Origin of the sequence: Rhodococcus sp. KBW08 (assembly GCF_003852455.1) — a bacterium.
Taxonomy (GTDB): Bacteria; Actinomycetota; Actinomycetes; order Mycobacteriales; family Mycobacteriaceae; genus Rhodococcus_F; species Rhodococcus_F baikonurensis.
Window position 1 is genome coordinate 1 of record NZ_QAJJ01000015.1, and the last position, 57671, is coordinate 57671.

Below are 57671 nucleotides of genomic sequence, written 5' to 3' on the forward strand. Positions count from 1 at the left end.
TTCCCGCAACATGCATTCCGTGATACGCCTTCTGACGACCGACGATGATCGCCTTCTCCGGCTGCCCCACCTCATGCCAATACCGACGAGCGAGCTTCGCCGCAGTGTCCACCGAATCCGAACCACCCGAAGTGAAGAAGATCTTGCTCCCGGCAACCGGCGCAATCGTCGCCAACCGCTCCGCCAACACCTGCGTCGTCTCGGGAACAAAATCACCGAAGTTGGAGAAATGCGCAATCTTCGACAACTGAGCCGCCACCGCATCCGCGATCTCGGCACGCCCGTGCCCGACATTGGTGAACCACAAGCCCGCCGTCGCATCCAGATACCGAGTGCCCTCGCGGTCCCAGATGTACGCCCCCTCACCTCGAGAGACGACAAACGCGCCGTTCTTCTCCACAGCGCCCATGTCCGCGAACCCGTGCCACAATGCCGAAGCCATCGTCGTTCTCTCCCAACTGGATACGTTCGAAATAGATGAGTCAGTTCACGCGGAGTGCGGGCGGAAGAACCCGCTCGACCCACTGGGTTGCCTGCTCGAATGCGTAGGCGAGTTGGAGTACGTCCACGTCGGCGCCGTGCCGACCGATGATCTGGATACCCATGGGAAGCGAACGATCGTCGAAGCCGACCGGCATCCCCGCAACCGGAACCCCGGCCATCGTCCAGGGAACAACCGTCTCCATCCACCGGTGATACGTGTCCATCGACCGCCCGTCGACGGTCTCGGGCCAGTGAGTGTTCTTGTCGAAAGGAAACACCTGAGCACTCGGCGCGAGAATGTAGTCGTACGTTTCGAACATCTTGGTAACGGCCGACAGCCAGCCGTTGCGGGCCTCCGCAGCCTTGGTCACGTCGAGCGCCGAGAGTGTGACGGCATGCTCGAGTTCCCACAACAGTTCGGGCTTCATCAACTCACGCATACTCGGGTCGTTGTACTGATCGATCAAGCCGAGCTGCGCCCACCAACGCCATCGCAAGAACAGTTGCCAGATGTCCTCGGGTTTGAAGTCGGGAAGCGCCGCCTCGACGCGGCATCCCAACTGTTCGAAGACCTCGAACGAGGATTCACACAACTCGAGAACTCCAGGTTCGGTTGCCAGGTAACCGTTCCAGTCACCGACCCATGCGATCCGAGAGCCTTTCAGATCACGTGCGAGGCTTTCGGTGAACACAGCGGGATCCTCACAAATCCCCAGCGGTGCATAAGCATCCGGCCCTGCCATCGTGGAGAGCAGGTGAGCTACATCGGTGACGGTTCGGCCCATCGGGCCTACAACCGCGCCCTGCGCGATGAATCCCGTCTCCGGTATCCGACCCCACGATGGTCGAAACCCCACGACGTTGTTGAACGCCGACGGGTTTCGGAGCGAACCCATGTAATCGCTTCCGTCAGCGACCGGCAGCATGCGAAGCGCCAGCGACGCTGCGGCGCCTCCGCTGCTACCGCCGGCAGTGCGCGAATTGTCGTACGGAGACACCGTAGTACCCCACACCGGGTTGTACGTCTGGGATCCGAGCCCGAACTCCGGGGTGTTCGTCTTGCCGATCACAATGGCACCGGCAGACTTGATCCGCTTGACGAACAGGTCGTCCTCTTCGGCGATTCGGTCCGCGAACATCGGCGACCCGGAGGTGAACGGCAGACCCTTGGCTGCCGAAAGATCCTTCACTGCATGCGGAAACCCGTGCATCCAACCGAGATACTGCCCACTCGCCAACTGCGAATCACGCTCGCGCGCCTCCGCCGTCAACGCTTCCCGATCCCGCAAGGCAACTATCGCGTTCACCGCCGGGTTATGTGCTTCGATCTGGTCGAGGAAGCTGTCCATCACCTCGACACATGACACTTCACGCCTGCGTATCAGACCACTGAGCGTGACCGCATCGGCCATGACGAGCTCGCGATTTTCGGGCGCACCGGAAACGCTCTCGTCGACAGGGTCAGCAGCATGAACCATCGTGAATCCTTTCAAGCAGTGAAGTGGGGTGCGCCGGAGCGGACTCGCCGCCACCGGCAACTGATTCGAGGACGAATTACCGGTGGCGGCGCGACTGTCGAGGTTTCCAGCGAGGTTCTTGCCTGTTACTGACCGAGGTCGACGATCGCGGCGACAGGGCCGCCACCCTCGGGGCCCTGATGCGCTGCCGAGACCGACACGAACACAGCCGGATCACCGGTGACAGCGGCAGTGACTCCACCGACACACGACTTGATCTGGCGGTGCCAGTGCACGTCGGAATCGTCGAGCATCGCATTACGACGGCCACGGACCGTTCCGTCCTGACTGGCCTCGCACTTCAAGAACACGTTGACGAGTTGACCGTCCAGGTCGCTCGAGTGCGGCCGCTCCGGAAGTTCGAGCCCGGCGTCACGGATCGCCGCCCAGATTCCATCCTGGTCGAGCGGATCCTTCATCACGCTGTGGCCGATCCGGTAGCGTCCGCCGACGCCACGTGCATTACCGACGACGACGATCTGAGCCCGGTCCAACTCGACGCCGGACGAGCAGGATGCGACAGAAGAGAAGAGTTCGCGGCTGTGCATGACATCCTCGTCGGACGGCATGTCGATTTCGCCGAGCGCAACCGCGATCCCGAGGGCCGTACCGCCGTTGGACAGGTCCATCGACTCGTGAGTTTGTTCGGTCCACACCGTCTTGCCGCGACTCTTGGCGTCACGGATGGTGTGGATTGTCAGCAACGGAGTCTTGGTCTGTACGTAGTGCACGTCGGCGGGATCGGTGATGCCGGCATTGGCCATCGCATCTTTCACTGCCGCAGCTACTTTGGTGATCATCGCCGTACGACCGATGTCCTCGGGCAGCAACTGCTCACTCATCGCGACACCCACGGTCAGGCGCGGCTCGTCGGTCTTGGTGACCTTGTCTGCCGGTACCGTCGCGAAGATCGTCGCGTGCGGACTGATCACGCCGTCCGTGCCGCCGGACCAGACGATCGGCACCTCTGCCACCTCTTCGGGGCTGCGATTACCCTTGGCGGAGAGAACCTCTCGAAACGCGCGGTCCGCGATGATGCGCGTGTAGTCGTTGACGCCGCCGTTACCCTCGGTTTTGCCGATGACTGCAATGACGCGGTCGGCCTCGAGGACACCGTCGTCGATCAGCTTGGCGAGCTCACTGGCGTCGGAGACGCTGTGTAGCGGAACCTTACGGACCTCGATTGCTTCGGGCATTGGCATCTCCTTGTATAGGGAATCGTGGAGGCAAAATTGGGCCTTGACAGCTCCCGGCGCCCAGTCCAGCCGAGCGGTTCGGAACTGCCATGCCGACCACGCTATGACGACTCGAACCCTTCGGCATCGTCAATACTTGCCCAAACGAAAACCGTGATTGGTTATTTCGACTCCGATTCACCGGTTGTGCGCCGCCCCATCGGTTCTCACTTACGATTCGTCCATGGACACCACTGTTGTCGACCATCCGCTGGCGGCGTCGCTGCTCACGACCATGCGCGACGCTCGCAGCGACAACGCAACGTTCCGGTCCGCCCTGCGCAGACTGACCCATATGTTGGTCTACGAGGCCATGCGCGGCGCAGAAGTGGAACAGTTCGACATCGAGACGCCAGTTGCTCCCACGCTGGGAGTGCGGCTGGCAAATCCACCGCTCCTGGTACCGGTCTTGCGAGCGGGCCTCGGCATGGTTGAACAGGCGAGTGCCCTCATTCCGCAGGCAGGCGTAGGTTTCGTGGGAATGGCACGAGACGAGAAGACACACCAACCGGTTCCGTATCTCGAGTCCCTGCCTGCTGATCTGTCGGACACCCCCGTCTACGTCCTCGATCCGATGTTGGCGACCGGTGGATCCATCATCCGCACAATCGATCTGCTCATCGCACGCGGAGCCACCGACGTGACTGCAATATGTGTCGTCGTGGCTCCGGAAGGGATCGAAGCGCTGAGGAAGTCCGGACATCCAGTCAGGCTCCTCACTGCGAGCATCGACGACGGCCTGAACGAAAATGCTTTCCTGGTACCTGGACTCGGAGACGCGGGCGATCGCCAATTCGGACCTCGATAGTTGGCAGACGTCCGGAGATCTACTCATTTCGAGAGGACATTTTCGTCAACTGTTGACAATGTCCGCAGCGTGATCGCGCGTAGTCTCGCGACATGGATAGATCTGCCAAATATTCGAGCGAAGAGCTTCAACATTTGCCAGAAGGTGGCGACTACAGGTTGACGGTTCGGGATGTCCTCGAGCTGCCCAGTCTGCATGGAGCCGAAGTCCTTGCCGGGCACGGGGGGTTGCGCCACCTCGTCCAATCGGTGAACGTGATGGAAGTACCGGACATCCTCGCTTGGGTGAAGCCGAACGAACTGTTGGTGACTACCGGGTTCCCGCTGCGCTACGGGCGAACCGGAGAGCTTCTCGACGATACCGATCTCAGCGACCTCGTCGACGGTCTTGCACGCCGAGGGGTCGCGGCACTTGCCGTGAAAACCGGCCGCTATCTCGACGAACTGCCGGAAGCCATGCTGCACATGGCAGAGCAGCGAGGGCTGCCGTTGTTGGTTCTTCCCGTCACCGCAGGGTTCGACGAGGTGATCTCGGAGGTCTTCACCAAGTTGGTGGCGAAGCAGTCTGCGGCACTCGACATTGCCGACCGTCTTCACCGCTCGTTGACTTCGATCGTCTTGGAAGGTGGCGATCTACCCCAGATTGCAGCAGAATTCGCCGCGCTTTTCGACGTCAGCGTTCTGATCTGCTCGCCGGACGGAAGGGTGTTGACCGAGGCCGGGGATTCAGCTGCACTGAACGCGCTTCCGTTGTTCGAGAGCACCGGTCGGTTCCTGACCGAACGGGTCGCTGTCGGTTTACAGAACGCGCCCAAGGGATTTCCTGGTCAGTTGGCGCTCACCCGGGTGGTGGCCGGCGGCACCGACCACGGCCGAATGGTCGCGTACGCCGGTACCCACGAACTCGGAGCAGTCGTCGTTCAGGCGTTGGAGCGAGCAGCCACCGTTGCTGCTCTGGCCGTCACCAAGCAGCTGGCAGTTGCGGCAGTGGAATCCAAGTTCCGCGGCGACTTTCTCCGCGACGCACTGATAGGCGAAGCCGGCTCGCCGGCGGAAGTGAGCGCGCACTTCACTCAGTTGGGGTGGGATGTCACTCGTCCACTTGCCGTTGTGGTTGCAGAACTCGACGTCGATCACCCGGAATCCCAGCACGCGAACTCCACTCGCACGGACCAGGATCGACTCAGTGACGGCTGGCAACAAGTGGTACGCGCACACGAGCGAACGGCGCCGTCCGTCGGGTTTCGACACGAGGTGGTCACGCTTTTGCCGACCAGCACCGACCGTGCGGTTCGGGACATCGAAGGATTGGTGCGCAAGGTTGCCGGAGATCGCACCAGCGGCCGCCGCTCCTTCAGCACGGGAGTGAGCCGGGTGATCTACTCCCTGGCCGATCTACCTGCGGCGTACGACCAGGCCTGTACGGCCGTGGTCGTCGGCCGCCGTATCAACGGGCCCGGACGGATTGCACACTTCGACGAACTCGGCGTACACCGACTCCTCTCGCTCCAGACGGACAAGAGCGAACTACGTTCGTTCACCGATGACGTTCTGAAGTCCCTGTCGGCGGACAACGCCGAAGCCGCAGACTTACGTCTGACACTCCAAACGCTGCTCGACTGCAATTGCAACGTCGCCGAGGCGTCGCGGGCTCTTCATATGCACTACAACACTTTGCGATACAGAATCGGAAAGCTGGAGAGTGTCGTCGGATCGTTCACCGACGACCCCGTCCTTCGATTGAACGTCTCACTCGCCCTGCAGGTCATGAAGATGCACGAGATGAGCTGACAGAACGCCCCAATTACGGTTCGATACAACCGCAATCCAGCCGTGCGGTGAGCGTTCGTCACTTCTTACCCACCACTGATACCCGTCATCGGCAAGGTTACCCATGTGCCGTTGACCGGTGCGCGCTTACGGTTCGAAAGACGGGCCGCACATACCTCCTTCAGTGGCCCTGGCCGATTTCTCGGTCCAGCGGACCGGAGTCGACCGAACTACGGAGGCCTCAACCACCAACTGGCTCAGCCAATTACACCAGAACACGGCGGTGCGACATGAACTCGACTTCGAAGCCTCACAACACAAGTGCTCGTAGTGGTCCGTTACACGACGTGATTGTCGTCGACCTCACGCGCGCACTCGCGGGTCCTCACGCGGCAATGATGCTCGGCGATCTGGGTGCCGACGTGATCAAGGTCGAATCACCTCACGGCGGCGACGACACCCGTGGATGGGGGCCGCCATTTGTGAAGCCACCGCTGGAACCACCGAACACGCAACGGGAATCGACGTACTTTCTTTCCACGAACCGAAACAAGAAGTCGATCACGCTCGACCTCAAATCCGACAGCGGGCGCGCAACCCTCGAAGATCTCGTCTGCCGCGCCGACGTTCTCATGGAGAACTTCCGCACCGGAGTTCTCGATCGACTCGGATTCTCCACCGAGCGGCTGGCCGAACTCAATCCTCGACTGATCGTCCTGTCCATCAGCGGTTTCGGCCACGACGGCCCCGAAGGTGGCCGCGCCGGCTACGACCAGATCGCCCAGGGGGAGGCCGGACTCATGTCGCTGACCGGCTCGAGTCCGGACGACGTTCAACGAGTCGGAGTTCCGATCGCCGATCTTCTCGCCGGGATGTACGGGGCGTTCGGCGTCGTCGCGGCTTTGAAGGAACGTGAACAGACGGGGAGAGGCCGTGTCGTTCGAACATCGCTCTTGGCCAGCGTAGTCGGTGTTCACGCGTTTCAGGGAACGAAGTGGACCGTCGCCGGCGAGGTAGGCACAGCGCAGGGCAACCACCATCCCTCCATCGCACCGTACGGACTCTTTCGTACCGGCGATGGCGCAGTACAGATCTCGGTCGGCAGCGAAAGCCTGTGGAGAAGATTCTGCGAAGGATTCGAACTCGATCCAGACGCACCGGGTATGGCAACAAACGCCGAACGCGTCGAGAATCATTTCCAGGTAGTCGAATTGATCGAACGTACCTTCAAACCGTACTCGCGCGACGAGCTTCTGACCGAACTCGACCGCATCGGAATACCGGCAGGACGGGTCCGGACGATCTCCGAAGTGTACGAATGGGAACAGACCCGATCACAGGGGTTGCTCGTCGACGTCGACCACAGCACGCTCGGGAACATCACCCTGCCCGGTCCGCCGCTACGATTTTTCGATCCGGACGGAACCGAGGTGACGGAAACCCGCCACACTGCACCTCCGGTTCTCGGTGAAGACACTGACGAAGTCATGTCGTGGCTACAAGGATTCACCCGATGAACCGCCTGTCGGCTCGCGACTTGCTCGACCTGGTGATCGATGCCGGCACCTGGGAGTCGTGGGATACCCCTCCGATACCAGTGGCGACCGACTCCGACTACACCGAAGCGCTTCTTCGTGCCCAGGAGAAGACCGGACTCGACGAGTCCGTCCTGACCGGAAGCGCCTCCGTCAGAGGCCGCCGTGTGGCAATCATCGTCTGCGAGTTCGGTTTTCTCGGCGGATCGATCGGCGTGGCGGCGGGAGAACGCCTCGTCGTCGCCATCCGTCGAGCGACGCACGAACAGCTGCCCCTTCTTGCGCTTCCCACCTCCGGAGGAACGCGTATGCAGGAGGGGACAACGGCATTCCTGCAGATGGTCAAGATCACCGCGGCGCTCATCAAGCACAAAGAAGCGCATCTGCCCTACATCGTCTACCTCCGAAACCCCACCACCGGAGGCGTATTCGCGTCCTGGGGGTCGCTCGGTCACGTGACGATCGCGGAGCCGGGAGCCCTGGTCGGATTCCTCGGCCCCCGGGTGTTCGAGGCTTTGTACAACTCACCTTTCCCCGTCGGTGTCCAGACAGCGGAGAACCTTCACGAGCACGGACTCATCGATGCGGTGAGGCCGCCAGACCAGCTCGCCGAAATCGTCGACCGCGCGTTGCGCATCATCACCTCGAGACGCCGTGGGTACTCGTTGCCGAGTGACCCGTGCTCGTACGACTGCCCACCCGATACGTCAGCCTGGGAATCCGTCGTCGCATCCCGGCGTGAAGATCGACCGGGGATCCGCGAGGTGCTGCTCAATTCCGCCTCGGACATGCTCCCGCTCAACGGAACCGGCCAAGGCGAGAACGATCCCGGCATCATGCTCGCGCTCGTTCGCTTCGGCGACATGCCCTGCGTCCTTCTCGGACAGGACCGACGCGGACAGACTGCGCACTCCCCACTCGGCCCCGGCGCTCTGCGGGAAGCTCGGCGAGGGATGCGGCTTGCCGCAGAACTCGACCTGCCGTTGGTGACGATCATCGACACGGCAGGCGCGGCATTGTCGAAGGAAGCCGAAGAAGGTGGATTGGCCGGCGAGATCGCTCGGTGCATAGCCGACATGATTTCACTCGAGGTCCCCACCATTTCCCTCCTGCTAGGGCAGGGCACCGGCGGCGGCGCCCTGGCACTGATTCCGGCCGATCGAGTGCTGGCGGCCCGCCATGGTTGGCTGTCGCCCTTACCTCCCGAGGGTGCGAGCGCGATCATGTTCCACGACATCACGCACGCTCCGGAGATGGCGGCCAGTCAAGGGATACGGTCCTTCGATCTGCTCGCAGGCGGCATCGTCGATCGGGTCATCCCCGAATGTCCCGATGCTGCGGACGAATCCGCCGCATTCTGCACTCGTGTCGGAGCGGTACTGCACTACGAGCTGAGCGTGCTCACTGCTACCGATGCGACCGAACGGCTCATCACCCGCACCGAACGCATCGACCGTATCGGCCTGGTCGAAGCCAGCACCGCCGTCTGATCGATCAGTACACAGAACACACACCGCGAAAGGCCGGACATCCTCCGAGGAGGATGTCCGGCCTTCGACAATCGAGCACACTCAGCCAAGCGTCACGTGAGCTGCGGGGCGGGTTCTTCCCGTTCTCCGCCGGGAGCCTTCGAATCCGGCTTGTTCGGTTCCGGGTTCTTCGCATTCAGCTCCGGGTTCTTCGAACCTATGTACTGGCACAGGTGGTACATCCCGATCACGACGATGGTGCCGAGCGCGATACCGCTGAGCGAGAACGTGTCACTGAACTTCAGGGCCGTGTCGCCGATACCGATGATCAGGCCGGCCGCGATCGGCATCAGATTGAGCGGATTGCCGAAGTCGACGCCGTTCTCCTTCCAGATCTTGGCGCCGAGAAGGCCGATCATGCCGTAGAGCACCACGGTGATTCCGCCGAGAACGCCACCGGGCGTCGCCGAGATGACGGCACCGAACTTGGGGGAGAAGCCGAGCATCATCGCGACGATGCCCGCGACCGCGTAGGCGGCGGTGGAGTACACACGGGTCGCTGCCATGACACCGATGTTCTCGGCGTACGTCGTGGTGGGCGAACCGCCGACACTGCTGGCGATAGCGGTGGCGAAACCGTCACCGGCAAGCGCGCGTCCCATGTACGGGTCGAGATCGTCGCCGGTCATCTCTGCGACTGCCTTGACGTGGCCGGCATTCTCCGCGATCAACGCGATGACACCGGGAAGAACCAGGATGATGAACGTCAGGCTGAACGACGGGGCGTGGATGCCGACGATTCCGTTGGCCTCGTCCGAGAACGGGGGCAGGCCGAACCACGACGCCGACTGCACCGAATCCCAGTTGACGCGGAAGTGCTCGGTGATCTGACCGGTGCCTGCGTCGTACGAGGTGATCGTGCCCGAGACCCGGTCGAGGATCCAGGAGAGGACGTAGCCGAAGATCAGCGCGAGGAAGATTGCGATGCGCGCCATGAAGCCGCGTAGCGCGATACTCATGACGATCAGGGCCACCATGACGATCAGAGCCACCCACTGGTCCTGCGGCCAGTACAGCCCCGCGACAACGGGTGCCAGGTTGAATCCGATCAGCATCACCACTGCGCCGGTCACCACCGGGGGAAGAACCTTGAATACGACCCGGCCACCGAGGAAGTGGATCGCGATACCGATGGCTGCCAGGACCAGTCCGGACACCAGGATCGCGCCGGTCACCTCCGCAGAGGTTCCGCCTTGGGCACGAATAGCGGCGATACCACCGACGAAAGCCGCCGACGTACCGAGGTAGCTGGGAATGCGTCCCTTGACCACCAACAGGAAGAAGAGCGTACAAAAGCCCGACATCATCACGGCAAGTTGAGGATTGAGGCCCATGATGATCGGGAACACGAACGTCGCGCCGAACATCGACACCACGTGCTGGCTGCCCAGCCCGATGGTTCTTCCCCAGCTGAGCCGCTCGCCGGGAGCAACCACTTCACCCGGTTTGATGTTCTTTCCATCTCCGTGCAACGTCCAAATCGGCATGATGGGACCTTTCGTGCAGAGGAAGGTGTCCGAACGCTGAGTGTGCTCCAGCTCACAAAACACCGTGACTGGAGTGAAACGCTATTACAGCGCGGAGGTATCGACGTGATGACAATCTGCCAGAACCCGCCGACCCGGATTGGCAATATTAGTGATTGATGCCGCGCATCGCGGTTATCTTCAGTGCTAGAGACAGATCCAACCGGAGTTCGGGTTGCGCCGTGAAGGGTCCCAGCATTTTCTCCAGCTTAACGACCCTGTAACGCAGTGTGTTGTAATGGAAGTGGAGCTTGCGCGCGGTCTCGGCGATGTTGATGTTGGTCGCGAGCAGGACTTCCAAGGTCTTGCGCATGTCCTGCGCTTCGGCAGTTTCCTCCGTCAGTTCCCGCAATGTCTCCCGCGCGAACGTCTCCAACTCGTTTTCGTCCTCGACCAGACTGAGCAGTCTGTACACACCGAGATCGTCGAACTGAGTCACCGTCCACGGACCGGAGATCCGGCGTCCGACAGTCAATGCGGTGCGCGCCTGGCTGTAGAGCGCGGGGACGGCGTCGATCGCCGCTGCCGGCCGGGACACCCCGACACTGAACGGCCTTCTCCCGCCGCCACCTTCACCGCGAACGACTGTGACGAGATCCCGCACCAAGGCCATCGTGTCGGTGCCGACGCCCATCACGATCACCGTCTCACCCGTCAGCGCGGTCACCGCCGCACCGGGATCACGGTGGGCGATCGCGCCGGAGAACGCCATCGCCTGACGGTCGACGACGGGCAGCCGAGCGGGCGCCGCCGAGGCCGGTTCGTCGACCGGGTCCGGTTCGATCGAGACGATCACCAGCGGGCGATCGAAGTCCCACCCGAACGTCTTGGCGTGGGAGACAACGTGATCGTGATCCCCGGCACGGCCGAGGAGCAGGTCGTGAACGAAGTTCGCACGATGGCGCTCTTCCACCGATGCCACGGCTTGTTCACGGGTGATCACCAACGCGCACACCGACGCGGCCCGCTCGACCAGGTACTGGTCGTAACTCGTCATCACGCGCTCACCGGTGAACAACGCGAGACGCCCGTGGTCGATGTGATTGGCGGAAATCGCGGACACCGCGATGAATTGACCGTCGAACTCGTGCAGACCCAACCCGCCCTCGACGGTGTCGGTCCGCAGACGACCGGTGGAATCGACAGCCGGACAGGCCGACAGATTCTTGCGCTCCGCGGCGTCCCCGGCCCGGCAGATCTCGCGTCCGTCCGAAGTGGTGATCAGGGCGGCGCCCTTCATCTCCCGTGCAATGACTTCGGTCAATTGCGGGAGACCGCCGCCGCCCATCACGACGTCGACCAGCAACCGTCGCAACCGCTCGGCCCCGAACATGGCGTCGATCTGGGCCGACTCCGTCTGCTCCCGGCCTCTGGCCGCAGGGTGATCGCATGCACCGTGAAAAACCAGGAGCGGGAAGCCGGCGCTTTCGGCCGCGTCGACCAGTTCCGGCGCGAGAGTGTCACCGTCTGCGCCGAATTGGACGGCAAGTGCCGCAACTCCACGCGTCGACAACCGTCCGACAAACGCTTTGAAGGTTTCGGTCACCCTGGCGAGGGTTTCCGGCGTGGTGATCAGCAACTGTCCGTGTCGCAGCCACGGTCCGATGTCCGGAACCGCCATGAATCCCACCCGGGCCACCGTCGGGTCGTCGGAGCCGCCGGCAACCTTTCGAACACCAGGAAGGAGCGAGGTTCGAAGAAGTTCGGAGAGAACAGCATTCACCTCGGATGCCGGTACGGCCGGGTTCGCCACTTGGCAGGCACCTCGATTTCATTCGGATCACGGAAGATGGTTCACGAAAGAAACGATCCTATCCCCACCGAACACAAGATGTCCGAATTCAGCGCAGTCGACTCAGGCCGTTCGATGCAGGGCGGTCGGATTCTCCTGAGGTGGCGGGTGGATCGGCCCCTGCAGATCCCGCAGTTCCAAACCGGAGGCATTGCGCAGGGTCTTGGTCATCTCGGCGAGGATCGAGACTGCAGTTTCTTCTGGTGTCCTGGCGCCGAGATCCAACCCGATCGGTGAGTGCAGGCGCCCCAACTCCGCGTCGGTGACGCCTCGCTCCTTCAACAGCGCCACCCGACGCTCATGCGTCGCACGACTTCCCATCGCACCCACGTACGCAGCCGGCGAACGCAGCGCGATCTCGAGCAACGGGATGTCGAACTTCTCGTCGTGGGTGAGCACGGCCAGGACGGTTTTGTTGTCGATCGGTGCGGTTTCGAGGAACTTGTGTGGCCACATGACGACCAGATCATGGGCGTCGGGGAAACGCGCTCGAGTTGCGAAGACCGGCCGTGCGTCCACGACGGTCACGCGGTAACCCGCAAAGGCGCCCAACGTACACATCGAGGCGGCGAAGTCGATGGCTCCGAAGACGTACATCCGCGGTAGCGGAGCGAATATCTCGACCAGCAGGTCGTGCTGCGAATCGATGAGAGTTCCCGCGGGCGCGACAAAAGCTACGGACTCACCGGTCTCCATCGTGCGCAGCAGGATGGCGACCTCGTCCTCCGTGGCATCCAGATCCCCGCTGCGTCGGCCGTGCTCGACGACGAGGTGCCGTGCCGGTGCTCCCGGACGCACTTCGGTGACCACGACGACGGGCGTATCGGCCTCGATCCGTTCACAAACCTGACCGAACTCGGTGAAATCGGCTCCGACGGCCTGGACAAACACTTCGATGGTTCCGCCGCAGGTCAGACCTACTCCGATGGCGTCGTCGTCGGAGACACTGAAGACCTCGACGCGGCTGGTGCCGTCGGCGAGAACCTCCTGCGCGATCTCGTACAGCGCACTCTCGATGCACCCGCCCGAGACGCTGCCGACTACCTCGCCGGAGCGTGAGACGGCCATGGAAGCACCGGGCATGCGTGGTGAGGATCGCCAGGTACGGACAACCGTCGCCAGTGCAAAATCCTCGCCACGGGCGTGCCACTGCGCCAGCTGAGTGGAAATGTCGCGCATCGCCTCGCCTCCCGCTTGCATCGCCGTACGTAGAGAGTTCACGGTATCGGCCCACCGCAATCCTGCCTGTCACACAATGCGCCTAAATCCGGGCCCTGCAGTTGTGCAATGTCGCCGTCGCATCACCTTGCGCTCTCGACCAGTGTTGTCACCGAGCCCAGCCGAAAGCAGGCCTGACCTTCATTCTTCCCCTCTCCGACGATCACTGCAGCGGTAATTCACGCAGATGGTGCGACGGATCGAGTGGGCGACGTTGCACACCACAGAACCGAGGTTTCTACGATGGACCAATTGCTCAGCGGTATCAAAGTTCTCGACCTCACCCGCGCTCTCGCGGGGCCTTTGTGCACGTCGCTGCTGTCGGACTTCGGCGCCGACGTGGTCAAGGTCGAAACCCGTGGCTCCGGCGACAGTTCGCGTCAGTGGCCGCCGTTCGACGGCGATCGAAGCCTCTACTTCGCGTCCGTGAACCGCGGCAAGAGGTCGATCGCCATCGACATGCGCAGTGACCGCGGACGGAAACTGCTTCGCAGCCTGGCCCTCGACGCGGATGTGCTGGTCGAGAATTTCCGTCCGGGAGTACTGGCCGACATGGGCCTCGATCCCGATTCGCTCGAGCAGGAGAATCCAGGGCTCGTCGTGATGAGCATCAGTGGTTTCGGCCCGGTCGGCCCCGACCAGTTCGCGCCCGGACTCGATCAGGTGGCCCAGGGCATGTCCGGGTTGATGTCGGTCACCGGTGCCGGTGAACAGACCCCGATGCGGGTCGGAATCCCCATCATCGACACGGTCTCGGGCATCTACGCGGCGCTGGGAATCACGGCGGCACTTGCCTCTCGCGGTCGCGACGGTCGTGGGCACCGCGTGCAGACCTCGTTGCTGGAATCCGCGATCTCGATCATGACCTTCCAGGCGCAGGACTACCTGAGCACCGGGCGGGTTTCGACGCCGAACGGCAATACGCACCCGACCATCACGCCGTACGGCGCTTTCGACACCGCGGACTTCCCGATCAACATCGCCACCGGGTCGGACAAGCACTGGATCGCGCTGTGCTCGGTTATCGGCGACCCCGACCTCGCCTTCCGTGCCGAATATGCCACGGGTAAAGAGCGTTTGGCACACCGAGACCAACTGACCAAAGAACTCGAGGAGCTACTGACCGCAAAAGGGGCGGCGCAGTGGATCGCCGAGATCCGCGGTGCCGGAATTCCCTGCGGCCCGATCCATTCGATCGATCAGGTGTTCTCCGACCCGCAAGTCGAGGCTCTGCAGATGGTCGAGCAGACGCACAGCGCGGACGGGACGTCGATTCCCGTTGTCCGCGGACCGTTCTGGGTGGACGGCAAGACTCTTCCCGTCAGAAATGCGCCACCCATGACTCTCGGCGGCGACGCCGACGGGGTACTCGCCGACTTCGGCCTTCGCCCGGAGGAGATCGAAGACCTTCGCGCGAATTCGGTGATCTGACCGAACACTAGTAACAGAGCAGACGCTCTGTTACTGTGCGTTCATGCCTCGGCCCCGCGTCCACGACCTCGACACACTGCTCGACGCTGCCGAAAAGCTTGCCGCCACTGCCGGGCCGAGCGCGGTCACGGTACGGGCGGTCTCCGACGCCACCGGTGTGTCCAACGGGGCGATCTATCACGCATTCGGCTCTCGCAGTGGATTGGTCGGCAGCGCATGGCTGCGTGCTGCGCAACGATTTCTCGCGCTTCAGCAATCGAGAGTGGACGACGCTCTCGCGGACCCCTCGCCGACCTCCGCGGTTTCCGCCGTCGTCGCAGCTGCCGAAGTTCCGGCTGTCTTCGCGCTCGACTACCCACAATCCGCGTTGCTGCTGCTGACGATCCAGCGCGACGAACTGCTCGGCACCGACGTCCCCGCCGACATCGCCGAGAAACTCACACAACTCGACCGGTCTCTGGTCGACTTGTTCATCCGATTGTCGACCGCGCTCTGGGGTCGCACAGACGGCAGAGCCGTCGAGGCAATCGAGGCCTGTGTTGTCGGCCTGCCTACCGGGCTACTCATTCATCCCGCCGCACGCGCCGACGGTTGGCGAGTCCCCGACGCCGCAGCACGCGCGCGGTTGAATGCGGCGGTTCGCGCCGTTCTGAGTTTGGATCCACCACTCCCACAGTCCCGCAACAGGAAAGGCCCGTCATGACCGCAACTCTGCGCTTCGAAGACAAGATCGCCGTTCTCGATCTCGGCGAGGACGAGAATCGTTTCTCGCCGGATTGGCTCGATTCTGTCGACAAGCTGCTCGATCAGGCTCTGAGCGAAGGCGCACACGCCCTGGTCACCACGGCGGCGGGCAAGTTCTACTCCAACGGACTCGACCTCGACTGGCTTGGCGCGAACGGCGACAAGGCGAAGTGGTATGTGCAGCAAGTCCAGTCGCTGTTCTCTCGAATGCTGACGTTCCCGATGCCTACCGTCGCTGCGATCAACGGCCACGCCTTCGGGGCCGGCGCAATGCTCGGCATCGCGCACGATTACCGCGTCATGCGCGATGATCGCGGCTACTACTGCTTCCCGGAGGTGGACATCAACATCCCGTTCACCGAAGGAATGGCGGCTCTCATCCAAGCCAAACTCAGCCCGGCGTCGGCAATCGTCGCCATGACCACGGGGCGGCGATACGGCGGAAGTGACGCATTCGCAGCCGGTTTGGTGGACTTCACCGCATCCGTCGATGCTTTGACCGCCAAGGCCATCGAAATGGTTGCACCGATCGGGCCGAAGAATCCGGGCACGCTGGGCGCGATCAAGTCGACGATGTTCGCGTCAGTGGTCACCGCTCTCAATACCGACGGCTAGAAGCGATGGACTGCGTTCTCGCAGAGCCGCTTCCAGATCATCGGCAACACTTTCGGCATCGCGGCCTTCGGTGCTCAGAACCACGTCGACTCCACTGAGCGTCGGCATCGAACCGGCCAGCAGTTGTGACGCTTCCACCAGATCGTCCAACCCGGCCCAGCCGGCCGGTTCACGTTCGATGATTCTGGTGCGCAACGTATCCGGATCGGCCTCGAGGCGCGCCAGCAGGTGACCCTCGGCGCCGGTCGCGGCCAGCAGGGCACGCCCGTAGTCGTCGTCTTCGACAGTCGCCGTGAGGAAGAGGAGTTCATACCCCGCTTCCCGGTACGACGCGCACAGCATCCCGACGTGTGCGATTGCCCGTTCGGTCCCCAGCGGCGGGTAGCACCGCTCGAGTTCGTCCACCTCGATCATCGCGTTGCTCACCCCGACCTCGCCGAGTCGATCGTGAAGCGCGGTCAGCACGGAACTCTTCCCCGCGCCCGGCGGGCCTGTCAGCAGCAGTACGAACACGCCTCCACTATTCCAGAGCCGTGAGCATGTCCAGAGCCTTGTGCAGGCGCGGGGCGGCGAGAAGGCTGGAGAAGACAGCTTGACGTGTACAGCAGCCCTGATCGGAGCACAGCGATGACCACCACGATCACCGAAATCGCGCCGGACATCTACCGACTGTCGACCTTCGTGGACGAAGCCAACCTCACGATGAATCAGTTTCTCGTCGACGGCGAGGAACCCCTGCTCTTCCACACCGGGCAGCGCGCGTTGTTCACCTCGGCTTCCGACGCACTCTCCACGTTGATCGACATCGGCCGACTGAAATGGATCACGTTCGGTCACGTCGAGGCCGACGAGTGCGGATCAATGAACTCCTGGCTTGCGGCAGCCCCCGAAGCGCAAGTGGCACACGGCGCGATGGGGTGCTTCGTTCAGGTCAACGATCTGGCCGATCGTGCACCACTTCCCTTGCAGGACGGCGACGTACTCGAAACCGGCAGCCGCCGAGTTCGCCACATCGACACCCCGCACGTCCCACACGGGTGGGACGCGGGCCTGATGTTCGAGGAGACGACGTCCACTTTGTTCTGCGGAGATCTCTTCACCGCGTTCGGGCACCACCCCGCGACCACCGAGCACGAAATCGTCGGTCCCGCTTTGGAAGCCGAGGACTTGGGCCACGCCACCTGCCTCACCCCGGATCTCGAACCCACGATCCGTGCCCTGGCCGATCTCGAGCCGCGGATTCTGGCGACCATGCATGCACCGACGTACTACGGCGATTGCGTCACCACGCTTCACGACCTGGCCGACTCGTACGCAACACGTTTCGCAGCCGAAACCGAAAGATGGAAGTCAGACTAGAGCTTGCGCGTTCGACGTGATTCGCGCCGCCACGGACAGCGCAACATGCTCGTGGATCGGCCGCGCCACCACCTGCACTCCGATCGGTAAACCGTTGCGGGAGAGTCCTACCGGAACCACGACCGACGGAAGGCCGAGCACACTGATCGCCCGGCAACTCGCGAGCGCGTCCATCCACGTGAGTTCGCGACCGCCCACCTCGAAGCTCTCCACACCGAGCGGCGGAGCGAGCACCGACGCAACCGGCAGAATCAGAACGTCGCCCATCTCGTCGAGGAAGCCGGCGATCAACACCGCGCGATCCGCCCACAGCGCTTCCACCTCGGCTGAACTCCGATCACGGCCTGCCGCAAGCATGGCGGTGATGTCCGCGTCGAAAGAGTGCGCTGAACCTGCTGCGAGAGAGTGGATGTCCGCGTGGGTCTCGACCGATCGCAACGCACCGAAAAGCGCGTTGGCCCGCGACAGGGCCAGACCGTCGTACTCGCTCGCGTCCAGACTGCTCGCCACCGAGCGAACCGCCGACAGGATTTCGGCGTCGACGGGCATGGTTCCCTCGCCGGGTGCCCAGCGGATGTCGAGGTGTTCGACGTCGACCGAGTCCGGCTCGGTCCACGCGAGATGCGGCTTCGACAGGACGCGCAGCGCAAGCGTCGCATCACCGAGGTTGCGGGCCAGTGGGCCGATGGTCTGGATCGTGCCGTGCATCGTCGCGGGATTGGCGAGTACCCGTCCATCCGAAAGCACGCCGGGGTATTGCCCTTCTGGGTCGACACGGCCGAGCGTCGGGCGAACCGAAGTGAGGCTGGTGCAGTGTGCGGGCCAACGCACCGAGCCGCCAAAATCCGTACCGAGTCCGAGCACACTCATTCCGACAGCAACCGACGCGGACTCACCGCCACTCGATCCGCCGGGGGACCGGACGACGCCGTCCGGTCGCACCGGGCTGGCCGTGGTGCCGAACAGTTCGTTTCGAGTCAGCCCGCACGCGCCGAATTCCGGGGTGTTGGTCTTGCCGATCAGAATTGCGCCGGCAGCCTTGAACGCCGCAACGGCCGGTGCATCGACGGCCGGGACGTTGTCCGCCAGAGTGCGAGAACCGGCGGTGGTACGCACGCCGGCAGTAGCGATCAGGTCCTTGACCGTGAACGGAACCCCGGCAAGGGGACCGAGTGTCTCGCCGAGAAGGCGACGTTCGTCCAGGCTGTCGGCGGCCGCCAGAGCCTCTTCGGCGCACACGGTGACCAGCGCGTTGAGTTCGCCATTGCATTCGTCGACCCGTGCGAGATGGCCTTCGACGACCGTCCGCGCCGACGCCTGACCCGACCGCACGGCTTCGGCGATGGATCGGGCATCACGGCCCACCCAGCTCTCACGACTCATCGCACGCCTCTCCTCGCCGGACTCCTCTGCCGAGCGTAAAGACAGCAAGCAACGCGAGAAACGACCACATTGCACATACCGACGGCTCCGGCGATGTGAGGTTTTGCCACAACGTTTGCGGGATCATCGTTGCATTGGTCGTTCTACGCGATCCGGATCGCGTGCTCCATCTACTCGAATAGTAATAATCGTTATTGACCTCGCCGCTTTCTGAACGGACCGGCGAAGTGTGTGCATCATCGATGCACTATTCAAGTTGCCGCGACGGCACCACAGTGATGTGTACGGACGTCGGCACCGACTATTGAACCTTCGGAGTGGTGAGCACTGCTTTGCAACCTTCAAAGAAGATCGTCGGAGGGGTGACATAACATTGGCAATTGCGTTCTCAATCAACTGGCGACCGGAGTGAATCATCGACACTGTGATCGATTTGGACGGCGACGCTCTCGATGAGCAGTTCAGTCGTCTGCATTTGGAGATGATTCGCTACGCAAGGTCTTGGTGGATCGATGACGAGAATGCTCGGTCCCGGTGGGAGTCGGACGCAGAGTTATACGATCGACTCTATGGTCTGGTCGAAAGTGGCGGAGTGATCCAGACAGCGGATGTGCACCGGACTGCTGAGAAGGTTTGGTTGTACCCGAGACCCGCGATGCACGCCGAGATCGTCGGCAATCTCCTGCAGGGATGTAGGCCTGTCGACAAAAACGATCGGCCACCTGCCTTTTTACTGTTCGGTGGCCCGGGTTCAGGTAAGAGCACTTCGCTGAGACCGTTGGTTTCACGCGCTGGCATGGTCGCACCGATGCCGCTTGATGCCGACGATGTACGAGTTGCTCTGCCGGAGTACGCCGGTGGGCAGGGGAGCGAGATTGTTCAGGAGGAATGTTCATTCGTGACATACGGAGAACTCCGCGAGACATTCCTGTCTGGGACCCCCAATCACGCTGGCGTGTGTATCGACGTAATTGGAGATCCGCAGTACTCATTGGACGACTGGAGGGCGCTAGATCAGGCCGGATACCGCGTCTATGCGCTCGTGGCAGAGTGTCCGATCGAACAAGCGGTAGAACGGATCAAACGTCGCGCAGTTGAATCTGGAAGAATCGTCGATATCGAATTTGCTCGGAACGTCGGCGATCGACCACGGAAGGCACTGGATGCCCTGGTCCTCGCTCATGAAGCGGGGGAGATCGACCTAGCAGGCTGGGGAGTATTCGATTCCTCCAATGCCCAGCTTCGAGGGGCACCGACCGTCATCGATGGAGATGGAACGTTCGGTTCTGTCGGCTCGGCTGCGGTGAAACTGGCAGCATAGCTGTATTGTCGGAAACAAACGAAGAGGAAACGGAGGGAGTCGTCATGCCGAGCAGGCACAGTCTGCCCACCAAGTCCCCCTCCGTTGCACTCGGCGAAGCGCACGAGGCACTCCAACGTGCTTTGTTGTTCGGCACGGCGACCGACGTGGAAAACGCCGAGGCAAGGATCGAAAAGGCTCGCGCCCTACAGGCTGACATCGATCGGATCGAACACGGATCGCTCATCGACGAAATACTGGGTAGACTACCTGCCCCTCGCCGCGGCGACGTCGAGAATCCAACGGTCACGATGCTCGAAAAGGCAGCTGCGGGCGAAATCCTGTATTCAGAGCTGGTGAGGGCATGGCAGTCTGATCCCGACAGTTTCGGATTCCCCGACCGCGTACGCGCGTTTGTTGAAGTAGATCCGCGAAGGTTACGCGCGTTGATCTCGGCCCATCGGGAAGAAATTCCATTCGAAGAGGTCGAAACCGCCGTGGCGCGTGTTGAGGATTCGCATCAGAATCAGTATGCGCTCGCGGCCAGATCTGATGGTGTATTTGATCCCGCGAGTTTGTCCGAATGGCTGACGAGCTACGCCGCTGAACTCTCCCCGACCGACAAGCAGCGGCGTTGATCGCATCTAAGGCCTCACAAGGGCCAAATATGCGGGGTGTTGAGCTCGCAGCTGAGAAGATGGTCATAAACCATGGTTTGGATGTCGGATTCGACATCCATGCCCTGTGCAACACGTATGCTGACGTGGCATACGTGCACATTCCCGACGACCTTGACGCAATCTTGTTCGGTCTGGTTGGTGAACCACGACTCGATCGACCGCATATCGCCCTCAATGTTTCGCGGATTGGCAACCCCACCAATCTCGCAGACCATCAACGCCGTCGACTTCGCTACACGATTGCCCACGAACTCGGACACTTGGAGTTGAGTTGGCATTCGGGATTGACTTTTTGCAAGGAAGGCGGCGAATCGAACTCCGAACAGGACGGGTTTGAGCTTCCCCGAACTGAGTCTGAGGCGCATCTCTTTGCTCGACGCATCTTGGTTCCACCAAGTCAACTTAGGCAGCGTTTGGAGTTGCAGACCAAGGAAGAGGTCTTGACCGCGTTAGACGTAGCCGATGTTCACTTTTCGGTTGCGCTGCGTTCTCTCGTCGAGGTCTTGCCTCCAGGGCATATTATCGCTGCGACCAAGGACACGAGTGTCGAACGCTCGTATCGAAGTTTTGGCACCTCAGTTCCCGCGCCGATACGAAATAGCCGAATCCAAACAAACACGTTGAACAAGCTGAGTGAGCGGCGAATCGTCGGTCATGTCGGGGGGCGGAAGGTCTATTGGTGGATTCTGCCGGCATCTGTCCCACTGGAACACGTCGAGGGCGGCGCGTCGGCAAAGGTCCTCATTCGGGGCATCCTGGACTCACTCAACCTGAGCGAGAGGGAATTTCAGTCGCGACGATCCTCGGTAGCGGGCAAAGAAGGCGTAATCGTCAACCAAATTAAGTCAGGTCACTTCTGGCCGAGTCCGGAAGCGATTGCCGCGTTGATTACACAAAAGGTGGGTACCGACGGAAAACTTGCCGCGATCTTCGGGCACCCGGACTTCCCCAGGTACGTCACAGCGCGTGCAGTGGAGATTGCCAGCCAGGGTTACGACAGTGATTGACAACCGCGACGTTGCGAAGCCACTAGTTTTGCATTACCACACTCATTTCAAGCTGCTGGGAGGCCCGCCTCATCGTGTTCAATAGCGCCCCGCAACTTCCGGAGACTTTGATTGGCTCCGTTTCTCGTCATCCTTGTTCCTCCCACCGCTCGGACTGTTGAAAGCCATGAGAGTAGTTTGCTGTCAGCATGCGGGGCGGCAGTAGATCCGGGCAGGCCGGTTGCGTCGAGTACGAACCCGCGACTCCTCCCAAATCTCGTATCCGCAATCGGCTTTTGCCTTCTGAGAGCCGACGACTCCCTGACCACCGCGCCGAATACGAAGCAAAATGGCTGAGCCCGCTTCGGCGGCCGCCCTTCGTTCGGACCTTCTTGGATAAGTAATCCTTCGGTCGCCGGCCGGTGGTCACGAGTCACTCGATCACCAACGCGAGAGGTTGGATCATCAGGACGGCTGCCTGCAGCGGACACGACAACCGCAATGTAAGCGAAAACCGCCGAGACCAGACGGCTATACGAGGCAACGCTGGCAAACCTGCGCAGCAGCCGCTTCCACACGTCTGTGCGAATTCGCTTTACCAACTGCGGAATCGTGTCGTCCGCGGCGTACTGGGGTGACCGCAACACATCTTCAGAAGACGGTCACTTCGGATCCGACGAACATCCTCACTGTCGGACCCCAGGACTACCGTCGTAGGCGGGGTTTGAAAAGCAGGGGTTTCGGCGAGTCGTCGGCAGGGCCCCATGCGCCCCCGGACCAGAGGAGCGGCGATGTCGGACAATACTTTCGATCTGGAAATCCTGAGTGCCTGGACTACTTTCGAGACTCATCTCGCTCGTTACATCTCCGTGATGGAGGACGACGACACCCTCGTGGTGGAGTCGCATTACGACAGCATGGACGAACTGGCGGACGCACCCGCGTGCATCCAGTTCTTCGCGTGGAATCAGACCTCCGTGCGCTGTGAAGTCCCTTCCAACAGGTTTCTGCATCCACTGCGGATGCTCGAACCGGAAGATCACTCCGCACTGCTCGACATGGGGTTCAACGCTCCCGATCTGTGCGAGCACGAGCCCGAGGGCAACGGGTCCATGTCCTTCTACATCGACGTCGACCGCGCTCGTCCCGAGGAACTGGTGACAAAGGTGCTCCGCGTCTTCCGCGAGATGTGGAGCATTGCGCACCCGTCGTTCCTGCGTGCCAGCACCAGTGGACGCGAGTCGACGCCGGCGTTCGCCACGACGCCGTCGCACGCTCCCTCGGGTTCGGGAGACATGCTGCGGATCCTGGTCGACGGAGCCGTCGAACGCCTTCTCGGTCATCCGCCCAAGCGTGACGACGACGGCGACATCCCGCTGGTCCGCGGTGAGCAGGTCACCTATGTTCGTGTCCTCGAGGACGACGAGTACGTGGAGGTGTTCTCGCGGGTCGTGCATTCGGTCGAGAACCTCGAGAACGCTGCTGTTGTTCTCGCCCAGCTCAATCGGCAGTGGCCGACCATCAAACTCATTCTCGTCGAGCAGAGTGTGCTGGGCGTGGTCCGCGTGGACGGTGCACCCTTCGTCGCCGAGCATCTGCTGCGGGCTCTGCGCTCGTTCGCGGAATTGGCCGAAGCATCGGACGAACTCGCCGAAGAACTGGGCGGGCAACCCATTCGCGCTACCGGAGACACCGCCTTCAACGACGGGATGGCCTCCGAGCACGACGATCCCGGTGCCGAATACGAGTCACACGAGTGCCACGAATTTCCTCCGGCGCTCATGGCGCTCCTCGAACTCGACGCCGACGGAACGGGTGAGCTCAGCGCCGAAGAGGTTGCCGTGATCTGTGAGCACGACCGCGACACCATTCTCGACTACCTGCGGATCAGCCAGGAGCAGGAGACGGCCTGGCACGAGGCGTTGACCGAGTCCATCCGTCGCAAGGACGACGACACCGACCTGTGTGCGGGCGAGAAGCGCGCGTGGACGCACGCGATCCGCAACCTCAGGCGCGGGCTGCGCGTCGTTGTACTGCCCGCCAAAGATGCAGCGCCGACCCAGCTCGGCCTCTTCGACGATCAGACCTGAGGGCCGGAAATCGGGCGCTGCCTGTCAGCCCGGTAGTGGGATGACGATGCCAGGCAGGATCTCGATCTGACGCGGCAACTGGGGGAGCGGCGGCACTTCGATCGGCGGCAAGCCAGGCACCTCGATGGGCGCTGGGGGAGCGGCCGCGCCCGTTGTGGGCGTACCCGTCCCGTCGCCCGAGGTCACGCCGGAGTTCGCGGGAACGCCGGCCTGCCCGCCGATGGGATCCGGCCACGGGAAGCTCTCCCAGTCGGATCCCTTCAGCGCGCCGTCCATCGTGCTCTTCCAGATGTCGGCAGGCACTCCGGAGCCGTAGATCAAGCCGCCGTAGGAGTTGGTGATGGCCTGCGCGTCGGAAGTTCCGATCCAGACCGCGGTGGACAGCGACGGCGTGTAACCGACCATCCACGCATCCTTGTTCTGCCCGGTGTCACCCAGCTGCGCGGTGCCGGTCTTGGCAGCGGACGGGCGTCCACCGGCAAGCGCGTGACCGTTCGAGTACGACGCGATCGGCAGCATCGCCTGCGTGACGTTGTCCGCGACGGCCGCATCAAGACGACGCTCACCAGGCGAGACCGGACGATCGAGCAGGACTTCACCTTCGGCCGTCACGACCTTCTGGATGAAGTGCGGCTGCTGGTACACGCCGGAGTTAGCGAGCGTCGCGTACGCGGAGGCCATGTCGATAACGCGAGACTGATACTGGCCGAGCACGATTCCGTTCTCCGGCGGGCCACCCTCCTGGGTGAGCGTCGGGTAGTCGAGCCCTGGAATGTGTTCGGGGATTCCGGCCAGGTGGGCGGCGTCGGCGATCTTCTGGGGACCGTTCTCCATCGAGAGCATCAACCGGTAGAAGCTGGTGTTCAGCGAGCGCTTGAGTGCCTCGGCGATCGTGCATCGACCACAGGATTCGCCACCGACGTTTCCGATCGTCACACCGTTGATCGTGAGCGGTGAACTGTCGAACCGCGCGGACAGCGGAATATCTTCCATCAATGCTGCGACCAGGCCGAAGACCTTGAACGCTGAACCGGTCTGCAGCGGCGCCTGGGCATAGTCGAAGCCGGCTCCGTCGTCACCGCCGTAATAGGCGTCGACGCCACCGGTCTTGGGGTCGATGGACACGACTGCGGTTCGCAGGTCTTCCGGCTCGCCCTCGAGATTCCGCTTGACGGCGTTCAGCGCAGCTTCCTGCGCGACCGGGTCGATGGTCGTCGTGATCTGCAGACCAGCGGTGTTCAGCGTCTGATCGCTGATCCCAGCCTCGGCCAGTTCCTTGAGTACCTGGGTCTTGATGTGGCCTTCGGGTCCGGGCGCCTGGTTCAGATCGGTCGGCCGATTGGCGGGGGCGACAGCCGGGAACTGCATGGCGTCGCGATCCGTCTTGGTCAGGCTGCCCAGATCCACCATGCCGTTGAGAACGTAATCCCAGCGCGCTTGCAGCGCGGACAGATTGGTCTCGGGGTCCAGGAACGACGGGCTCTGGATGACGGATGCGAGAACTGCGCCTTCCTCGACGCTCAGCTCACTGACCGGCTTGTCGAAGTACGCGTTCGACGCGGCGGCGATGCCGTACGCACCGCGACCGAAGTAGATGGTGTTGAGGTACGCGGCAAGAATGTCGTCCTTGGACCACTCGCGCGCCATCTTGGCGGAGATGACAAGCTCACGCAGCTTCCGGTCGATACTGCGCTTGTCGCCGACCAAGACGTTCTTCACGTATTGCTGAGTGATCGTCGAGCCACCGCCGGCGCTTTCCTTGCCCATCACGTTGTCGCGGGCAGCGCGAGCAAATCCGGAGATCGAGAATCCGGGGTTGGTGTAGAAGTTGCGATCCTCCGCCGAGAGCACGGAATCGCGGACGTGAATCGGGATGGCCGACAACGCGACCTCGGTCCGGTTTCCTTCTGGCGGCACCACTTTGCCGAGCACGGTCGTACCGTCGGCCATGTAGATGGTGGACACCTGATTGGTCTGCATGTCCGAGGGGCGCGGGACGTCGGTCCGGCTGTACGCGACAGCAAAAACCGACGCAGGCACGATGATCATCAGGAGTACGAGAACGTAGATGGTCCGCCGGACGTACCGCCACTTGGAGCGCTGCTTCTTTGCCGGCTTGGCCGACTTGTTCGACCGTGGGGAATTAGCCGACTTGCCCGATCGAGCCGACGACTGATCGCCACCCGTCGCACTCGATCTGTTCGATGGACTCACTCAACACTCCCGGTCGTGGATCCGGACTTACCGGCACCATTCCACCAGGGTGATATCTCGATCAGATAACTCCCGGCAACTGCGATACCGAAATGTCACCCTACCGGGCTGGCTACTCGCGACGTTCTGCTCGGACCGCGTTCCGATATCCGCGGAACGCCAGCCCGAGAGCGACGACGCAACCGAGCAGCACCAAAGACGGCATCACGCCGGGGTCACCCTTGACTATCGCAACCACAGCGCCGATCAACGCCATGAGGGCGAAGACCGAGATGAAGCCGGCGATCAGCTCCATGCGCTGGGCGCGCGAAGCCCGCCTCATCGAAACCGTGCGGCCCGCGTCACGACTTGACGCCGCCTGCGGTCAGACCGGCGATGATGCGTCGCTGGAAGATGAGAACCATGATGACCAGCGGGATCATCACCAGGGTTCCGCCGGCCATGATCGAGGTGTACGGCGTGACGAATGGGTCGGTTCCGGAGAACTTGGCCATCGCCACCGTGACGGGCGCGGTCTTGTCACTCGAGAGTTGGAGCGAGAGCAGGTACTCGTTGACCGTTGCGATGAAGGCGAGGATCGCGGTGGTGAACAGGGCCGGCGCGGCGAGCGGCAGCATGATCAGGCGGAAGGCCTGGCCACGGGTGGCGCCGTCGATACGCGCCGCTTCTTCGAGCTCCCACGGAAGTTCGGAGAAGAACGACGTCAGCGTGTAGACCGTCAGCGGCAGCACGAACGAGATGTTCGGGATGATCAGCGCTTTGTAGCTGCCGATCCAGCCGATGTCGGTGAACAACTGGAACAGAGGAGTCACGAGGGCGACGACCGGAAACATGGACGCGCCGAGGATGATTCCGGTGACGAAGTATTTGCCACGGAAATCGAAACGCGAGAGCGCGTACGCCGTGAACACACCGATGACCAAGGCGATCAGCGTGGTCGCACCCGCGATGATGAGGCTGTTCATCAGTGCCCGGGTGAAGTTCACCTTGGCATCGGGATCGAGCGCCGCCGTGAAGTTGGACAGCGTGAGATTGGTGGGCCACAGCGACGTCGAGAACGTGTCCGCCGGGTCGCGCAGCGCCGTCACGATCATCCAGTAGCAAGGAGCGAGTCCCCACACGATGATCAGTACGACGCCGATGTAGGTGCCGATCTTGCCGCGTAGTGCCTTGTTCATACCGGCTCCCCCTTCCGCTGCTTTTCCTGCGTGCTGACCGCATTGGCTCCGAGGAATCGGACCAGGATGAAGGCCACAGCGAAGATGATGAGGAACGTGATGGTGGACAGTGCCGACGCCGAATTGGCGCCGACGCGCATCTGATCGACCACCAGAACCGAGATGGTGGAGGTGGCCGGATTGGATCCCATCATGATCGCGGGCAGGTCGTACATGCGCAGCGCGTCCATCGTGCGGAAGAGCACCGCCACCATGAGTGCGGGCTTGACCAGTGGAAGCGTGATCATGCGGAACCGCTGCCACGCCGTCGCACCGTCGACCTTGGCGGCCTCGTAGACGTCGGCGGGAATCATCTGCAGACCCGCGAGTATCAGCAACGCCATGAACGGCGCCGTCTTCCAGACGTCGGCGACGACGATCGCGAATCGCGCCGGCCAGGGATCGGCCGTCCACAGGATGTTGGTGCCGAGGATCTTGTTGGCGATGCCGTCGTTGGCGAAGATGAAGAACCACAGCTTCGCGGTGACGGCGGTGGGGATGGCCCAGGGAATCAGCACGGAAGCGCGGAGCAAACCGCGTCCGCGGAACGTCTTGGCCATGATCAGCGCCATCGACAGACCGATCACCGTCTCGAGCAGGACGGTGACGACGGTGAAGCCGAACGTGTTTCCGATCGACTGCCAGAACTGCGATCCGAGTGTGCCGGGCGGGCAGGGAATCGAACCGTTGGCGGTGTTGCAGGACTCGGTGATCCAGTTCTTGTAGTTGTCGAACCACGTGAACTGACCGGTGACGAACATGCCGGTCTCGGGATCGAGTTTCTTGCCGTCGCTGTGCATCGACATCCAGATCGCTCGTCCGAGCGGATACAGAATGATGACGGCGAGAACGATCAGCGACGGTGCGACGAACGCCCACACCGGAACTCGTCGACGCTTCTTCGGCTTGTCGGCCGACGCAGGCGGGGGCGAGGTCGGTGGGGGTGGAGTAGCTGCAAGGTCAGGCAGAACCTTGGTCAGGGATGTCCCTGCTGCCTCGGATGCCGACGGCTCTTCTAGCGGTTCCGGTGCACGGTGTCTCCCACCAACGCCCGAACGGTCGGGACCGGTTGAACCGGCCCCGACCGTGGGGTTGGTAGGCACAGCCGCGGAAGGATCCTGCGGTTCTGCCATTGCTTATTGCTCCTGGTAGATCAGTTACCGGCGGTTTCGATGCCGGCCTTGGTGTCCGCCAAGGCCTGCTCGACGGTCTTCTCGCCGCGAATAGCAGCGTAGGTGTTGTCGGAGATCGACTTCGACACCTGCGTGTAGTACGGCGTGACGGGGCGCGGCTGAGCGGTAGCGAGTGCTTCCTTCAGGGTCGCGAAGTACGGGAACTGAGCGAGCACTGCCGGGTCGTCGTAGACAGCCGAGAGGACGGGGGCGCCGCCGACCTCGGTGAAGTACGTCTGCGACTTCTTGGTCTGCATGAACTCGAGGAAGTCACGAGCCGTGGCCGGTGCGTCCGAGTACGCGCTGATGCCGACGTTGTAGCCGCCGACCGTCGAAGCACCCGGTCCGTCGACACCCGGAAGAACGGTGTAGCCGTACTTGCCGGCAACCGAGGTCTTCTCACCGTCGACCGAGAAGCCGGACCACGTGCGCATGAAGAGTGCCTTGCCGTCACCGAACGCGGTCTGCGACTCGCCCTCGGAGTAGGTCAGTGCTTCCTGCGGGATGGTGTTGTCGGCGAAGTTGTCGACGATCGACTGAACGCCTGCCTTCGTCTTGTCGTCGATGGCCGGGGTGAGTCCGTCCGGGCCGACCCACGGGCCGTCGAAAGCGTTGGTGATCTCGGTGGTGTTGACCGTCAGGCCCTCGTAGTTCTTGAACTGACCGATGTAGCAGGAGATGCCGGCTTCGACAGCCTTCGGGCAGTTTTCCTTGAGCTCGGCCCACGTGGTGGGAGCCTTCTCGACGAGGTCCTTGCGGTAGTACAGGAACGCGGCGTTGGTGTTCTTCGGCGCTGCGTAGAGCTTGCCGTTGTAGGTGCCCGAAGCGACGGTCGACGGCAGGAGGCCGGACTCGTCGATCGCGAGGTCACCCTCGAGCGGCAGCAGCCAGCCGTTTGCAGCGAACTGCGCGGTGTTCACGACGTCGACGCCGATGAGGTCGTACTCGTCGCTCTTGGCCTGCATGCGCTGGGTGATGTCGTCGACCTGCGCGTTGGCTTCCTTGGCCAGCGGCTTGAGCGTGACCTTCTCGTCCGGATGCTCCGCATTCCAGTCGGTGATGATGTTTTCGAGCGCCTCGTTCAGGGCATCCTGCCCCTCGACGATCGTGATGGGTCCGCGGCCTTCGCTCGAGGACGATCCCCCGGATGCGGCCGTGGTGCTGGTTCCGCTGTCCTTGTCCGAATCGGACGAGCAGCCTGCCAGTACCAGCATGGACGCTGCCGTGGCTGCAATTGCAGCGCGGCGCATCGCCTTCGAGTTCAGAACCATGGATTCGCTCCCCGTATGTGTATGACAAATAGACGGTCACCGAGAGCCGGCTCACGGCATGCGCCATGGGTGCCGGCTCCCGGCATCGGCCCCTACTGTGGCACGAGACACCCGTACTTGTGGGTATTACGCCGAACCTGAATCGGTCATGTGTCGTTTGACAGGTCCACCTAACCCAGGCGACGCCCGTCGGTGGTGGCAAAAATGTGCACCTTCTCGGGGTCGACACGCAGGTTGACGCGCTCGCCCTTCTGCGGCGGATTGCGCCAGTCACCACGCGAAACGATCTGCTGCAACCGTCCACCGATCGTGGTGCGTCCGTAGACGTAGGCGTCGGAACCGAGTTCTTCGACGACGTCGACCTCCATCGGCAGGCCTTCGGCGGCGATCTCGAGGTGCTCGGGGCGAATACCCAGAACGACCTCGGTTTCGACGACGACGTTCATCGTCTCGCGCGGAACCGGAACGATCCCGTCGCCGAATGCGACGCCGCCGTCGACGACGGGGAGGGTGAAGAGGTTCATCGCGGGTGAACCCATGAAGCCGGCGACGAAGACGTTCTTCGGCTTGTTGTACAGCTCGCGCGGCGAGGCGCACTGCTGCAGGATTCCCTTTTCGAGGACTGCGACACGGTCACCCATCGTCATCGCCTCGACCTGGTCGTGGGTCACGTAGACCATCGTCGTCGCGAGGCGTCGCTGCAGCTGAGCGATCTGCGTACGCGTCTGCACACGGAGTTTCGCGTCGAGGTTCGACAGCGGCTCGTCCATGAGGAAGACCTGCGGCTGGCGGACGATGGCGCGGCCCATCGCCACTCGCTGACGCTGACCACCGGACAGTGCTTTTGGCTTGCGATCGAGGTACGGCTCGAGGTCGAGCATCTTCGCGACCTCTTCGACGCGGGCGCGGATCTCCGTCTTGTTGGTTCCGGCGAGCTTGAGCGCAAAACCCATGTTCTCGGCCACCGACATGTGCGGGTACAGAGCGTAGTTCTGGAAGACCATCGCGATGTCGCGCTCTTTCGGTTCCTGACCGGTGACGTCTCGGTCGCCGATGAGGATGCGTCCGCTGTGGACGTCTTCGAGCCCGGCGAGCATGCGCAGGGTGGTCGACTTTCCGCAGCCGGAGGGTCCGACGAGGACGAGGAACTCGCCGTCCTCGATCTCGAGGTCGAGCTTGTCCACTGCCGGCGTGCTCGATCCGGGGAACAGGCAGGTGGTGCTCTCGAAAGTCACTGAAGCCATGACGGGGTTGATCCCTTCTACCGGCAGGAACGTGCCGGACGATCCAAGTTGAGGGTGAGCGTGTGCGCTAGCAGCATAAACGTCCGTGTCGGCGCGCGAGCGTAGTCTTTCACGGTGAGTTCGGAGAAGATGCTGACCCGCATCGGTGCGTTGCTTCGCCAAGCGGAGTCCACCGACAATCCACACGAAGGTGAAGCCTTCATGGCCGCCGCGCAGCGGTTGGCCACCGGTTCGGCGATCGACCTGGCGGTCGCGCGTGCGCACACCGCGTCTTCGGAGAAACGTGCGACACCCACTCAACGGCTCATCACCATCGGCGAACCGGGTAAGCGCGGGCTGCGAACGTACGCCCAGTTGTTCATCGCCATCGCCGCTGCAAACGACGTGCAATGCGACATCGCGCAGACGTCGGCCGTCATCTACGCCTACGGCTTCGCCGGCGACATCGACGTGTGCGAAGCCCTGTACTCGAGCCTGCTCTTCCAGATGGTGCGTGACTCCGACGCCTACGTGCGCTCCGGGGCGTACCGCGGCGAAACGTCCGTGCGGACAGTCGTCGAAACTCGTGGACGACGACGCGTCAGCACGCAGGTCCGCAAGCCGGTGGCCGGAGTGACGGCGCGCCTGAACTTCCAGATGGCGTACGCGTCTCGCATCGGCGCTCGGTTGGCCGAGACGAAGCAGGAGACGGAGAAGGCGGCGATCGCAGAATCTGCCACGTCGTCTTCGGAAACTGCACTCGTGCTGCGTAACAAGGAAATCGAGCTCGAGGACTACTACTCGTCCAACTCCAAAGCGCGTGGGACGTGGCGGGGCGGTGGCCGCGCGAGCGCCGGGCATTCCTCGCATGCTCGACGAGCGGGTGATCGGGCGGCGCGCTCCGCACGTCTGGGGAACCTTCCGGAGATCGGCGGGGTGCGCGGGCAGCTCGACTCGTGAGGGATACGCAGCGGAGCGCCGTCTACGAGGCAGAGACGTTGGTGCGCACCATGTTCGATCGCGCCGACGAGCGCGGGCTTCGGAGCGTCGAGGTCATGGGTTCCACCATCACGTTGCCGGTCGAGCGCAAATTCGGTTCCGTGTAGGCGTCTTGCGCACGCGTCACAGACCCTCGACTAGCTAGGAGAAAAGGAGTTGACCTGTCGCTGCGCGCTTCATAGTCACCGTTGCGTTCTCAAGGCTGAAGTCGAGCAGCAGGCCGCTGTCGAGAACTGCCGCGACGCCCGCATGATCGCGCGCGACGATGACACCAGGAAACGCACGATCCTCAGTCAAGAGCTGAATCTCGTCGTCGTCTGTCGAGGCAACGACCATCACGGGAACGGCCTCAGCGTCCGACCCCCCAACAGGGCCGCTACTTGCGAGACGAACTTCCGCAGTGGAGGACCCAGTCGCCATCATCTCGCCAAGCTTGTGCCGGCCTCTGCCTTGTACGTACTGCAGCAGGTCGAGTATGTCCGTTGGCGTCGCCCGGAGGTCATCGCGCCAACCGCGAATATGCTGTTCGCTCAGATGAGCACACAAGCCCTCCTCATCCAAGTCGCGTTCTTGTGCGATCTTGCCTATGTTGCGGGCCAGGCTCCGGGACTTGACGTCCCGTATTAGTAGATCTATTGCGGTGGGGGTGTCGACGCCATATCGAAGGTGGGCTGCGGTACCCGTGCACAGCTGAACCAAGCTTAAACGTGATAGCAGGATGTCGTTCGCTTGAGCGATGACAAGACCGACAGTCCACGACAGATAGTGCTGCATCCCCTCGCTAATTGCGTCGACCATTTGTTCAAGTCGGAACGCTGGGTCCGCTACCTCGGCCAGGTGGGTGTCGGCGAGGTCAGTGAGTTCACCACCGGCGATCCAGTCACGAACGACTGCGTCGGTGGCAACCTCTGTAAGAGCCCCTTCTGGCGAAACTCGAAACCTCCAGCAATTCCCCCGCTCCGGCAATTGCAGCAGCTTGGTGTACACGTCTTGCTTAGTAAGGATGTCGAGAGTCTGTTCGAGCGTCAGTTCGTCGAAGCCATCGAGGAGTTGCACTTGGTCGGCGAGAGCCGAAGCGATGGCCTCGATCGCCTCTGCTGATCCCAGGCTCGTCCCCGCCTGCGCCCATCGGCGGCGGGAAGCTGGGGGTGTCTGTGCGTAACGGTCGGCGACTACATCGGCGATTCTTAACCACCGTGCCTTCAGGTCGTCGGGTAACTGGGTGAACGCGAACAGTCGCGTGACGACATCTCGCCACGTGCGGGTATTGCTGAGGGCGGGGACGTGATCCAGTGCGTGAAGAATGAACCAGACGTAGTTGACGAACCCTCCGCTCGCACGGTCCGGAGGGAGTTGCAGAATCGCGTCTTGCGTCTGAGCCATCAATTCTTCTGCCTCGGCGAGTGCAGTAAGGGCAGTGTCGTGGGTCAGGCTCGAACGCACTTCTAGGTCGCTCGGTGCGGGCGTCAATCGGTCGAAGTCGGCGCCTTCCAGTGTCTTCTGCAGTGCGAGCACAATCCAGCCCTCGGACTCTTTGCCCGCGCGACCGGCGCGTCCGACGGCATTGAGTAGCTGCGCGGCGGACATGCGTTGACCGGGGTCTTGTCCGTCGTACTCGGTTGTCGCGATCACGACTGTTCGGACCGGAAGATTGACACCGTCGGTGAGAGTGCTCGTCGCAACTACGGCCTTGATCGTTTCGCTGCGGATCGCGTCTTCGACGGCTTCCTGCACTTCCACGGGCAGCCCGGCGTGGTGGTAGGCGACGCCTTTGCGGACACAGTCGATCAGAGGGTGGTTGAAACCGAGCCGCGCGGCCAGAGAATCAGCCAGGCCCTGCGAGCGTGGGTCGTCTTCCAACTCAGCTGCCATGACCTTGGCAGCGTTGCGTGCGATGGGGCGTTGAGAGACCACCATTAGTAGGCTGCCTGCCCGAAGCAGCAGCGTGGCCATCCTGGCCGTCGTCTCGTACGCGGGCGATGTATTGTGCCCTTCCCAGCTTTGCGCTTGTTGTCTGCACCGATGACGAGATGACCGATTGGAGTGTCATTGCTGGTGACCAGGTGCTGCTCAGTTGCGCGTGTCGGGCGGACCGCGAGGTGAGCACGCAGGTCGTACCGTGTTTTGTCTTGCGCGCCACGACTACCTGCGACGACTGTTCTGCTCTCCTCGATCTTGTCTGTGGTAGCGAGGATGTGTAGCCGCCGTGGCGCGCGCCATTCATGAGTGAACAGCACCTCTCCCTGTCCAGCCGAAGTCCATGCAGCAAGGGAAGCGGCGTTGCCCATGACACCGGAGAGCAACATCAGACGTGCGCCGCTGGCGTCCAGTAGGGTCAACAGCCCTTCGAGGAGCAGTCCGCGACCCCCTGATTGAGCGATCAGGTGCGCTTCGTCGATGATGAATAGGCTGAACCGGCTCAGGGTCTCCTGCGGCGACTGCCGCAGCGCGTTCATGAGTCGCTCGGGCGTCATCACTTCGACGTGAGGCAGTTGGCCGGAGACCCCGTTTGCGTCCTCTTGGTCGGTGCCGTCGGAATGCTGGGTACCGAAGCCGTCTGGAAGGTCTGCGCCGAGTTGCCGGTCCAGGTAGCTCAGTCGGGACTTGAGCGTCTGGCGCATCTCCCGGCCAAGGCTGCGGAGCGGCGTCACGTAACAGACACCCCGGTCGTCTTGCGCCGTGTGCGCACAGATGATCATCTGCGCGAGAAGTGTCTTTCCAGCGCTGGTCGGGACCGATACGAGAAGTCTTGATGTCATCTGGTTCAGCGGGCTCATGGTCGGGTGGGCGATGAGGGCGCGCTGCGGCGGCCAGAGCGTCAGGACCGGCTGCCGACTTAGCGTGAACGCCTGCTTTACGGCTGGGGGAACGTCTAGGGGAAGCACGGCCCAGATGCTGCTCTCGCTGATGCCGTCTGCCAACGCTAGTAGGTGTCCAGCAACCCAGCGGGTATCCACGTCGCTGAGACCAACCTCGTTGCGGACAACGCGCAGCAAGTGGCCGCGAGCAGCTTCGAGCGCATCGGCATCGCCTTCACGTAAGTATCTGGCTAAATCCGCAATACCGCGTAGTAGCCGGTGCGTCGGACCGAACATGGTCCCGTCAAGGTTGTCGAGTTGAGCGCCGCGGGTTAACGCAGCGGCGGCATTCGCCCAAGTGCGTAGCTGCCGGTTCAGCGCTGTCATGTCGAGGCCGAGAAAGAGAATCCCAGCGTGTAAGGCGACGTCCGCGCCGTCCGTGAACTCGACTGGCTGGTTCAGGGCATCCCGGATCTTGCGATGGATAGCACCAGCGTTCGGACTCTCTTCTGCGCGGTGGTATCCGACCTGCGCAGCGAGGCTGTAGCCCGGTGGACTTGGCTCGTCTCTGTGGGGTCCTCCATGAGGAGGTCAAGGACGTGAGCACTGACGGCAAAGGCACGGCGACGTTGTTCGACTGGGTACCGCGAGATGTCGGCCGTCGAGGCGATCCCATGTAGATACCAAGCGGAACGTCGCAACGGTGAGACGTCCGCGCGGAATCCTGTCTCGGTGAGTCCTCGGACAAGTTCGATCTCAAGTTCGGCGAGGAGGGCGGTCAACTCGTCGACGGTGGGGAGCTCGCTGAGGTGTAGTTCACCGAACGCGCCCGCGATGTGGTCTGCGGCTAGAGCGCGGTCCACGCGTATCTCCTCACCAGGTTCGCGATCTCGATATAGGAATCAATGCTGGTGGCAAGGCCGCGGAGTTGGCCCGGCTTGCTGAGCAAAGGTAGCTTCACCGCCATTTTCTTAAATGGCATCGTGGGTAACGGCTTGTGCGTCGAGATCGTTACACCAGCGCCGACGAGTTCGTCACCTTGAAGCCATGCCGCGGGGAGGCTCGTGACCAGAGCCATTACTTCATCGGAGGTGTCGCTCGAGGCCTGTCCGTACGTGCCGACAATCTTGCCGACGTATCGCTGGCCGCTCACGGCAAGCTGCTCATACGCTTTGTTCAGACTCGTGGACAGCGACGCAGTACCCGTGTTCTTCTTGCTCTCCCAGAGCCGAAACCGAAGGTCGCCAGTGCTCGTTTCGTAAATCGAAAAACCGTCTGCTCCGGCGTCAGTAACATCGCCCTTCGGGTCAAGTTGCACTCGTACGGCGGAGTTGTCTTTCGTCAACAGGTGCCAGAGCCACTCGCCAACATGGCCGTGTAGGTGGTCCTCGTTTCTTTGTGCCTGGGGTAATCCGAAGACCGGCTCGATGAACGACGCGATGATGGGATTCGACAGTGGTGGGATCTTGGTGCCAGCCAATGTGTGCTGGCGCCATGTGTCGTGTAGTTGAGTGGCGGGACCAAAGCGGGCCTTCATAATCGTGTCAATCAGTATCCACGCGAGAGCGCCACCCTCCTCCGGGGCGAGGTTTACCGCGACGTGCGAACTCCACTCACATTTAGCCGCAACTGCGGACCCGTCGTGAAATGTTCTTGGAAGGTAGTCATGGACTGCTAGACGTTTGTTGGTGCGAGCGAACTCCTCTGATTGTGCAGCTGTAGGCCCTACTGGGACGGGGCCAGTCGGCGGTCCTCCAGGCCCGGAGGATGCCTTCACGAGAGATCGCTCCTTGTTTTCGTCAGGGATTGCCGCACTGGATCGACAACGAGCGAACGTCCCTGTGCGTGATGCAAGTTTCGGGGAGTCGTGGTCACTGTCCGATTATCACGTATGAAAGTGTCGGTGCCAGCAAAGGCGCTCCTCAATACATTCAGCACGCCGCTGTAGCCGTGCGCGTCCTCGGCCAATGGAGCCTGCCTATAGATATCCTTCTTAGCCACGCTTAATCACGCAGAAGAGATGGATTCGATTCATTGATTCGCCCGTATTGGTCACAAACTGCAGTTCGCGCCTAGCGAAGCGTCACTGCTAGTGCGAGCTGAAGTAGCGATGCAGGCGCTCGTGACTCAGTACAGGCTTCCGACCGGAGCGCGTTGCCTCAGCAACCCATTTATGAAGACAACGGAATAGAGCGACTTCAAGTTCAGCTGGCGCTGCTAGTGCCCTCAAGTTGACCTGATCACGCAAACACCGTTTGATCATTTGCCATTCCACGGTGTTGTCATTGGCCACGGATAGTGTGAGACCACATTCCGAACTCGAAGGGCCTGTATCTATGGCAACACCCACGCCAATCTCATCTGGAGCATTGTGAACCTGAGGGCCCCGATCAGAGCGATCGAGTCCTCCGCAGGCTTGTCATCACCGATCCTCAAGTCGCCGGATCCCGTGCAGAAACTCAGCGGAAAGTTGTTTTCGATGGCGTACTGCCAAGTCGGCACTGATACCGGCGGCGAGACCGTCGAGTTGGAAGGCTCCGGCGCCGAGATTGATGGTGGCGTCCAGTCGACGACGGAGTTCAAGTCTTGAGCGAGAGGGACGCGGTGTCGGCAGTGGTGGAGGGGCCGGAATGGTGCGCCCCCGGGTTGGATTACCGCGGCGGCCGATACCCGCTCGGCGTCGAGGCCTTCGTGCTGAACATGGTGGACACGCTGGTGCCTGGGCTGTCCACGCTGACCGAGAAGGCCCGATACTTCTCGCTGTATTGGGCCCTCGCGGCATACGCCGAGGAATGTGAGTGGGATCGGACGCAATGTCGAACGGCGCTACGCCGCGCCGAGGTGGCTGTGGCCTGGGCCTCACTGTCCTCTGCTGCAGACGAGGACTCCGCAGCCGGGCGCACGTCACACGGCGCTGACCGCGTCGCCAAGATCGTCGCAGCCGGAGACGTCGCGAGACTCACCGAACTCGGCGACTACTCGTATTCGCCACGGGCATGGGGCTTTTGGTCGCAGTATCGGGGCCCCGCCGTGGTTCTCGGTATCGTCTCGACAGACCGGGATGCCTTGCGGTCGGGATCACGGTCGTGCCCTCCGGCAATTCGAGCGATGTTTCGCCCGCTGCTCGACATCGTGGGGGAGAGACCGGTCACGGAGGCTGATCTCGCCGAGGTGGAGCCTCTAACCCGGATATCCCTCGACGATCCAGACCTGGCCCCGCTGCGTGATGTGCTCACCGCGACGGCGGGTGGCACCCATGATCCCGACGCTTGGGCACCCAATGACGGCACGCGCCGCTCGACGCTCCGCATCATGGGGCGCGCTGTCCAGCGCCGCGGTGACGAGACTTCGTGGCAGCGAATGCTCACGGACGCCGTCGTCTACGGTGGGGATCTCACAGCAGATCCCGTCTTCTCCCAGGAGATCGAGCGGGCCGAGGCCTGGCGGGGCGCCATTCTGCGGCACTATTCGGTAGGCGCCTGGCGCAGTCTGTGGTCCGCGCTGGTCGAGGCGGTCAGCACGGCGGGGGAACCGGTCTCGCGGGATGAACTGCATGACTGGATGCGGGCGGGGATCAGCGGCGAGTCCGTGCGGGAGTTCCTGACCAGCTGCCCGGACGTCCTCGACCGCCATGGCTCTCCCGCTCCGGCGGAACAGGAGGTCTGGGACTTGCTGGATCGAATTGAACGGAACCTGGCGATACTGCTGTTCGGCTCGCTACGCGTCGAGCAGCTGTCGGGGCTCACGCTAAGTGCCTTTGTCGGGAACAGGGCATCCTCGCGTGGTCAGATTCTGGACCCCTCGTGGGTGGCCAGACGGCGGGGAGAATTCTACGACCGGCCGCTGGCGGATTTTGCATGCGCCCTGGTTGACGACATGCTCGCGCAAGCCCACCGGGTCTCGCTACGGAAGCTGTCCGCCAGCGGAGGCCGGATGGTGCTTCGCACCAAGCTGCACGAGATGAACGGCCGGTACTTCGCGACGGGCTCCGAGGGCTCTGGAAATGTGGGCCTGCGGGCCGCCCAGTTGGGCATCGTCGCCTCACAGATCGGCCTATTCGACCTGGACGACGAGTCCATCCGGACTACCGATCTCAGCCACGCCCTCTTGAATCTGCCGCGATGACGGGGGCCAGGATCGAGTTCCACTCACCGCTGACGCTGCTGACACGGTGGATGGAGGAAGGCAATGCGCGATTGCGGGAGGTGCTGATCACCGGATTCACCCTGGACCTGGCGTTTCTCGAAAGGCACCTCATCGGCCCGGCTCGCGCACTGGGCGCGCGCATCACTGTGCTGTCCGATCCCCACCACTCCGTCCATGACGCTATCGAGATCCGCCACGCGGGACGGACCTACCAGCACGGTAATGCCAGTTGCAGCGGTGCCTTCCACCCCAAACTCGTACTGATGGTAGGGGAGGAGGAGGTGTGGGCCGCCATCGGATCCGGCAACCCGACCACCTCCGGATGGGGACACAACGACGAGTTGTGGCTGGTGCTCCGATCCGGACTCAAGCAGGGGCCGCCCGCGCTGCTCGAGCTGTCCGACTGGTTGAGCGGTCTACCCGCCGCGGTGAGCATGCCCTCGTGGATCGCTGAGACTGTCCTCGAGGTGGCAGCGATGATCGTGCCCGAGGATTTGGACGGATCACTGCCGGATCTGCGCATCCTCGGCAATCTCGACCGGCCGCTCATCTCGCAACTCCCGCTGGGGCCCACCGACGTATTGCGCATGTATGCCCCGTTCTTCGACCCCGCCTCCGCCGCCGTCAATTCATTGATCGACAAGCTCCGGCCGCAGCGGGCGGTGGTGGCGGTGCAGCCGCGGTGGTCGCAATTCCACGGCGAGGGCCTGGTCGAGGCGATCTCGGAACTGCCGACTGCAGAGTTCCGCCTGCTCGACGAGAATCGTCTGCGCCACGGGAAGCTCGTGGAGTGGACCTCGGACGGCCGAGTGACCGCGTTGGTCGGCAGCGCCAACATCACAAGAGCCGCGATGCTCAAGGCCACGCAGGCCGGCGGCAACTGCGAGCTCGCGGCCATGTACCCCGCCCCGCACACCCTGATGCCGGATGGTGCCCCCATCTCCCCGGCAAACCTGCGCGTCCTCTCGACGATTCCCGCCGCCGAGCAGCGACCGAAGCCCGCCGTTCCCGTGACCATCCTCGGTGCCCGCCGCCAGCAAGATCTGATCGGGGTGGAGCTGCTTTCCACCGGGGTCGCGCCCATTTCCATCGAGGCCAGTGCCACCGGCGCACCCGGGGACTGGCGGGTGTTCCACATCCACCAACCAGAGCGCCCAGGCCCAGTCCATGTCTCGTTCAGCGCGCCGCCGACATTCGGCGAGGCCATCCGCGCAGTTGTCGAATCCGCGGACGGACGGCACGTCACCCCAGTTGTGTTCCTGACCGACAGCACCCGCTGCCTATCGCGCAGCACCGAACCGGCGGGCCCACGGCTCGCCCGCGAATACACCTACGAGGAACTGTTCTCTGATGCTGAACTTGCCCGGATCTTCGATCGCGACCTGAACAGGCTGCTCCGGGTGCTGGCCGATCAGCGCAGTCCCGGGGGCCGGACTCAGGCGACCGGCCCGCGTCTCTCAACCGCGAACCAGGATGACAGATGGGGCAACTGGCTCACGAGCACAGAGCGGAGGCTCGGCCCCTCATTGACCGGATTGGTCTTGCCTGGCGTGCTCAAGCGCGAGACCGCCGAGCCCACCCGGTGGTCAGTGGACCTTGAAGATCCGGGTCTCGACATCATTGAGGACGAGGATGCCGAGGAGTTCGAACCGGAAGAGGACCGTCCCGAGTCGGGCTACGCACCGCACATCGATCCTGCCCTGCACCAACTTTGGCGTCAGAACGCCCGCCGCATGCGGCTCGCAGTCTCCGCGGAGCCAGCGCCCCCGCTGGAACTCCGCATGCTGGTGGCGGTCATGCACTACAACCTGCTGGCCGCCGGCGTGTGGGGGGAAGATCCGTCGTGGCGCGCCGGGTTGGCTGAGGTCCTACTCGCCCTGGTCAAGCCTGACCAACATGTGGAGAGCGTCGACAAGGCCGAACAGTATGTCGCCTCCTTGATTGCCATCGGCCTGGCTCTGCTTGCGCAGAATACGGATTTGTGGGGAGGCACACAGGACGACATTCTGTTGCAAACCGTTTGGGCCGAAGTTGGGATCTTCGCCGCGGTAGCCGAAATGGAATTCGTCGAGGACTATCTACGGTCCTCCGAAGAGATCTATGCACAGGTGGTCGGCCCATCCGACGTCGAGGCTGTGATCGTCCTGGCCCAATTATCAGTGGACGATCCCCTCGCAAAAGTGCATGCCGCGTTGGACGCGGCGGGCTTTTCCGTCGAGCGCGTCAAGGGTGTCTGGCGCGCGTCGACGGACCGGGAGGCAACGGTTCGAGTCGCCGCGCAAATCGCCACCATCATCGACGGATCGTGCGCAGTTCTGGTCGACGGCTCGGAGTCAACATGCGCATTCCTCCGCGAAGGTGCTGTTATCGCCGTCGCCCAGAGCACACAGCCACAGTGGCGGTTGTTCAGATTGTCGATCGTTGGCACCCCATCGTCCGCGCTGGGGGGCGGCGATGGGCAGCGGCCGTGGCACAGATGCTCTCGAAGCGAGCCGTCTCCAGAACTACAGGCCCTGGCGAAAGGAATCGGAGTCGATCTCAGCAAAATCGAGCTCTATTTGCACACAGTTCGTCTAGGGAACCCTCCGGAGATCGGCGGGGTGCGCGGGCAGCTCGACTCGTGAGGGATAAGCAGCGGAGCGCCGTCTACGAGGCAGAGACGTTGGTACGCACCATGTTCGATCGCGCCGACGAACGCGGGCTTCGGAGCGTCGAGGTCATGGGTTCCACCATCACCCTGCCGGTCGAGCGCAAATTCGGTTCCGTGGAGTCGGTCCAGGCGTACTGCGATCAGCTACTCGGACTGAACTGGGTTCGCGAGACCTGGCCTCGCGCAGCCGTTTCGGTGTCCGTACGGTCCCGCGCCGGTAATGCCGCCGCCCACTATTCGAACGACGTCATCGCCGTTCCAGACGACCGTGACGGCCGGTGGGCACTGCGAGAATTCGTCGTCCTGCACGAACTCGCGCACCACCTGGGCGACCCAGCCTCCGACGAGGCTTCCCACGGGCCCGAGTTCGTCGACCGCTACACGAGCCTGGTCGGCGAGATCATCGGGCCCGAGGCGGCCTTCGTTCTTCGAGCGATGTTCCTTGCCGGCGGTGTCCAGACAAGTTGAGGGTTATCAGCCCTCGGTGAACCGGGTGGTGTGCGAACCGGTCGGCTGGAATACTCGGCCTATGGAGGCATCGCGGAGATTAGTCCTGGTCAAGGGTGAGTCGGAACTCCCCGATCCGGCTGTCGCCGTCCGCAAACCCCCACTGATTCGTGAAGCCTACGGACGAGTGTTGAGGGAGGTCCGACGCGATCAGGATCGAACTCTCGACGACGTCGCCGCAAAGGTCGGGATGTCGAAGCAGTACCTCTCCGAGATCGAACGAGGCAAGAAGGAACCGTCGTCGGAAATTCTGCGCGCCATCTGCGAAGCGCTCGGGATGCCGCTCGAGCACCTGCTGTTCCGAGCGGGCAACAGGATCGTTGCGCTCAACTCCCTCACCTTCGGGCATTCTCCCGCACCGATCTCGGGTCCCGTCCTGATGGCGGCGTAGTCAGTTCCCTTCGATGAGGGTGTCGGCAAGTCCGTAGGAGATAGCGTCGTCGGCAGTGAAGATCCTGTCGCGATCGGTGTCCTTACGGAGCCGCTCGACGCTCTGACCGGTGTGCTTACTCAGAATCGCCTCGGTCTGCTCCCGGATTCTCAGGATCTCGGCTGCTTGAAGCGCGAGGTCCGAGATGGTGCCGCTACCTTGCGTCGACGGTTGATGCAGCAGCACCCGCGAATGGGCAAGAACATGCCGATGGCCCGGAGTGCCGGCGGCGAGAAGCACTGCAGCAGCCGACGCGGCTTGGCCCATGCAGTACGTGGAAATCGTCGGTTTCAAGAACTGCATGGTGTCGTAGATCGCGAGCATCGCCGTGGTGGAACCGCCGGGAGAGTTGATGTACAAACCGATTTCGCGATCCAGGTTGTCGGCCTGCAGATGCAGCATCTGAGCCATCACGACGTTGGCGACGCCGTCGTCGATCTCTGTGCCGAGAAAGACGATGCGTTCGTTGAGCAGCCTGCTGAAGATGTCGAAAGACCGCTCACCCGTTGGTGTTCGCTCGATGACACTGGGAATCGTGTACTGGGACATGACGTCACAATCCGATCTTGGGGAAGGTGGCTTGCGGTGCGATCTCGGCGAAGGACGTCACGACGCGGTCGACGATCCCGTACTCGCGCGCCTGTTCGGCGGTGAACCAACGATCCCGATCGCTGTCGGTCTCGATCTCCTCGACGGTCCGGCCCGTTTCGGTGGCGAGAATTTCCTGCGATTGACGCTTCATCAGCTCGAGGCTCTCGGCCTGGATCGCAATGTCCACCGCAGTGCCACCGATACCTGCCGAAGGTTGGTGCATCATGATGCGGCTGTGCGCCAGGCTGATTCGCTTGCCGTGGGTACCGGAGCAGAGAAGCACCTGGCCCATGCTGGCGGCGAAGCCCATCGCGACCGTCACGACGTCGTTGGGGATGAGCTTCATCGTGTCGTAGATGGCCAGACCGGCAAACACCGATCCGCCGGGCGAATTGATGTAGAGCACGATGTCGCGCTTGGGGTCGGTGGTGGCGAGTAGTACCAGTTCCGAACACACACGTTCGGCCATGGCGTCGTTGACCTCGCCGGTGAGCAGAATGGTTCGCTGTCGGAAGAGCCTGTCTGTCAACAGGTCACGGTAGCCGGTATCGGTGGGCGCTTCGGTAGTCATGAATCCATTCCTACCGGCGCAGCGATGCCGGGGCCCCGCCTGTCTGCTGTGGGCAGACCGCCCCTGTTTTGCCCGCCGCCTTTGCCTGCCCCCCTTTGTGCTTGCCCCCTTTGTGCTTGCCCCCCCTTTGTGCTTGCCCCCCTTTGAGCGAACGGCACGTTCAGTCGATCTAAGGCGCCGAACGTACCGTTCGCTCGAAAAGGGGTGGGTACGAGAAGCGGGCATACCCGTCACCGACCGCGGTAGCGGTACCGCGTACACCCGGCCATGATGGAGAAGACAACCATTCCTCTCGTCAGGAGCGTGGCATGACTCGTCCGGTACGCATCGGTGTTCAACTCCAACCTCAGCACGCACCCGATTACGGGTTGATTCGCGACGCCGTCTTGCGGTCCGAGGACGCCGGGGTGGACATCGTCTTCAACTGGGACCACTTCTACCCGTTGACCGGCGATCCCGACGGCGCCCACTTCGAATGCTGGACCATGCTCGGCGCCTGGGCCGAGCAGACCGAACGCGTCGAGATCGGCGCCCTGGTCACCGGCGGCGGTTACCGCAATCCGGATCTGCTGGCCGACATGGCGCGAACCGTCGACCACATCAGCGGCGGACGCCTGATCCTCGGCATCGGTGCCGGCTGGTTCGAGAAGGACTACGACCAGTTCGGATACGACTTCGGCACCCCAGGTTCACGGCTGAAACTGCTGGGCGAATACCTCCCCCGCATCACGGGCCGCCTGGCCAAGGGCAACCCGCCTCCGACTCGCAATATCCCGGTTCTCATCGGGGGTGGCGGCGAGAAGAAGACCCTGCGCCTGGTCGCCGAGTACGCCGACGTCTGGCACAGCTTCGGTGACCGCGAGACACACCTGCGCAAGTCGGACATCCTCTCCGACCATTGCGCCGACGTGGGCCGGAACCCGACCGAAGTGGAGCACTCGGTTCCGTGGCCTGGGCTCGAGAATGCTGCTGACCTGGTCGCCGACGGTGTCTCGCTCTTCACCGTCGGCGTCAGCGGACCCGACTACGACCTGACGACGCTCGTCGAGGCCATCGGCTGGCGGGATGACAACACGGCACCGGCATTGAGCGGACTCGCCTGAGTGGTTCCCAACACCTCGTCGTTGTCGGCGCCGAGAACGGGCGGCGCCGACGTCAGACGTGGCCTCCGGCCGGAGAAGTTGACCGGAAAGGCCACTTGCTTGAGCGGACCGAGCGTCGGATGGTCGACGGTCCCCACCATGCCGAGTGCGGCGGTGTGGGGATCGGAGTAGATCTCGTCGAGGTGGCGGATCGGTGAAACCGGGACCGCTCGTTCGGCGAGAAGAGTGCACCAGTGTTCGACGGTGTCCGACGCGAAGGCGCTGGTGAGTTCCCGTTCCAGACTCTCGCGGTTCTCCACCCGCTCACGGTTGTGGACGAAACGAGGATCGGTGACCAGTTCGTCTCGACCGATGGCCTCGCACAGCGACGCCCACATCGCGTCGTTGCCGACGGCGATGACGAAGTACCCGTTGCTGGCAGGAAATGCTTGGTAGGGAGCAAGATTCGGGTGACCGGAGCCCAGCGCCGTCGGACGCTCACCGGTGGCGAAGTAGCTGGTCGCCCAGTTCACGTGCATGGCGAGTTGGCACTCGTACAGCGACGTGGTCACGTACTGTCCGCGTCCGGTGCGACCTCGCTCGACCAATGCGGCCAGCACCCCGACCAGTCCGAACAGCGCTGCGCCCAGATCTCCCAACGCAAACCCGGACTTCATCGGGGCGCCGCCGGGTTCACCGGTGAGCGACATGAGCCCTCCCGCGGCTTGCGCGATCATGTCGTAACCCGGCTCGTCGCGCAGTGGGCCTTCTTCACCGAACGCCGAGATGTGCAGGGTGATCAGGTGGGGATACCGCTCGGACAGTGCCTGGTAGTCGAAGATCTTCTGTAATCCGCTGCCCGGCTTGAAGTTCTCCACCACCACATCGGTCTCTTCGAGCATGCGGTGGATGATCTCCTGCCCTTCGGTGGACTTGAGGTCGATCGTCACCGACTTCTTACCGCGGTTGATCGCGAGGTAGTAGGCAGCATCGACCCCGACGAAGGGAGGACCCCATGAACGCGTGGGGTCACCGCCCTCGGGGTGTTCGATCTTGGTGACGTCGGCTCCGAGATCGGCAAGCGACATGGTTGCGTACGGGCCGGCAAGGATCTTCGACAGATCGAGGACGCGGACACCGGCCAGGGGTGCGGGGCCTGTTGGAGTATTCACCGGTGACCTCCTGCTACAGAAAGGAACTCGGCTACGACGTCACGTGCATCATCCAGCTCGACGTCGCCGCCGTCGGTTATCACGTCGAGTTTGCCGAGCGCGGCCGACGGCACCTTCCCGGCTAGACCGGCCAGGTAGGAGTTCGCCACCAGCAGTGACCGGTACCCGCGACCTTCTCGGATGCCGTGATCCGCAAGGTCGAAGAGCAGGGTCGCCATGACGGTACGAGCCAACTCGTCGGAGTACCTTGCACTCGCAGCCTGCGCGGCATCGTCAGTTCCCGCGATCAGACGATCTCCTTCATCGACCAGTTCCTCCCAGCGCCGCAACAGAACTCCGGCCCCGGCTTCGCAGTCCGGTCCGACGACGGTCAGGATGTCCGTCATCGCTCCCGCGACCGTGCGGTGCGAATCGAACTTGCGTAGGCACCGAAGTACGTCCAGCGCAATGACATTGCTCGAGCCCTCCCAGATGGAGCCGAGGTGAGCGTCCCGCACGAGTCGCGGATCGACCCATTCCTCGATGTACCCGTTTCCGCCGCGCACCTCCATTGCCTCACCGGTGACCACTCGCGCACGTTTGCACACGAAGTGTTTGGCGATCGGCGTCAGCACCCTGATCAGTGCTCGCGCTTGATCGTCACCGCCGTCTGCAGCCTGAAGACACTGCGCACTGTACGCCACGAGCGCTAGCGAAGCCTCGGCATCGAGTGCGAGGGGAAGAAGAGTCGCCCGCATCAGCGGCTGATCGAAGAGCCTCTTACCGAACACGACTCGGCTCTTCGAATGTTCGACGGCTTCGCGGACCGCTCGGCGCATGAGAGCGCTCGAACGCATCGCGTTGGACAGCCGCGACGTGTTGACCATCTCCGCCATCTGCCGGAAACCTCGTTCGAGTTCGCCGACCTGGAGTGCGTGTGCGCGGTCCAGCGTCACCTCGCCACTCGGCATGGAACGTGTACCCAGCTTGTCCTTGAGCCGATCGATCGTGAGGTTGTTGCGCTCGCCGGATCCCAAAGCCTTGGGCACCATGAACATTCCGACTCCACGCGTCGAACCATCCTGTCCGCCCGGAAATCTTGCCAGGGTGATGATCACGTCGGCATCGGGGTTGGAGGCGAACCACTTCTTGCCCGTCAGGACCCATCGGTCACCGTCGCGCTCGGCACGCGTTTCAGTGCAGGCGATATCGGTGCCTGCCTGAATCTCGGTCATGAACATCGCACCCGTCTTCGCATGCTCGGGATCGGTCGACGTCAACGCGTCGATCCAGGGCGAGAACACGGCCGGATCACCGAACATACGCAGCGTCCGCGCAGCAGCATCTGTCATCGACACCGGGCAGGCCAGCCCGAACTCTGCCTGAACGAAGACGTACGACGCGAGGTACTTCGCGAGTGGCGGAGGTACGGAGCCCCATCCGTGCAACCCTTTTCGGTGCGACATGGCGGACAGGCCGTACTCGTTGTACGCCGCCCGACACAGTTCCAGGTAGGCCGGGTGATAGGAAATCCGGTCGACGCGATCACCAGCCTTGTCGAACTGCTGCAACACCGGTGGATTCCTGTCGGCGATGTCGGCGAGCTCGGACAAACGGCCGGCGGCATCTCGACCCAGTCGGTCGAGCAAGCCGTTCATCGTCTTCCGGTCCGCCCCGGTGGTCCATCTGTCCACTACCGCTTTCAGAGCGGGGTCGGTGTGTGCGAAGTTCATCAGTGGTCAACGCCTTTCAGGGTGGAAACATCGGTCACGTTCGAAGAGCTCGTCGACTCCGACCCTTGCGCGCGCAGCGCACTCCTGCGCAACAAAGCAGTCATACAGACGAGGGAGAGAACGACATACACGAGCCCGAGAGCTACGACCGGCCAGATCGAGTTGGTGCGTGTCAGCAGATACTGGCTGACCATCGGGGCCGTTCCGGCAAAAACGGCGGTCGAGAGTTGGTACGACAGAGAGATGCCCGTGTACCGAACGTTGGTGGGGAATACCTGCGCCAGAATGCCGGCCAAGGCGGCGTAATACATTGCATGAGGGGCCGTTGCGAGCACCATACCCAAAATCGCCAGGGGCACGGAGCCCGTCTGAACCAGCACGAACATCAGTGGCAGGAGCACGATCTCCGGCAGCAGCATCCAACGGACCGCTTTCGACGGATCGATCCGCGTGGCCAGCACAGCGCCGAAAGGCTGTACGAGCGCCTGGGCTACCAGTGCCACGGTGATGACAAGAAGAAAGTCGCTGCGCTCGAAGCCGAGATCCGTTGTCGCCCATGAGAGCGCAAAGGTGGTCTTGACGTACGTGATGGCAACACCGGCAACCACAGCGCCGACGCCGAGAGCAAGTTCGACGGGATGCGAACGCAACACTTCAACCAGCGGCATCCGTGTACGTTCCTGTGCCGCAACAGCCTTCTTCATTTCGGGTGTCTCGGAGATGTGCAGCCTGATGTAGAGAGCGACGATCACCAACGCTGCGGATCCGAGGAACGGCAGACGCCAACCCCACGACTCGAACACCGAATCCGACATCAAGGTCAGGCCGAGGAACGCGAGTGTCGCGAGCAGATTTCCGACCGGCGAACCCTGCTGCGCAAACGCCCCGTAGAGCACCTTCTTCTTCGGGGGAGCGAACTCGGTGGCGATCAATACGGCGCCACCCCATTCGCCGCCCATGGCAATGCCCTGGAGAACACGAAGTGCCACAAGCAGTATCGGCGCCCAGATCCCGATCTGTGCGTACGTAGGGAGGAGGCCGACACCGACCGTTCCCAACCCCATCAGAGCGAGAGTGATGATCACGGCGTTCTTGCGGCCGAATTTGTCTCCGAAGTGCCCGAACACCACTCCGCCGACCGGCCGAGCCACGAATCCCACGGCAAAGGTCGCGAAGGCTGCGAGTGTTCCCACGGCCGGCGACGCATCTGGGAAGAACAGTGGGCCGAGGACCAAGGCTGATGCGGTTCCGTAGATGTAGAAGTCGAACCATTCGATGGTCGTTCCGACAAACGCCGTGATTCCGGCCTTGCGCGCCTGTTTGGTGCTGTATTCGGGTGGACTGGTGTCGTGACCTGGGTTTTGATCCACGGTTCTCCCTGATTCTCGCGTCGGGCATCACCAAGGGATGCAATGTGAGGCGTGAATCACTATCGTCCGAAATCCATGTAGAGTCCAAGACTTAGTTCGACTCATTTATGTGGGACAACCACATAATGAAACGGGAAGGAGCGACATGGAACTGCGTCAGCTGCGCGCGTTTCTCGCAGTCGCCGACGAACTTCATTTCGGCCGGGCCGCCGAGCGACTCCACATCGGGCAATCCCCGCTCAGCCAAACCATTCGGGCGCTCGAGCGCGAACTCGGCACCGACCTGTTCGTCCGGACTACCAGGTCAGTGCAGTTGACCGCCGCCGGTGAAGCCTTGGTCACGCCTGCACGGATCATCGAAGCGCAGGTTGCCCTCGTCAGAGATATCGCATCAGCTGCCTCGACCGGGGAAACAGGGCGTGTCACGGTGGGTTTCGGCGGAACCGGCGGCTACACGGTGCTGTCGGCTCTCACACGGTCCTTGGCCGACTCCCATCCGGGAATCGAACTGGAACTACGGCCGCAGATGTACTCGGGTGAGGTGCTCGACGCTCTCCGACGCGGAACACTCGACATGGGCATAGTCGGCCTGCCCATTCCGCGCGGATTCGAGACTCACACGGTGCGCGAGGAAACCTTGATGGTCGCAGTTCCGGCCAGGCATCACCTCAGTACCCACGACTCCGTGTCACCGGAAGACCTGGCAACCGAACGATTCGTGATGTATCCCGCCGAGCACGGCTCGGTGGTGCGCGATGCGACGTTGTCCGTGTGCGCCACAGCAGGTTTCACGCCCACCGTCGCGCACGAAGCCCCCGATCCGTACAGCCTGTTGGCCATGGTCGGAGCGGGGGTCGGGATCGCCGTCGTCGTGGAGTCGACGGCGCATCTGTCCATGGACGGGGTCGTGTACCTGCCGATCGCCGGGGCCACGCCCACGCTGAAAATCGCGATGGCATGGCGACCGAACAATCCGACGCCGGCAGTACACACCGTCACCAGGGTGCTGAAGGAGCAGCCTTAGGCTCTCGCGAGAATCCCCGCGAAATCCGTTCCTACAGGAAGAGTTCCGTACTCGTGACCGCGGTCGGCGCCGAGGCGAGCGGCAATGAAGGCATCGGACGAAGCGGCCGGGGAGTGGCGCACCATGAGCGAGGCCTGCAGTGCCAACGCCATAGCCTCGACGACGGTCCGAGCGCGGAGCTGGGCGTCGGCGGATGCCATCGTGGCGAGCTCACCGAGTTGGCGTCGCACCCGATCGAGGTGCTGATCGAGGTCCGGGTTGTTCCCGCGAGCGAGGTTGATCTCGTGGTCGAAGGCGGCAACGGAATCGGGTTCACGGGTCATCGCGCGCAGGACATCGAGCGCGATGACGTTGCCTGACCCCTCCCACACGGCCATGACGGGCTGCTCACGGTAGCGACGGGCAAGCGGGAAGTCCTCGGTGTAACCGTTGCCGCCCAGGCATTCGAGGGCTTCGTAGGAGTGGTGCGGACCGCGCTTGCAGATCCAGTACTTCGCAACGGCTGTCGCGAGTCGGCGGAAAGCCTTCTCCTGCTCGTCCGCGTCCTCGTCCTGGGCGCGAGCCAATCGCAGTGCGGTGATGGTCGCGGCTTCGGATTCGAGAGCCAGATCGGCAAGTACCGACGTCATTGCCGGCTGATCTGCCAGGACGGCACCGAAAGCGCTGCGGTGCCGCGCATGCCACACCGCTTCGGCCACCGACTGACGCATACCCGCAGTGCTGCCGAGAATGCAGTCGAGTCGCGTCTGGGACACCATTTCGATGATGGTCCGCACACCACGGCCCGGTTCGCCGATCATGGTGCCGACGGTGCCGTCGAGTTCGATCTCGGACGATGCGTTGGACTTGTTGCCCAGCTTGTTCTTCAGACGTTGGATACGGAAAACGTTGCGTGTGCCGTCAGGCAGGATGCGGGGCAGAAGGAAGCAGGAAAGTCCCTCGCCGGCAGTACCTTCGGCCTGGGCGAGAACCAGGAAGGCGTCGGACATCGGCGCCGAGCAGAACCACTTGTGTCCGGTGAGCAGGTAGTCTGCACCCGGGCCGCCACGTCCGGCCGGCTTGGCGATGGTCGTGTTGGCTCGCACGTCGGAGCCGCCCTGCTTCTCCGTCATCGACATTCCGAAGATCGCGGATGCCTTTCCGGGAGCGTCCAACTCGGGGGTGTAGCTCCGAGAAAGGGCGCGCGGGGTCCAGAGGGCGGCTACATCCGGCTGCAGCTCGAGCGAGGGGATCACGGCGTGCGTCATGGAGATCGGGCATGCGTGACCCGGTTCGACCTGGGAGAAAAGCATGAATGCCGCGGCCCGAGCCACGTTGGCACCCGGCTTCGGGTCAGCCCAGGCAGAGGTGTGAGCACCGTGCGCAACGGCGGCAGAGATGATCCGGTGATATGACGGATGGTATTCGACCTCGTCGATGCGGTTTCCCCAGCGATCGAAGGTCTTCAGTTCGGGGATCACCGTGTTGGCCAGCTCCGCGTCGTGCTGGAACCCGGCACTGCCGACCAGTTCACCGATGTCGGTGAGTTCACTGGTGGCCCAATCGGCGTCGTGGCGCGCGACGCCTTCGACCAGGACCGTATCGAGCAGGAACTCGTTGACGTCCGTGCGCGGTACCGACTGGTTGAGCACTGCATGGGTGCGATGCGGCGCCGGGTGGGTGACGGTGTTCTCGGAGACAGTCTTCTCGGAAATATCAGTCATGACAGGCCTTTCAGCTCGCGGCGCGGATGAGGTGCTTCTGGATCTTGCCGGTCGGCGTGCGCGGAAGGATGGTCGCGAACACCACTTCACGCGGAATCTTGTAGCGCGCCAACTTGTCCGAGAGGTAATCCTTGATGTCGTCGGCGCTGATGACATCCGGTTCACGCCAGACGACGTGTGCGACGACGGTCTCGCCCCATTCTTCGTTGGGTTTTCCGACAACGGCGACGTCGACGACGTCCGGGTGGCCGGAGATCACGTCCTCGACCTCCTTGGAGTAGACGTTCTCGCCGCCCGTGATGATCATGTCCTTCGCGCGATCGACGATGAAGAGGTAGCCGTCCGCATCCTTACGCGCCAGATCGCCGGTGCGATACCAACCTCCGTCGGCAAATGCAGCCTTCGTGGCAGCGGGGTCGTCGAGGTACCCCTGCATGACGGTGTCGGCACGCAGCCAGATCTCACCGATCTGATCGGGCTCCGCGTCGGTGCCGTCATCGGCAACCAGTCGCAGGTCGACGCCGGCCAGCGCGACGCGGCCGATCGAGCCCGCTTTGCTCAATTGCTCTTCGGGGTACAGCACAGTCCCGACGGGCCCGGTCTCGGTCATGCCGTAGACCTGCCGGAATTCGGTGGTGCCGTACGACTCCACCAGTCGCCGAGCAACATCCGCACCGATCGGTCCGCCGCCGTACAGCCACGCACGAACGCTGCCGAGGTTGTAGTCGGCGAAGTTCGGCACCAGATTGAGTGCGGTGGTGTAGAGGACCGGTGGCCCGAAGCAGAGGGTAATACGCTGTTCCTGAACTGTTTCCAGGAACTTGACGGGGTGGTACTCGCGCAGCAGCACGACGGTTCCGCCCATGTAGAGCGTGGACATGAACCAGTTGTTCAGTGGGGAAGCGTGCCAGATCGGGACGGCCATGAGCAGTCGCTCGTCTCGAGTCGTCGACACGGCAAGGGCCGCGGTGACGGCTACGCCGACGACGTTGCGATGGCTGTGGACGCAGCCCTTGGGCGAGCCGGTAGTCCCCGAGGTGTAGAGGATCTCGGCAGGATCGTTCTCGTCGATGTCGATACCGTCAACACCCTCCTGGCGGGTGATGGCGTCGTCGAAGAAGTCGAAACCGTCTGCGACAGAGTCCGTGCTGATCAGCTTTGCTGTGGTCTCCAATCGACCGACGACCGGCGCCAGCTCACCGTCGAAGACGCACACCGACACCTTCGCGTGCCCCAGCACGTAGGCAACTTCCGGAGTCTGCATCTTGTGATTGACGGGAACCACGACGGCACCCAAGCGCCAGGCACCGAGCATCGCGTACACGAATCCTGGAGTGTTGTAACACATCAGCGCCACACGGTCACCTGGCTGCACGCCCAGCGACTGCAAATATCCTGCGGCGCGCCGACTTCCGTCCTGAACCTGGGAGTACGTGTGATCGTGACCGTCGAATATCAGGAAGGGTTTGTCCGGGGTCTTGGTGACGTTGCTGTCGAATACGCGAACGATGTCCATCGAAGTCCTTGTCGGAGAATCACGCTCGAAGAGAGTTCATTCCATCGAGCTGTTGAGTACGGCGTCGGGTATCTGGAGAGTGGCGAAGATGACGGCGACCGCCTCCTCGAGGGAGTAGCCGAAGCTCTCGCCGGTGGCAGTCTTCTGGATGACGAGGCCGAAGATCGCAGACCAGAAGGCCTTGGATTCGACGTCGATGCCCGCGCGTAGCTGCCAGCCGGTGCGGACCAAAGTACGAAGGAGGGCAGTTTCACCCGAGGAATGCAGAGTGCGAAGCGTTTCGGAGATCAGGTCACGGAGTTCACCACGACGACCCGTCATCATCATCGCTTCCACGAACAGTTCGACGCTGGGAGCGCCCGAGCCCAGGAGGGATCCGACCAATTTCTCGGTGTAGTCACCGACAGTGTCGGCATCGGCGGCATCAACCTCGGCGCGCTTGCCCGCGCGCAGAACGGCCGCACACGCCACCTCGACGAAGAGCTTCTCTTTGGAACCGTAGTAGTAGGTCACCTGGTTGGGATGAGCGCCGGCGGCGGTGCAGATCTGCGCGATGGACACGCTGTCGCCGTGTTCGAGAAACAGCTCGGTTGCGGCATTGAACAGCGCCATACGCGTCTGCTTGCCCGACTCACGCGTGGCGCGCGCTGCGGGAACTGCCTCGGTGACCATCACGAACTCCTACTTGTTTGTATGACAAACAATAACTCGACGTTGTTTGTATGGCAAACAATTTCTCCCCGGCGTGATGACATGTCGACTCCTGTCGACATGTCTGATGTGCGGGATTACTCTCTGAACATCGAGCACCCGAGAACTTCGGCTTTTCTGCGAGGAGGCGCCCTGCAATGCTCACGCGATCCGGCTTCTCCCTGCCCACACGCACGAATCTCACGGGCGACTGGGCAGATTTGTTGCGTGAGCATTTTGTCGCGCTCGACGTATCCGACATCGAAGACGGCGACGGATTCAGCGGGGCCGTGCACTCGGCCCAACTCGCTCACGTTCGGGTGTCCGCAGTTCAATCGATGGAACAACGAATAGTCCGTAGCAGCAGCCTGATCAAGAGCGACGGTGCGGACTACCTGCAAATCGGCATGATCCGCCGCGGTAGCGCGGTAGTGCGCCAAGACGACCGCGAATGCGTCCTGCGACGTGGCGACTACGTCCTGTACGACACCACGCGCCCCTTCGATTGGCAGATCGAGGGACACGCACACGACGGCATCTGGGGACTCGAGGTATTCACCTGGCCACGGTCGTACCTGTCGCTCAGCGACGCGGAGGTCACGAGCTTGACCGCCATCGCTTTCGACGGACACGCGGGCCTGAGTGGCCTGCTGGGTCGCTTTCTTCACGATCTTGCCTCCGTCCGCATGACGTCCGACGCGAGCGGAGACGAAGAGGAAGTCGTCAACGAGATCGGCAGCCTGGTCAAGTCCGTTCTTCACGCAACGGCACGTCCGATCACCTCTCGGCGAACCAGCCTCTACGAATCCGCCCTGTCGGTCATAGACGCCCGCATCGCTGACCCGGCCCTGTCTCCGGTGGACATCGCGGGATCGGTCAAAGTCTCCATTCGCCAGTTGCACCGAGCCTTCGCCGAACACGGCACGACGGTGTCACGCTCGATTCGCAGCCGTCGACTCGACGGTTGCCGTCGCGAGATCGTGCAACGCCACGCAGCAGAGCGGTCACTGACCCAGATTTCTCACCGCTGGGGATTCACCGACCTGGCCGCCTTCAGTCGCGCATTCAAGGCGGAGTTCGGAATCAGCCCGCGGCGGTACCGGTCGCAAGCAGCGACCCCAAGCAATCCCCGCTGATCTGTAACATATTCAGCCACTTGCCCATTCAACATGGTGTCCAAAACGTTCTGTCGCCGACGCCTATCCACAATTCTTGGCGCGGTAGGCCAAATATCGGGCGTTGACGGCCAAGTTTGATCGGCCTCGCGGGCGTAGATTTTCGGCACGGCGCTGCCAAGTGCCAGGCACCCGATTCGACTACCCACACCACAGGGAGCACTCATGGAATCTGCAATCGGTGAACACCTTCAATGCCCGCGCACGTTGACCAGGCGCGTTCCGGATACCTATACGCCACCATTTCCCATGTGGGTCGGGCGCGCAGACGACGCATTGCAACAGGTCGTGATGGGCTATCTCGGCGTGCAGTTCCGCGACGAAGATCAGCGCCCGGCTGCACTGCAGGCGATGCGGGATATCGTCGCCGGCTTCGACTTGCCGGACGGGCCGGCACACCACGATCTCACCCATCACATCGACAACCAGGGCTACGAGAACCTGATCGTGGTCGGATACTGGAAAGATGTTTCCTCCCAACATCGTTGGAGCACATCGACTCCAATAGCTTCCTGGTGGGAGTCCGAAGACCGCCTGTCGGACGGGTTGGGGTTCTTCCGCGAGATCGTGGCACCGAGAGCCGAACAGTTCGAAACGCTCTACGCGTTCCAAGACGACCTTCCCGGGGTCGGAGCGGTCATGGACGGCATCAGTGGCGAGATCAACGAACACGGCTACTGGGGTTCGATGCGCGAGCGGTTTCCGATCTCCCAAACCGACTGGATGCAGGCCTCGGGCGAACTGCGGGTCATCGCCGGTGACCCCGCCGTAGCTGGACGCGTAGTAGTGCGGGGGCACGACAACATCGCACTGATCAGGTCCGGACAGGACTGGGCCGACGCGGAAGCAGACGAGCGCAGCCTCTACCTGGACGAAATCCTGCCCACCCTCCAATCGGGCATGGATTTCCTCCGCGACAACGGCCCGGCCGTCGGGTGCTACAGCAACCGATTCGTGCGCAACATCGACATCGACGGAAACTTCCTCGACCTGAGCTACAACATCGGTCACTGGGCCTCACTCGACCAACTCGAACGGTGGTCGGAATCCCACCCCACCCATCTGCGGATCTTCACGACGTTTTTCCGGGTGGCCGCGGGTCTGTCGAAATTGCGTCTCTACCATGAGGTCTCGGTATTCGATGCCGCCGATCAGCTGTACGAGTACATCAATTGCCATCCCGGCACCGGCATGCTGCGCGATGCAGTGACCATCGCCGAGCACTGACCGAAGCCGCCGGGAATCTTCGGCGACGTTCTTTCCCTCGGAGGCAACTCGAGATATGTTGACGAGTGTCGACATATCGCAGTAGAGGCCATCGAGGAAGCGCGGACAGCAGACAGTGACTACTCAACGAAACGAAGAGTTGGCGTTTGCTGTGCTGGCCGACCAGGTACGTCGACAGATTCTCGACACTCTGGCTACCCACGGCGAGTGCAATGCGGGTTTCATCAGCGATCAAATTTCGACGGTCGGTCGCACCACGGTATCCACACATCTCAAGGCGCTGCGGTTGTCCGGAGTGATCGTCGAACGGCGTCAGGGACGTCATCGCTTGTTCTCGATCGATCCGTCGGGGCCGGCCAACGACGCACTCCAGTTCCTGCGCGACGTCCTCGGGCGGGCTCTGGAAGCAGGTTCGAACACGCCCGAGTCGCCGACTACGGCGACTGAGGATTCCGAACCGGCTTCGGCGCGTCGCCGGGCGTGAGGCCCTGGTTGAGCCCCAGCATCTATTTCAGGCAGGAAGTAGAACGTGCCAGGTCTCTCCGTAACGGCACAGATCGTGACGACCGACCCACCAGGGTCAGCCTTCGAGCGCCTCGAAACGGGGCAACTGCTCGAACTCGAATGTGAACAACTGACGGTCGGGGCCGCTGTCGCCATCTCCCTTCCCGTCGGCGACGGCGTACGTGCGGATCCAGCCGGAATGCCGATCACGCTGTTGGGTTACGTCGCCGGCGTGAAGCGGGGCCGATCGGTAGTGATAGTGCACCACCAACCGTGGCGCGGCCGCCTGACGATCCGGTTCTTTCCCGACGGCACCGGAACCCGGATCGTTCTCGAGTCCAGCCTCGATCAGGACGGCATTTCCTGGCTTGCCAACAAGCGCGGATTCGCTCCACCCGAGCCTCCGCGTTCCGACCGACATCGGATCGGATTGCTGGTCAGCAAATCCGGCCCGGCAGCTGTATTCGCCCAGGCGACAGAAACACTCGCTGCCCTGGCCGTGGAAGAGATCAATGCCGACGGCGGTGTCGGCGGCGTTCTCGTCGACTTGGTGATCGGCGATGACGCTTCCGACTCGGCGGCCGGAGCGGCGACCGCGCTGCGATTGGTGAAAAGCGGGTGCCGCGCCATTTTCGCGTGCGTGACGTCGTCGACCTTCAATGCCGCTGCATCTGCGTTGCAGAACACCGGTGTGCTGTTGGTGCACA

The 57671-nt window shown here is 62.6% G+C and carries 50 protein-coding genes and 1 pseudogene (1 of these 51 running past the window's edge); 25 read left to right on the forward strand and 26 right to left on the reverse strand.

Annotation, left to right across the window (positions count from 1 at the left end; all coding sequences use genetic code 11):
• The 3 genes from DBV08_RS18640 to DBV08_RS18650 form a co-directional block, all read right to left on the reverse strand.
• On the reverse strand, positions 1 to 442 hold a 442-nt coding region (locus DBV08_RS18640), incomplete at its 3' end, for an aminotransferase class III-fold pyridoxal phosphate-dependent enzyme (protein ID WP_148090791.1).
• A 40-nt stretch (positions 443 to 482) separates the two neighbouring features.
• A complete protein-coding gene (locus DBV08_RS18645) occupies positions 483 to 1961 on the reverse strand; it encodes an amidase (protein WP_124568445.1) in 1479 nt (492 codons plus the stop codon).
• Positions 1962 to 2086: 125 nt separating this feature from the next.
• Positions 2087 to 3196: a ring-opening amidohydrolase gene (locus tag DBV08_RS18650; protein ID WP_095971639.1), complete on the reverse strand. Its 1110-nt coding sequence runs from the start codon at positions 3194 to 3196 to the stop codon at positions 2087 to 2089.
• 223 nt (positions 3197 to 3419) lie between these two features.
• On the opposite strand from DBV08_RS18650, the gene upp reads away from it, so the two are divergent.
• The 4 genes from upp (at position 3420) to DBV08_RS18670 (ending at position 8837) form a co-directional block, all read left to right on the forward strand.
• A complete protein-coding gene (gene upp, locus DBV08_RS18655) occupies positions 3420 to 4043 on the forward strand; it encodes a uracil phosphoribosyltransferase (RefSeq protein ID WP_095971638.1) in 624 nt (207 codons plus the stop codon).
• Between the two features lie 92 nt (positions 4044 to 4135).
• On the forward strand, positions 4136 to 5833 hold the full coding sequence (locus DBV08_RS18660; RefSeq protein ID WP_095971637.1) for a PucR family transcriptional regulator: 1698 nt from the start codon (positions 4136 to 4138) through the stop codon (positions 5831 to 5833).
• A 269-nt stretch (positions 5834 to 6102) separates the two neighbouring features.
• Positions 6103 to 7329, forward strand: a complete 1227-nt coding sequence (locus tag DBV08_RS18665) for a CaiB/BaiF CoA-transferase family protein (RefSeq protein WP_124568446.1) — start codon at positions 6103 to 6105, stop codon at positions 7327 to 7329.
• On the forward strand, positions 7326 to 8837 hold the full coding sequence (locus DBV08_RS18670) for a carboxyl transferase domain-containing protein (protein ID WP_124568447.1): 1512 nt from the start codon (positions 7326 to 7328) through the stop codon (positions 8835 to 8837). The genes DBV08_RS18665 and DBV08_RS18670 overlap by 4 nt, the downstream gene beginning before the upstream one ends.
• 92 nt (positions 8838 to 8929) lie before the next feature.
• Here DBV08_RS18670 and DBV08_RS18675 read toward each other — a convergent pair whose 3' ends face one another.
• From DBV08_RS18675 to DBV08_RS18685, 3 genes are all read right to left on the reverse strand, one after another.
• Positions 8930 to 10363, reverse strand: a complete 1434-nt coding sequence (locus tag DBV08_RS18675) for a uracil-xanthine permease family protein (protein ID WP_095971634.1) — start codon at positions 10361 to 10363, stop codon at positions 8930 to 8932.
• Positions 10364 to 10511: 148 nt separating this feature from the next.
• On the reverse strand, positions 10512 to 12155 hold the full coding sequence (locus DBV08_RS18680; protein WP_124568448.1) for a PucR family transcriptional regulator: 1644 nt from the start codon (positions 12153 to 12155) through the stop codon (positions 10512 to 10514).
• 102 nt (positions 12156 to 12257) lie between these two features.
• Positions 12258 to 13373, reverse strand: coding sequence for an XdhC family protein (locus DBV08_RS18685; protein WP_124568449.1), 1116 nt, complete (start codon positions 13371 to 13373; stop codon positions 12258 to 12260).
• A 282-nt stretch (positions 13374 to 13655) separates the two neighbouring features.
• Between DBV08_RS18685 and DBV08_RS18690 the strand changes: the two genes are divergently transcribed.
• From DBV08_RS18690 to DBV08_RS18700, 3 genes are read left to right on the forward strand one after another with little or no spacing between them, the layout of a single operon-like run.
• The gene (locus tag DBV08_RS18690; protein WP_095971632.1) at positions 13656 to 14843 is read left to right on the forward strand and encodes a CaiB/BaiF CoA-transferase family protein; all 1188 of its coding nucleotides are present in this window, start codon (positions 13656 to 13658) and stop codon (positions 14841 to 14843) included.
• Positions 14844 to 14886: 43 nt separating this feature from the next.
• On the forward strand, positions 14887 to 15546 hold the full coding sequence (locus tag DBV08_RS18695) for a helix-turn-helix domain-containing protein (RefSeq protein WP_095971631.1): 660 nt from the start codon (positions 14887 to 14889) through the stop codon (positions 15544 to 15546).
• Positions 15543 to 16202, forward strand: coding sequence for an enoyl-CoA hydratase-related protein (locus tag DBV08_RS18700; protein WP_124568450.1), 660 nt, complete (start codon positions 15543 to 15545; stop codon positions 16200 to 16202). The genes DBV08_RS18695 and DBV08_RS18700 overlap by 4 nt, the downstream gene beginning before the upstream one ends.
• On the opposite strand, the gene DBV08_RS18705 is transcribed toward DBV08_RS18700, so the two are convergent.
• Positions 16170 to 16715 carry a hypothetical protein gene (locus DBV08_RS18705; protein ID WP_124568451.1) on the reverse strand — a complete coding sequence of 182 codons (546 nt, stop codon included), beginning with the start codon at positions 16713 to 16715 and terminating at the stop codon, positions 16170 to 16172. The genes DBV08_RS18700 and DBV08_RS18705 overlap by 33 nt on opposite strands.
• A 114-nt stretch (positions 16716 to 16829) precedes the next feature.
• On the opposite strand from DBV08_RS18705, the gene DBV08_RS18710 reads away from it, so the two are divergent.
• A complete protein-coding gene (locus tag DBV08_RS18710) occupies positions 16830 to 17561 on the forward strand; it encodes an MBL fold metallo-hydrolase (protein ID WP_095971628.1) in 732 nt (243 codons plus the stop codon).
• Here DBV08_RS18710 and DBV08_RS18715 read toward each other — a convergent pair.
• On the reverse strand, positions 17553 to 18944 hold the full coding sequence (locus DBV08_RS18715; RefSeq protein ID WP_124568452.1) for an amidase: 1392 nt from the start codon (positions 18942 to 18944) through the stop codon (positions 17553 to 17555). The two genes, DBV08_RS18710 and DBV08_RS18715, sit on opposite strands and share 9 nt — an antisense overlap.
• Positions 18945 to 19368: 424 nt before the next feature.
• Here DBV08_RS18715 and DBV08_RS18720 point away from each other — a divergent pair, with 424 nt between their 5' ends.
• From DBV08_RS18720 to DBV08_RS18735, 4 genes are all read left to right on the forward strand, one after another.
• A complete protein-coding gene (locus DBV08_RS18720) occupies positions 19369 to 20265 on the forward strand; it encodes a zeta toxin family protein (protein WP_124568453.1) in 897 nt (298 codons plus the stop codon).
• 125 nt (positions 20266 to 20390) lie between these two features.
• The gene (locus DBV08_RS18725; RefSeq protein WP_124568454.1) at positions 20391 to 20882 is read left to right on the forward strand and encodes a hypothetical protein; all 492 of its coding nucleotides are present in this window, start codon (positions 20391 to 20393) and stop codon (positions 20880 to 20882) included.
• Between the two features lie 29 nt (positions 20883 to 20911).
• Entirely contained in the window at positions 20912 to 21931 is a 1020-nt protein-coding gene (locus tag DBV08_RS18730) for an ImmA/IrrE family metallo-endopeptidase (protein WP_124568455.1), read from the forward strand.
• A gap of 770 nt (positions 21932 to 22701) precedes the next feature.
• Positions 22702 to 24000, forward strand: coding sequence for a T3SS (YopN, CesT) and YbjN peptide-binding chaperone 1 (locus DBV08_RS18735; RefSeq protein WP_124568456.1), 1299 nt, complete (start codon positions 22702 to 22704; stop codon positions 23998 to 24000).
• A 24-nt stretch (positions 24001 to 24024) separates the two neighbouring features.
• Here DBV08_RS18735 and DBV08_RS18740 read toward each other — a convergent pair whose 3' ends face one another.
• The 6 genes from DBV08_RS18740 to DBV08_RS18765 all read right to left on the reverse strand — a co-directional run bounded on the left by DBV08_RS18740 (position 24025) and on the right by DBV08_RS18765 (position 31118).
• Positions 24025 to 26214, reverse strand: a complete 2190-nt coding sequence (locus tag DBV08_RS18740) for a transglycosylase domain-containing protein (protein WP_124568457.1) — start codon at positions 26212 to 26214, stop codon at positions 24025 to 24027.
• A gap of 112 nt (positions 26215 to 26326) precedes the next feature.
• A complete protein-coding gene (locus tag DBV08_RS18745) occupies positions 26327 to 26536 on the reverse strand; it encodes a hypothetical protein (RefSeq protein ID WP_019746112.1) in 210 nt (69 codons plus the stop codon).
• A 19-nt stretch (positions 26537 to 26555) separates the two neighbouring features.
• Positions 26556 to 27392 carry a carbohydrate ABC transporter permease gene (locus tag DBV08_RS18750; RefSeq protein WP_019746113.1) on the reverse strand — a complete coding sequence of 279 codons (837 nt, stop codon included), beginning with the start codon at positions 27390 to 27392 and terminating at the stop codon, positions 26556 to 26558.
• The gene (locus DBV08_RS18755) at positions 27389 to 28564 is read right to left on the reverse strand and encodes a carbohydrate ABC transporter permease (RefSeq protein ID WP_185564744.1); all 1176 of its coding nucleotides are present in this window, start codon (positions 28562 to 28564) and stop codon (positions 27389 to 27391) included. The genes DBV08_RS18750 and DBV08_RS18755 overlap by 4 nt, the downstream gene beginning before the upstream one ends.
• 20 nt (positions 28565 to 28584) lie before the next feature.
• Positions 28585 to 29874 (reverse strand): ABC transporter substrate-binding protein, encoded by a 1290-nt coding sequence (locus DBV08_RS18760; RefSeq protein ID WP_003946022.1) that lies wholly within the window; start codon positions 29872 to 29874, stop codon positions 28585 to 28587.
• A gap of 170 nt (positions 29875 to 30044) precedes the next feature.
• A complete protein-coding gene (locus tag DBV08_RS18765; protein WP_124568458.1) occupies positions 30045 to 31118 on the reverse strand; it encodes an ABC transporter ATP-binding protein in 1074 nt (357 codons plus the stop codon).
• Between the two features lie 114 nt (positions 31119 to 31232).
• Here DBV08_RS18765 and DBV08_RS18770 point away from each other — a divergent pair, with 114 nt between their 5' ends.
• Both DBV08_RS18770 and DBV08_RS18775 read left to right on the forward strand, forming a co-directional pair.
• Positions 31233 to 32057, forward strand: a complete 825-nt coding sequence (locus DBV08_RS18770; protein ID WP_124568459.1) for a DUF2786 domain-containing protein — start codon at positions 31233 to 31235, stop codon at positions 32055 to 32057.
• A pseudogene (locus DBV08_RS18775) lies at positions 32054 to 32200 on the forward strand (TIGR04338 family metallohydrolase); the annotation flags it as partial. The gene DBV08_RS18770 and the pseudogene DBV08_RS18775, both read left to right, overlap by 4 nt.
• A gap of 37 nt (positions 32201 to 32237) precedes the next feature.
• Here the strand turns inward: DBV08_RS18775 and DBV08_RS18780 are convergent.
• The 4 genes from DBV08_RS18780 to DBV08_RS18795 form a co-directional block, all read right to left on the reverse strand.
• A complete protein-coding gene (locus DBV08_RS18780) occupies positions 32238 to 34010 on the reverse strand; it encodes a helicase-related protein (protein ID WP_185564747.1) in 1773 nt (590 codons plus the stop codon).
• A gap of 2 nt (positions 34011 to 34012) precedes the next feature.
• A complete protein-coding gene (locus tag DBV08_RS18785; protein ID WP_124568461.1) occupies positions 34013 to 35281 on the reverse strand; it encodes a DEAD/DEAH box helicase in 1269 nt (422 codons plus the stop codon).
• Positions 35282 to 35352: 71 nt separating this feature from the next.
• The gene (locus tag DBV08_RS18790) at positions 35353 to 35757 is read right to left on the reverse strand and encodes a hypothetical protein (protein WP_124568462.1); all 405 of its coding nucleotides are present in this window, start codon (positions 35755 to 35757) and stop codon (positions 35353 to 35355) included.
• Positions 35742 to 36431 carry a hypothetical protein gene (locus DBV08_RS18795; protein ID WP_124568463.1) on the reverse strand — a complete coding sequence of 230 codons (690 nt, stop codon included), beginning with the start codon at positions 36429 to 36431 and terminating at the stop codon, positions 35742 to 35744. Before DBV08_RS18795 ends, DBV08_RS18790 begins: the two co-directional genes overlap by 16 nt.
• An 834-nt stretch (positions 36432 to 37265) precedes the next feature.
• Here DBV08_RS18795 and DBV08_RS18800 point away from each other — a divergent pair.
• The 5 genes from DBV08_RS18800 to DBV08_RS18820 all read left to right on the forward strand — a co-directional run bounded on the left by DBV08_RS18800 (position 37266) and on the right by DBV08_RS18820 (position 42588).
• Entirely contained in the window at positions 37266 to 37484 is a 219-nt protein-coding gene (locus DBV08_RS18800) for a hypothetical protein (RefSeq protein ID WP_124568464.1), read from the forward strand.
• On the forward strand, positions 37481 to 39019 hold the full coding sequence (locus DBV08_RS18805; protein WP_083471156.1) for a hypothetical protein: 1539 nt from the start codon (positions 37481 to 37483) through the stop codon (positions 39017 to 39019). The genes DBV08_RS18800 and DBV08_RS18805 overlap by 4 nt, the downstream gene beginning before the upstream one ends.
• The gene (locus DBV08_RS18810; RefSeq protein WP_124568465.1) at positions 39016 to 41664 is read left to right on the forward strand and encodes a hypothetical protein; all 2649 of its coding nucleotides are present in this window, start codon (positions 39016 to 39018) and stop codon (positions 41662 to 41664) included. The genes DBV08_RS18805 and DBV08_RS18810 overlap by 4 nt, the downstream gene beginning before the upstream one ends.
• A complete protein-coding gene (locus tag DBV08_RS18815; protein ID WP_124568466.1) occupies positions 41661 to 42158 on the forward strand; it encodes a TIGR04338 family metallohydrolase in 498 nt (165 codons plus the stop codon). Before DBV08_RS18810 ends, DBV08_RS18815 begins: the two co-directional genes overlap by 4 nt.
• A 61-nt stretch (positions 42159 to 42219) precedes the next feature.
• Positions 42220 to 42588 carry a helix-turn-helix domain-containing protein gene (locus tag DBV08_RS18820; RefSeq protein ID WP_054187250.1) on the forward strand — a complete coding sequence of 123 codons (369 nt, stop codon included), beginning with the start codon at positions 42220 to 42222 and terminating at the stop codon, positions 42586 to 42588.
• Here DBV08_RS18820 and DBV08_RS18825 read toward each other — a convergent pair whose 3' ends face one another.
• Together DBV08_RS18825 and DBV08_RS18830 are read right to left on the reverse strand one after the other, a co-directional pair.
• Positions 42589 to 43176, reverse strand: a complete 588-nt coding sequence (locus DBV08_RS18825) for an ATP-dependent Clp protease proteolytic subunit (protein ID WP_124568467.1) — start codon at positions 43174 to 43176, stop codon at positions 42589 to 42591.
• Between the two features lie 4 nt (positions 43177 to 43180).
• Positions 43181 to 43789 carry a ClpP family protease gene (locus DBV08_RS18830; protein WP_054187251.1) on the reverse strand — a complete coding sequence of 203 codons (609 nt, stop codon included), beginning with the start codon at positions 43787 to 43789 and terminating at the stop codon, positions 43181 to 43183.
• 308 nt (positions 43790 to 44097) lie between these two features.
• Here DBV08_RS18830 and DBV08_RS18835 point away from each other — a divergent pair, with 308 nt between their 5' ends.
• Positions 44098 to 44892 (forward strand): LLM class F420-dependent oxidoreductase, encoded by a 795-nt coding sequence (locus tag DBV08_RS18835; protein WP_095973563.1) that lies wholly within the window; start codon positions 44098 to 44100, stop codon positions 44890 to 44892.
• On the opposite strand, the gene DBV08_RS18840 is transcribed toward DBV08_RS18835, so the two are convergent.
• From DBV08_RS18840 to DBV08_RS18850, 3 genes are read right to left on the reverse strand one after another with little or no spacing between them, the layout of a single operon-like run.
• Complete coding sequence (locus DBV08_RS18840; RefSeq protein WP_124568468.1) at positions 44814 to 46043, reverse strand: CaiB/BaiF CoA-transferase family protein; 1230 nt, start codon at positions 46041 to 46043, stop codon at positions 44814 to 44816. The two genes, DBV08_RS18835 and DBV08_RS18840, sit on opposite strands and share 79 nt — an antisense overlap.
• Entirely contained in the window at positions 46040 to 47755 is a 1716-nt protein-coding gene (locus tag DBV08_RS18845; protein ID WP_124568469.1) for an acyl-CoA dehydrogenase family protein, read from the reverse strand. The genes DBV08_RS18840 and DBV08_RS18845 overlap by 4 nt, the downstream gene beginning before the upstream one ends.
• Positions 47755 to 49125 (reverse strand): MFS transporter, encoded by a 1371-nt coding sequence (locus tag DBV08_RS18850; protein WP_095973566.1) that lies wholly within the window; start codon positions 49123 to 49125, stop codon positions 47755 to 47757. Before DBV08_RS18850 ends, DBV08_RS18845 begins: the two co-directional genes overlap by 1 nt.
• A gap of 145 nt (positions 49126 to 49270) precedes the next feature.
• On the opposite strand from DBV08_RS18850, the gene DBV08_RS18855 reads away from it, so the two are divergent.
• Entirely contained in the window at positions 49271 to 50149 is an 879-nt protein-coding gene (locus DBV08_RS18855; RefSeq protein ID WP_095973567.1) for a LysR family transcriptional regulator, read from the forward strand.
• Here the strand turns inward: DBV08_RS18855 and DBV08_RS18860 are convergent.
• From DBV08_RS18860 to DBV08_RS18870, 3 genes are read right to left on the reverse strand one after another with little or no spacing between them, the layout of a single operon-like run.
• Positions 50146 to 51852 carry an acyl-CoA dehydrogenase family protein gene (locus tag DBV08_RS18860; RefSeq protein WP_124568470.1) on the reverse strand — a complete coding sequence of 569 codons (1707 nt, stop codon included), beginning with the start codon at positions 51850 to 51852 and terminating at the stop codon, positions 50146 to 50148. The two genes, DBV08_RS18855 and DBV08_RS18860, sit on opposite strands and share 4 nt — an antisense overlap.
• A gap of 10 nt (positions 51853 to 51862) precedes the next feature.
• Positions 51863 to 53368, reverse strand: a complete 1506-nt coding sequence (locus DBV08_RS18865; protein ID WP_124568471.1) for a class I adenylate-forming enzyme family protein — start codon at positions 53366 to 53368, stop codon at positions 51863 to 51865.
• Positions 53369 to 53404: 36 nt separating this feature from the next.
• Positions 53405 to 54040 (reverse strand): TetR/AcrR family transcriptional regulator C-terminal domain-containing protein, encoded by a 636-nt coding sequence (locus DBV08_RS18870; RefSeq protein WP_095973585.1) that lies wholly within the window; start codon positions 54038 to 54040, stop codon positions 53405 to 53407.
• Positions 54041 to 54216: 176 nt separating this feature from the next.
• Here DBV08_RS18870 and DBV08_RS18875 point away from each other — a divergent pair, with 176 nt between their 5' ends.
• The 4 genes from DBV08_RS18875 to DBV08_RS18890 form a co-directional block, all read left to right on the forward strand.
• Entirely contained in the window at positions 54217 to 55194 is a 978-nt protein-coding gene (locus DBV08_RS18875) for a helix-turn-helix domain-containing protein (protein ID WP_124568472.1), read from the forward strand.
• 204 nt (positions 55195 to 55398) lie between these two features.
• Complete coding sequence (locus tag DBV08_RS18880; RefSeq protein ID WP_124568473.1) at positions 55399 to 56460, forward strand: phenylacetaldoxime dehydratase family protein; 1062 nt, start codon at positions 55399 to 55401, stop codon at positions 56458 to 56460.
• 115 nt (positions 56461 to 56575) lie between these two features.
• A complete protein-coding gene (locus DBV08_RS18885; RefSeq protein ID WP_124568474.1) occupies positions 56576 to 56944 on the forward strand; it encodes a helix-turn-helix transcriptional regulator in 369 nt (122 codons plus the stop codon).
• A gap of 45 nt (positions 56945 to 56989) precedes the next feature.
• On the forward strand, positions 56990 to 57671 hold the 5' end (the start) of the coding sequence (locus DBV08_RS18890) for a substrate-binding protein (RefSeq protein ID WP_124568475.1). It continues 725 nt past the right edge of the window; the window shows 682 of its 1407 coding nt (coding positions 1-682); the start codon lies at positions 56990 to 56992; its stop codon lies beyond the right edge, outside the window.

Excerpts from the sequence above, each read along its gene's own strand:
- DBV08_RS18645 (WP_124568445.1), bottom strand. The coding sequence starts at position 1,961 with ATGGTTCATGCTGCTGACCCTGTCGACGAGAGCGTTTCCGGTGCGCCC.
- DBV08_RS18650 (WP_095971639.1), bottom strand. The coding sequence starts at position 3,196 with ATGCCCGAAGCAATCGAGGTCCGTAAGGTTCCGCTACACAGCGTCTCC.
- upp (WP_095971638.1), top strand. The coding sequence starts at position 3,420 with ATGGACACCACTGTTGTCGACCATCCGCTGGCGGCGTCGCTGCTCACG.
- DBV08_RS18660 (WP_095971637.1), top strand. The coding sequence starts at position 4,136 with ATGGATAGATCTGCCAAATATTCGAGCGAAGAGCTTCAACATTTGCCA.
- DBV08_RS18665 (WP_124568446.1), top strand. The coding sequence starts at position 6,103 with ATGAACTCGACTTCGAAGCCTCACAACACAAGTGCTCGTAGTGGTCCG.
- DBV08_RS18670 (WP_124568447.1), top strand. The coding sequence starts at position 7,326 with ATGAACCGCCTGTCGGCTCGCGACTTGCTCGACCTGGTGATCGATGCC.
- DBV08_RS18675 (WP_095971634.1), bottom strand. The coding sequence starts at position 10,363 with ATGCCGATTTGGACGTTGCACGGAGATGGAAAGAACATCAAACCGGGT.
- DBV08_RS18685 (WP_124568449.1), bottom strand. The coding sequence starts at position 13,373 with ATGCGCGACATTTCCACTCAGCTGGCGCAGTGGCACGCCCGTGGCGAG.
- DBV08_RS18690 (WP_095971632.1), top strand. The coding sequence starts at position 13,656 with ATGGACCAATTGCTCAGCGGTATCAAAGTTCTCGACCTCACCCGCGCT.
- DBV08_RS18695 (WP_095971631.1), top strand. The coding sequence starts at position 14,887 with ATGCCTCGGCCCCGCGTCCACGACCTCGACACACTGCTCGACGCTGCC.
- DBV08_RS18700 (WP_124568450.1), top strand. The coding sequence starts at position 15,543 with ATGACCGCAACTCTGCGCTTCGAAGACAAGATCGCCGTTCTCGATCTC.
- DBV08_RS18710 (WP_095971628.1), top strand. The coding sequence starts at position 16,830 with ATGACCACCACGATCACCGAAATCGCGCCGGACATCTACCGACTGTCG.
- DBV08_RS18715 (WP_124568452.1), bottom strand. The coding sequence starts at position 18,944 with ATGAGTCGTGAGAGCTGGGTGGGCCGTGATGCCCGATCCATCGCCGAA.
- DBV08_RS18730 (WP_124568455.1), top strand. The coding sequence starts at position 20,912 with ATGCGGGGTGTTGAGCTCGCAGCTGAGAAGATGGTCATAAACCATGGT.
- DBV08_RS18735 (WP_124568456.1), top strand. The coding sequence starts at position 22,702 with ATGTCGGACAATACTTTCGATCTGGAAATCCTGAGTGCCTGGACTACT.
- DBV08_RS18745 (WP_019746112.1), bottom strand. The coding sequence starts at position 26,536 with ATGAGGCGGGCTTCGCGCGCCCAGCGCATGGAGCTGATCGCCGGCTTC.
- DBV08_RS18750 (WP_019746113.1), bottom strand. The coding sequence starts at position 27,392 with ATGAACAAGGCACTACGCGGCAAGATCGGCACCTACATCGGCGTCGTA.
- DBV08_RS18755 (WP_185564744.1), bottom strand. The coding sequence starts at position 28,564 with ATGGCAGAACCGCAGGATCCTTCCGCGGCTGTGCCTACCAACCCCACG.
- DBV08_RS18760 (WP_003946022.1), bottom strand. The coding sequence starts at position 29,874 with ATGGTTCTGAACTCGAAGGCGATGCGCCGCGCTGCAATTGCAGCCACG.
- DBV08_RS18765 (WP_124568458.1), bottom strand. The coding sequence starts at position 31,118 with ATGGCTTCAGTGACTTTCGAGAGCACCACCTGCCTGTTCCCCGGATCG.
- DBV08_RS18785 (WP_124568461.1), bottom strand. The coding sequence starts at position 35,281 with ATGACAGCGCTGAACCGGCAGCTACGCACTTGGGCGAATGCCGCCGCT.
- DBV08_RS18795 (WP_124568463.1), bottom strand. The coding sequence starts at position 36,431 with ATGAAGGCCCGCTTTGGTCCCGCCACTCAACTACACGACACATGGCGC.
- DBV08_RS18810 (WP_124568465.1), top strand. The coding sequence starts at position 39,016 with ATGACGGGGGCCAGGATCGAGTTCCACTCACCGCTGACGCTGCTGACA.
- DBV08_RS18820 (WP_054187250.1), top strand. The coding sequence starts at position 42,220 with ATGGAGGCATCGCGGAGATTAGTCCTGGTCAAGGGTGAGTCGGAACTC.
- DBV08_RS18825 (WP_124568467.1), bottom strand. The coding sequence starts at position 43,176 with ATGTCCCAGTACACGATTCCCAGTGTCATCGAGCGAACACCAACGGGT.
- DBV08_RS18830 (WP_054187251.1), bottom strand. The coding sequence starts at position 43,789 with ATGACTACCGAAGCGCCCACCGATACCGGCTACCGTGACCTGTTGACA.
- DBV08_RS18835 (WP_095973563.1), top strand. The coding sequence starts at position 44,098 with ATGACTCGTCCGGTACGCATCGGTGTTCAACTCCAACCTCAGCACGCA.
- DBV08_RS18845 (WP_124568469.1), bottom strand. The coding sequence starts at position 47,755 with ATGAACTTCGCACACACCGACCCCGCTCTGAAAGCGGTAGTGGACAGA.
- DBV08_RS18855 (WP_095973567.1), top strand. The coding sequence starts at position 49,271 with ATGGAACTGCGTCAGCTGCGCGCGTTTCTCGCAGTCGCCGACGAACTT.
- DBV08_RS18860 (WP_124568470.1), bottom strand. The coding sequence starts at position 51,852 with ATGACTGATATTTCCGAGAAGACTGTCTCCGAGAACACCGTCACCCAC.
- DBV08_RS18865 (WP_124568471.1), bottom strand. The coding sequence starts at position 53,368 with ATGGACATCGTTCGCGTATTCGACAGCAACGTCACCAAGACCCCGGAC.
- DBV08_RS18870 (WP_095973585.1), bottom strand. The coding sequence starts at position 54,040 with ATGGTCACCGAGGCAGTTCCCGCAGCGCGCGCCACGCGTGAGTCGGGC.
- DBV08_RS18875 (WP_124568472.1), top strand. The coding sequence starts at position 54,217 with ATGCTCACGCGATCCGGCTTCTCCCTGCCCACACGCACGAATCTCACG.
- DBV08_RS18880 (WP_124568473.1), top strand. The coding sequence starts at position 55,399 with ATGGAATCTGCAATCGGTGAACACCTTCAATGCCCGCGCACGTTGACC.